Here is a 57,671-nt window from a genome sequence, read left to right on the forward strand (position 1 = left end):
TCATTGGACATGGTATAGCCATGAACTTTCTCACCATTGACTAGAATGGCCACTTCTGAACTTGCCTTACTCACATCAATCCCAAAAACTGCACGCATGATATTACCTCTTTGTCTTGAATGATTCCTTGTTTTAGTGATGTCATTTTCAATACTCGACGTCTGGCGTCCCACATACTTTGATAACATTCTTTCTAAAACAGGTGTCTTGCCAGTTTTTGATGCGACGTCTAGCGTCAAAAGAGTTCTCGACTTAACAAGACACCTCTACTTTAACATAAAGAAAAAGTAGTGACTACTCTCTCCCGTCGGAGATTTCTTCACTACTAATCTTAGTATGTTTTTGATGTTTTTTTCAAAAGTTCACCTCAAAATTTACCTTATTTGTACCTTATTGCTTCAGGGAGCTCAAGGCAAATTTTCCAACTGTTATTGTTACAACTGAAGTATTGATATCAATTGATGGTATTACAGTATTGGACTGATGGATGGTCAGGGGAAAATTGCAGCGCTGATAAACTATTTAGAAGCTTGAAAATACGTGGAGTATTATTGCCTAAATTTTCTGATAAATACCTTGGAAAATATGTGACTTTGTGCTATAATAGGCATAATTTTACAATGATGAGGAAATAAAATGACATTTACACCAGCAAGTGAAAAAATTAATGTGGAGGAAGTCCGTAACTTGTCAAAACTGACAGGCGAGGCTTTGGCAAAAAAAGAGGCGCGTGATGCAGAACTCTCTGCGATTATGCGTGGAGAAGATGATCGCATTCTCTTGGTTATCGGTCCATGTTCGTCTGATAATGAGGAAGCTGTTCTTGATTATGCAAATCGTTTGGCTAAACTTCAAGAAGAGGTCAAAGACCGTGTTTTCATGGTTATGCGTGTTTATACAGCCAAGCCTCGGACCAACGGTGATGGCTACAAGGGACTTGTTCATCAGCCAGATGCAGAAGGCGAGCCAAACTTGATTAATGGTATCAAAGCTGTGCGTAACCTCCACTATCGTGTCATCACGGAGACTGGTATTACGACGGCCGATGAGATGCTTTACCCAGAAAACCTGACTTTGGTTGATGACCTAGTATCTTACATCGCTATTGGAGCTCGATCGGTTGAGGATCAGCAGCACCGCTTTGTTGCCTCAGGAATAGACGTGCCAACAGGCATGAAAAATCCAACTTCAGGAAATCTCAACATTATGTTTAACGGGATTTATGCGGCACAAGCAAAACAGAATTTTCTCTTTAATGGTGAGGAAGTCAATACTTCTGGTAATCCACTAGCCCATGCTATTTTGCGCGGAGCGGTCAATGAATATGGTAAGAATATTCCCAACTACTACTATGATAATGTTTTGGACACCATCGAGCAGTACGAGCGTATGAATTTGGAAAATCCATTCATCATGATTGACACCAACCATGATAATTCAGGGAAAAAATACATGGAACAAATCCGTATTGTTCGCCAAACCCTCATTAACCGTGATTGGAATGAACAAATCCGCAAATATGTCCGTGGTTTCATGATTGAATCTTACATTGAAGACGGCCGTCAAGATCAGCCAGACGTTTATGGGAAGTCAATCACAGATCCATGTCTCGGCTGGGAAAATACGGAAAAATTAGTTCGTGAAATTTACGATACTTTAGGAAAATAAGTAGGTAAGTCATTGGGAGACCGATGACTTATTCTAGTCATTAGTTGGTTATCAACGAAGAAAACTCGGTTAGAGTTTCTGAAAATATAGAAAGGAATTGCGCACGGAAATATAAACTGTGCCTCTTAATCTTAAGATATGGCTATTCATCAAAAATCTACTACTATTGACGTTGCAAAAGTAAAAGAGTTATCAAAGCTAGAAGGCGAGTTTTTAACAATCAAAGAGGCGCGTGATGCTGAGTTGGCTCGCATTATCAAGGGAGAAGACGACAGGCTCTTGTTAGTTATCGGTCCATGTTCATCAGACGATGAAGATGCTGTTTTGGAGTACGCTAAGCGCTTGTCAGCCCTTCAAGAAAAAGTAAAAGACAAGATTTTTATGGTCATGCGTGTCTATACAGCTAAACCTCGTACTAACGGTGATGGCTACAAGGGGATGATGCACCAGCCGGACACTTCAAAGTTGCCGGATTTGATCAATGGAATCGCAGCTGTCCGTAATCTTCATTATCGAGTGATTACAGAAACTGGTCTAACCACTGCTGATGAAATGCTTTATCCATCAAATTTAAGCTTAGTTGATGACTTGGTGTCTTATCACGCAATCGGAGCCCGCTCGGTTGAGGATCAGGAGCACCGCTTTGTTGCCTCAGGTATCGATGTTCCAGTGGGGATGAAAAATCCAACTTCTGGCAATCTCAATGTCATGTTTAATGGCATTTACGCGGCACAAAATAGCCAGAATTTTATCTTCCACAACGCCGAAGTTGAAACGGATGGAAATCCGTTGGCGCATGTTATCCTGCGTGGTGCGGTCAATGAACATGGGGAAATTGAACCAAATTACTACTACGATATTTTACTCAAAGCTATTGCTCAGTACGAAAAAATAGGGTTGAAAAACCCGTTTATCGTTATCGATACTAATCATGATAACTCAGGGAAAAATTATCTGGAACAGGTGCGTATCGTCCGCCAAACGCTTATCAACCGCGACTGGAATGAAAAAATTCGTAAATATGTCCGCGGATTCATGATAGAGTCTTATCTGGAAGATGGTCGTCAAGACAGCCCAGAAATCTTCGGAAAATCAATCACAGACCCATGTCTTGGCTGGGAAAAGACAGAAGGGCTTATTCGAGAAATTTACTCAACCTTGTCGTAATTTAGTTTTAAAATAGGTTGAAATTCTAAATTGTGGTATAATAAAGAAAATGAAACTAGCTCAGGCTAGTTTTTTCTTGGAGAAAAAATGATTTACGGACACGGTATTGACCTACAAGATATTTCTGCTATCCAAAGGGCTTATGACAAAAAGCAGAGCTTTGCCCAAAAAATTCTAACTGAAAAAGAACTGGAACTTTTTGAAAAGCTTAAAGCTCCTCGCAACGTCGCCTTTTTAGCGGGACGTTGGGCAGCCAAGGAAGCTTTTTCAAAAGCTTTGGGAACGGGTTTTGTTAGTCTATCCTTTCAAGATATTGAGATTTTGAAAGATGAGAAAGGGGCACCGAGAGTCACCAAAGCACCTTATGATGGCAGGATTCACCTATCTATATCCCATAGCGGAAATTTTGTTCAAGCAAGTGTCATCTTAGAAAGTAGTGAGGAATAGATATGGTTTCAAGTACTCATCGTCCAACCAAAGCCAGTGTTGATTTGTCTGCTATTGCTAGCAATATTGACACCATCCAGAGCCGTCTACCAGAGAAAACTCAGATATTTGCAGTGGTCAAAGCTGATGCTTACGGACACGGGGCGGTCGCGGTGGCCCAGCATATTGAGTCTCAAGTGGATTACTTCTGCGTTTCCAATCTAGATGAGGGACTGGAGTTGCGGCAGGCTGGATTGACCAAGCCTATCTTGATTTTAGGAGTCATCATGCCAGAAGAGTTGCCACTTGCCATTTCTCAAAAAATGACGGTGACGGTAGCTAGTCTAGAATGGTTAGATTTTGCTAGTTCTTACCAGTTGAAGGGGTTAAAAGCCCACCTCAAGCTGGATACGGGTATGGGACGGATTGGTTTTCGAGATAGTGCTGATACGATTCAAGCTCTCCATCGTTTGACGGAAGCTGGGGCTGAAGTTGAAGGTATTTTTACTCATTTTGCGACCGCTGATGAGCAAAACAAGTCCTATTTTTTGGAACAATTGCAGAGCTTTAAAAAACACTTGTCTCAACTAGATCAAGTCCCAGCCATTATACATGCGAGCAATTCAGCGACCAGCCTTTGGCACCAAGAAGGTATCTTTAACGCCGTCCGTCTAGGAATTGCCATCTACGGGCTCAATCCAAGCGGTAAGATTTTGGAATTGCCATACAAGCTCAAACCAGCACTTAGTCTTTCTTCTCAGATTGTTCACGTAAAAAAACTTTATGGAAAGAAAAATATTGGATACGGTGCTACATATCAGACCAGTGGTGAAGAAATTATTGCCACGATTCCTATTGGTTATGCAGATGGCTGGACCAGAGATACGCAAGATTTTCAGGTCTTAGTTGACGGACAATTTTGTCCAATCGTAGGTCGCATTTCCATGGATCAGATGACAATCAAACTTCCAAACTATTATCCTTTGGGAACTGAGGTAACCTTGATTGGAAAAAATAGGAATCAGGAAATTTCAGCGACCGATATCGCCGAACATCGTGGAACCATCAATTATGAAGTGCTCTGCCTTTTGAGCCAACGTGTTCCTCGTCAATATCAGTAATGTTATAGTTTAAAACTATAGGGAAAGCTTGTTTTTAACAATTTGAAATCTATATCTTCCTGTGGCATAATAGTCTCATCAGAAAATTAGAAGAGGTATTTAAACAATGACTATTAAAAAAATTCTCGGATTGACAACAACCTTAGCAGCAACGGCACTTTTGGCAGCCTGCGCTCCGTCTTCATCAAAAGCTGATAAGGCTGATAGCGGTGAGCAGGCATTGAAAGTTGGTGTGATGGCCTTTGATGATACGACTGAGCCACTTTGGGATGAAGTTACAGCCTTGGCTAAAAAAGAAGGGGTAGCGTTGGACTTTGTTGAGTTTACCGACTACACACAGCCAAACACAGCTCTAGCCAATGGTGAAGTGGATGTCAATGCTTTCCAACACTACAACTTCTTGAATAACTGGAATACTGAAAATGATGGTGATTTGGTAGCGGCAGCAGATACTCTCCTCAGCCCAATTCGTCTTTTCTCAGGTCTAGAAGGTGATAAAGCTAAGTACAAAGATATTTCTGAATTGCCTGATAAGGCAGTTGTCTCAGTACCCAACGATGCGACAAATGAAAGTCGTGCCCTCTATGTCCTTGAAAGTGCTGGCTTAATTGAACTTGAAGTGGCAGAAAACGAATTGGCAACATTGAAGAGTATTGTCAAAAACCCAAAGAATATCGAAATCAAAGAAGTGCAAGCGGACCAAATCGCTGCAAACCTTGCCTCTGTTGATGCCGCAATTATTAACAATAGCTTTGCGCAGTCAGCAGGAGTTGACTACGATACAACTCTTTTCAAAGAAGAAATTAATGAAGCTTCTAAACAATGGGTGAACATCATTGCCGCTCAAAAAGATTGGGAGAAGTCAGATAAGGCTGATGCAATTAAAAAATTGATTGCTGTTTACCAAACAGACAAAGTTGCAAAAGTCATTAATGAAACCTCAAAAGGTGTTGATATTCCAGCTTGGGAAGGTGCACCAACTTTTGAGTAAGAGTTTAAAAAACATATCAGCGTGTGAAAACACGCTATATTTGTTTTTACTGAAAAATAAAGAAGGATAATATGGTAGCAAGTAGTGACCAACTGCAGTTGGAAAAATTCTATGGCGACTCTCTGGCTCAAAAATATTTTGAGGATTTGAAAGATTTGGTTGCCATTAAAAGTGTTTATGCGCAAAATATCGGTCTTCAGGAGGCAGCTCAGAAGCTGGTAAAACTTTTTGAGGAGGCGGGAGCTCAGGTTATTTTTGATGACACTTATACAGCTCCTTTTGTCATGGCAATCTTTAGCAGCCAAAAAGCTGACGCTAAGACTCTGATTTTTTACAATCATTATGACGTGCAGCCAGCAGATAGCGATCAGATTTGGACAGTGGATCCCTTCACTTTGGACGTTCGTGATGGTTATATGTACGGTCGCGGTGTTGATGATGATAAGGGACATATTACAGCTCGGCTAACAGGGGTACAAAAATACCGTCAAGTTGCAACTGACTTACCTGTTAACATCATCTTTATCGTTGAAGGTGCTGAAGAATCAGCTTCAGTAGATTTAGAAAAGTATTTGGAAAAATACCAAGATCACCTTTCAGGAGCAGACCTTTTGGTTTGGGAACAGGGCATTTTTAACGCTAAAGGTCAGATGGAGCTGTCTGGTGGGACAAAGGGAATTGTAACCTTTGATGCGGTAGTTGAGAGTGCAGAGGTCGATATTCATTCCAAATTTAGTGGAGTGATTGATAGTAGTTCTTGGTATCTAATCAATGCGCTATCCAGTCTTCGTGGACAAGATGGTCGCATTTTGGTTGATGGTATCTATGACGGGGTGAGGCCGCCGACCCAGCGTGAGCTAGACTTGGTGCGCCGATATGCTTATATTGAAGAGGATGAATTACGGGCACTCTATGACCTGCAGTTGCCGTTTTTGACAGAGGATAAGGATCATTTGCTTGAACGCCTCTTCTTTGAGCCCTCTCTAAGCATTCAGGGATTTTCAACTGGTTATCAGGGGCATGGAGTCAAGACTATCTTGCCATGTCAAGCTAAGGCTAAGCTAGAAGTCCGCTTGCTGCCAGGTATGGAGCCACATGCTGTGTTAGCTAAAATTGAAAAACAACTGCAAAAAAATGGCTTTGATAAGGTTAAACTTATTTATACCTTGGGAGAGGAAGGCTATCGTAGCGACATGACAGCGCCAGCCATTCTCAATACCCTTAAAATTGCTGAAAAATTCTCGCCCAAAGGTGTAGCTGTTCTGCCGACCACAGCTGGAACAGGTCCGATGCATCAGGTTTTTGCAGCGCTTAACGTTCCGATTGTGTCTTTTGGGTTGGGAAATCCTAACAGTCGCGACCACGGAGGAGATGAAAATGCCAAGCTGGCAGATTACTACACCCATATTGAAATGATTGAGGAGTTAATTAAATCTTATGAGTAAAGCGATTATTCAACTAGAAAACATTGACATTACCTTTCACCAGAAAAAGCGCGTGATTGAGGCGGTCAAAGATGTGTCTGTGTCCATTGATAAGGGACAGATTTATGGTATTGTAGGTTATTCAGGAGCGGGGAAGTCAACTCTTGTCCGAGTTATTAACCTGCTTCAGGTGCCGACCGCAGGGAAAATCACAGTAGCAGGTGACGTGACTTATGCAGAAGGAGAGGTTCAACTGACTCCGGCTCAGTTGCGTTATAAGCGCCAAAAGATTGGTATGATTTTCCAGCATTTCAACCTGATGGCTCAAAAAACAGCTCGTCAGAATGTTGCCTTTGCCCTGCGCCACTCAGATTTGACAAAGGCTGAGCGTGCAGCTAAAGTTGAAGAACTGTTGAGCTTGGTAGGCCTTGCTGATCGTGCTGATAACTATCCAGCTCAGCTTTCAGGTGGACAAAAGCAGCGTGTTGCTATTGCGCGTGCTCTGGCTAATGATCCAGAGATTTTGATTTCTGACGAATCAACTTCAGCCCTTGACCCAAAAACAACCAAGCAAATCCTGGCGCTTTTGCAAAAACTAAATCGCAAGTTAGGGCTGACGATTGTCATGATTACTCACGAAATGCAAATCGTCAAAGATATCTGTCATCGTGTTGCTGTGATGCAGGATGGGCACTTGATAGAGGAGGGATCTGTGCTAGAAATCTTTTCTAACCCTAAGCAAGAACTGACTCAAGAATTCATTACGACTGCAACGGGTATTGACGAAGCCTTGACTAAGATTGAAAAGCAGGACATCGTTCAGGACATGGAGCCAAATAGTTTGCTAGTTCAGCTTAAGTATGCCGGACATGCGACTGATGAGCCACTTTTGAATGATCTTTACAAACGCTTTGAAGTAACAGCAAATATCTTATACGGAAACATTGAAATTTTGGACGACACTCCAGTAGGTGAATTGATAGTAGTCTTGTCTGGTGAGGCGGCTTCTCTAGCTGCTGCTGAGCGGGCTATCACAGAGGCTGGAGTGAGTTTGACCATATTGAAAAGAGGTAGCAAATGATACAGTGGATTGAAACAAACCTTCCCCATGTTTATAAGATTGGCTTGACTGGTGAAAACGGCTGGTTAGCTGCCATTTACACAACGCTCTACATGACTTTTTGGGCTTTTATTATCGGGGGAAGTCTGGGACTGTTGACCGGGCTCTTTCTAGTTTTAACGGCTCCAGGAGGCGTTCTTGAAAATAAGACTATTTTTCATGTTCTTGATAAAGTGACCTCAGTCTTTCGTGCGGTACCATTCATTATTTTGCTAGCCCTAATTGCACCGATAACCCTCATATTGGTAGGGACAAGCCTTGGACCAACGGCTGCTATTGTTCCTTTATCTGTGGCAACCTTTGCCTTTTTCACTCGTCAGGTGCAGGTGGTTTTGGCTGAGGTTGATCGTGGTGTGATTGAGGCAGCACAGGCTTCAGGTGCGACAAATTTTGACATTATTCGTGTCTACTTGGGTGAGAGTTTACCGGACTTAATCCGTGTATCTACGGTAACTCTGATTTCATTGGTAGGTGAAACGGCAATGGCTGGCGCTATTGGTGGTGGAGGAATTGGTAGTGTCGCTATTGCTTACGGACATGGCCGCTCACACCATGACGTGACTTGGGTAGCAACACTGATTATTCTTTCTCTTATTGTCACCATTCAGTTGACAGGAGATTTGCTAACGCGAAAAATAAGTCACCGATAAAAAGAAAAAGCGAACGCTTTAATCATCTGATATTGAGATGATTAGGCGTCTGCTTTTTTTATTATTGAAAGATAATCACATATGGTATTAGCTAGTAATGCATAACCTACACTACCAAAATGAAGACCATCATTAAGCCTGCCTTTTAGGACGAATTCTAAAGGATAGTCAGATTGCTCAAAAGTTTCTTGCATGGAAATAAAGGCAGAACCTGATGCCTTAGCTGCCTTTTCAACCACTTGACTGTAATAGGTGACTAAGCGATTGGTTCGGTAGTCCTGTTTGTTCTCATCAATGGGGGTTAGTCCTAGAAAGACCAGCTGTTCTTTATCATAAAGCTTGAGTAATTTTTGACTAATCTGGTTTAGATTTTCCTGAAACTCGCCCAGAAAAACTTGCTTGTGAATTGCTAGGTCGTTTGCGCCAATCCAAACAAAGACCACATCATGACCGGAAAGATCGTGACAATCTAATTTTGCCAATAAATCATAGCTATTATCACCTGAGTGAGCTAGATTGAGGATGTCGATTGCTGGCAATAATTGTTTGAGAGAAGAGTTGATATGTGGCTCATTTTCACCTTCGTGTCGGGCAAAGAGGCTATCGCCGAGAAGGAGTGTATTCATGTCTTTTTCACAGAATTTTTCCGATTTCGGCAATAATCTTCTCAGGAGGAGTGGTAGGTGCAAAGCGTTTGACCACATGCCCCTCACGATCAATGAGAAATTTAGCAAAGTTCCATTCGATAGACTGACCTAAGAGCCCCTTTTTTTCTTGCTTGAGCCACTGATAAAGTGGGTCAGAAGCTTTGCCATTGACCTCAATCTTGGCAAAACGTGGGAAGGTGGTTTGGTAATTAAGGCTACAGAAATTGTTAATATCCGTGGCTGTTCCGGGCGCCTGATTTTTGAACTGGTTGCAGGGGAAATCGAGGATTTCGAAGCCTTGCTCCTGATAGGTGTCGTAGAGCTTTTGTAGTCCTTCGTATTGAGGTGTTAGACCACATCCAGTTGCAGTGTTGACAATCAGTAAGACTTTTCCTGAGAAATGGCTGAGCGAAAAGTCAGTCCCATCTTGTTTTTTAACAGTGAAATCGTAGAGGTTAGGCATTCTCCAACTCCTGACTATAAGCTATAATCTGCTCAACGGTATCATTCAGGAAAGCAATGGTATCGCGTAGCGGTTTTTCAGTAGAAATATCGGCGCCGATGATGAGGGCTGACTCCAAGGGGGTCTTACTACCACCAGATTTAAGGAAGTTCAGCCATTGGCTAGCCCCGTCTGGGTTCTTTTTGATATTGAGGTAACCAGCGGTAGAAATGACAAGCCCGGCTGAGTAAGTGTAGCTGTAAAGCCCCATGTAATAATGAGCTTGACGCATCCAAGTCAGAGCTACATCGTCATCAATTTCAACAGCATCACCCCAGAATTTTTGAAGAACAGATTTCATGATACTGTTTAGTTTGTCAGCTCCAAAAGTTCCACCATTTTCAATTAAGGTATAAACTTCGCGCTGGAATGCTGCCTCCAGCAAGTGTGTGATGAAGTTGTGGAAGTAAGTATCAGTTAATCGGTGAGCAAGAGCAAAGCGTTTTTGGCGTGGGGTGTCAAACTGATTTTCCAAGTAATCACTGAGAAGAAGCTCATTAAGAGTTGATGGTGCTTCGACAAAGTAGGTGGACATGTGGGCATTATAGTAGCTTTGGGCATTGTCTGAAAAGATGAACTGACCTGAGTGTCCAATCTCATGAATGAGGGTGTAAACATCAGACATACGACCTGTCCAACTCATGAGGATGTAAGGATGAACGCGGTAAGGGTCAGCGGCATAACCACCAGAATCCTTATTTTGGTTGGCAGCAAAGTCTACCCAGCGCTCAGTCTGATAGCGAGCTACCTCTTGACGATATTCTTGGCCAAGCGGTGCCACAGATTCCATGACTAAGTTGTAGGCATCGTCGATGGAAACTTCTGGATTGAGTTCGTTGTCGATGTCTAATTTCCAGTCAGCAAAGGTCATTTTTTCAAGACCGTTGACCTGTGCCACGTGCTTAAGGTATTTCTGAGCTACAGGGCCAAATTCATTCATAATCAAATCAATCTGGCGGTCAAACATGGAGCGGTCCACTTCTTGGTCGTCCAGAAGATAGTCAAAGATAGAGTCATATCCTCGCATGTCGGCTAGGAGTTTTTCAGATTTAACTTTAGCTAGGTAAGCTGCTGCGGCAGCATTTTGATGGAGGCGCAAGCCTTTTGAAAATGAACGGAAAGATTTTTCACGAATTTCTGCATTTTCATGATTTTGGTAGAAATTTTCATAAGTGACAAAGGAGTTTTTGTAGATTTTTCCGTCAACGACAAAATCCTCCATAGCGAAGTCACCAGCCCGCATCTTGGTGTAAATGTGGTAAGGAGCATTCAAGGTTTCCCGTAGGTTGGTGATAGCCTTCTCAACTTCAGGCGCTAAGAGATGAGCTTTTTGACGTTTTGCCTGACGGATGGCAGAGCTAAAATCAGAATTTTGTTCTAACTCATCGAGGATACGATCATCAGCTTGGGCTAGTGCCGTGTCAAAAAAGCTGAGCGCCACACCAGCCTTAGTCATAAAGTCATCTCCTGAAGCAGCAATAGCTGCAAATTCTTCGTTGCTAAAATCAGTAGTCTGAGGCATGAAAGCATAGTTTCCGATGTGACTTTGCTGGATGTAAATCTGCTCTAATTCATACAGGGCTCGGGTAAAATCATCAACATTGTTTAAATTATTTTCGTAATTTTGTTGGAAGCTTGTGATGTCAGCCAATGTTTTTTCGATAGCAAGAAGAAAGTCCTCGCGATCTTTGTAAAGAGCTGTTAAATCCCAGAGTTCGTTTTCAGGGAATTCTGTACGTGGTTTGAGTTCCATAAGTGTTTTTCTCCTTTTAAATTTTCTTTCTCAGTATAGCAAAAACAGGAAATTTTGTCAGTGCTTGCCTGAAGCTCCGTCATTTTTCCGAACAAAAGTAATGATAATTGTTTTTTTAGTGTTCTTTTTATTTAAAAAGTAGTAAAATGGGAAAGTCAAGTGAAAATTGTCAGATAATTTTTGTTAGATTTTCTGAGCAATTTCTATCATTAAGGAGTTAGGAGACTATTGGGGGTGATTTCCCAGATTAGAGGCTTCCTCCTTTGGCATCATACTTTAAAGGAGTACATGTATGGAAAAACTAGAGGCGACAAGCACCGGTCGAGTCATTAAAGAAGAAGTGATGATTCTGACTGATATGCTTGATGAGACGGTATTGCATTTATCAGGTCAGGAGACCTTTGATCGTATTAAAAAGTTGACCCAACTTTCTCAAGGACGTGAGTACCAGCTTTTGGAACAGGAAATCGCCGGTATTTCTACGGCTGAAATGGAAGTTATTGCGCGTTACTTTGCCATTTTGCCTCTTTTGATTAACATTTCAGAGGATGTGGATTTGGCATATGAGGTCAATTATCAAAATAATATTGGTCAGGACTATCTTGGTAAACTTTCCACAACTATCAATCAGGTGGCGGCTAGTCCAGAAGCAACAGCGATTTTACAAAATGCCAATGTCGTACCTGTTTTGACGGCACACCCAACTCAGGTGCAGCGTAAAACCATGCTGGGATTGACTCAGAAAATTCATGTTCTCCTGCGCCGTTATCGTGATGTCCGCATGGGCTTGCTCAATAAGAATAAGTGGATGGATGAACTGCGTCGCCAAATTGCTCTTATGATGCAGTCGGACATTATCCGTGAGAAAAAACTCAAGGTTAAAAATGAAATTACCAATGTGACGGAGTATTATCAAGGTTCACTCATTCCAGCGATTACCAATTTAACGGCTGAGTATCAGCGTTTGGCAGAAGCAAAAGGGATTGAACTTTCCGCTCCAAAACCAATCACCATGGGCATGTGGATTGGCGGAGACCGTGATGGGAACCCCTTTGTGACTGCAGAGACCTTACGACTCTCTGCGGAGACCCAGGCAGAGGTTATTCTGACTTATTATCTTGGAAAAATAGCAGAGCTTTACGATTCATTCGCCCTATCAGTTGGCTTGGTTGATGCTTCTGATGGCGTTAAAACATTAGCAGAGCTGTCATCTGACGCCTCCATCTACCGCGAAAAAGAACTTTACCGCAAGGCTTTCCATTATATCAGTCAAAAATTAACCAATACCAAAGCCTATCTGACGGAAAATCTGACCATCAGTCCCCGTTATGAAAGAGCCACTGATTTTGAGGCAGATCTACTTATCATCAAAAATTCCCTCCTTGAAAATAGGGGAGAAAATCTGGTCAAGGGGGACTTGGCTGAATTACTTGAAGCGGTGCGAATTTTTGGTTTCTATCTGGCTTCAATCGACATGCGTCAAGATTCTTCTGTTCAAGAAGCCTGTGTCGCAGAACTTCTCAAATCAGCAAACATCGAGGACGACTACAGTAGTCTGTCCGAAGAATCCAAGTGTGCCCTGCTTTTGAAAGAATTAACGGAAGATCCACGTCTATTGTCAGCTACAAACGTAGAAAAATCAGAGTTACTCCAAAAGGAACTTGCTATTTATCAAGCTGCCCGTGAACTCAAAGATAAACTAGGTGAGGAAATCATCAAGCAACACATCATTTCTCATACCGAAAGCGTGTCAGATATGCTGGAGCTTGCCATCATGCTGAAAGAAGTTGGCTTAATTGATGCTCAAGCTGCCCGTGTGCAGATTGTTCCACTTTTTGAAACTATTGAGGACTTGGACAAGGCGACAGAGACCATGACGGCTTATTTGTCACTTGGTTTGGTCAAAAAATGGGTTGCCAGCCGAGATGGTTATCAGGAAATCATGCTTGGCTACTCAGATTCTAACAAGGATGGAGGCTATTTATCATCAGGTTGGACTCTTTACAAAGCTCAAAATGAACTGACTAAGATTGGGGAAGAGAAAGGGGTTAAAATCACTTTCTTCCATGGTCGTGGAGGAACGGTTGGTCGCGGTGGGGGTCCATCCTATGATGCCATCACTTCACAACCATTCGGTACCATTAAAGATAGGATTCGATTGACAGAGCAAGGTGAGGTTATCGGAAACAAATATGGCAATAAGGATTCCGCCTACTACAATCTAGAAATGCTGGTTTCAGCAACTCTCGGTCGCATGGTGACAAACCAAATCGTAGATAGTCATAAGATTGACGGTTACCGCTCTGCCATGGATCAAATTGTAGCAGATAGCAACCGCATCTACCGTGATCTCGTTTTTGGTAATCCGCATTTTTACGATTATTTCATGACAGCAAGCCCGATTAAGGAGATTTCTAGTCTGAATATTGGCTCCCGCCCTGCAGCTCGTAAGACTATTACTGAAATTTCAGGCCTCCGTGCCATTCCTTGGGTCTTCTCATGGTCACAAAATCGAATTATGTTTCCAGGATGGTATGGTGTAGGCTCTAGCTTTAAGCATTTTATTGACCAAGCTGATGGTAATTTGGCTTTGCTTCAAGAAATGTATCAAAGTTGGCCCTTCTTTAAATCTCTCCTGTCTAATGTGGACATGGTTCTATCAAAATCAAATATGAACATTGCCTTTCAGTACGCTCAGATGTGTCAAGATCAAGCAGTACGTGAAGTTTTCAATATCATATTGGACGAATGGCAAATGACCAAAAATGTCATTTTAGCCATCGAACAACACAAGGATTTGCTAGAAGATTTACCAAATCTGAAAGCCAGTCTTGACCATCGTCTGCCTTACTTCAATGTGCTCAATTACATTCAAATTGAGCTTATCAATCGCCTCCGTGCTGGTCAGCTGACGGATCAGGAAGAAAAGCTGGTTCATATCACCATTAACGGTATTGCCACAGGTCTGCGCAATTCAGGTTAATAAACTGAAAACGATGAAGATGGAGGGTTACCAAAAGGAATCCTCCATTCTCTGTGTTAGCAAACTGTTTAAAAACATGCTATAATAAGGGGCGATTGAACTTATGATGAATAGAAAAGGATTGAGCATGAAGGCTTTGTGATAAACAAAGGCTGACGCAAACTAGCTAGTTTTTGGAAAAACTAAATTTCTAAAAAGCGCTGCGTTTTTCAGTATAATCATGCTCTTGGTATCTTACGAGTGAAAATAAACAAACGGCATTTATTGAATTATTCCATTTTTTTGCCTTACCTAGCTCTTTCGGTTATAGGCTTAATAATCATCTATTCGACGACCAGTGCCACATTGGTGCAGGTTGGGGCAAATCCTTTCAAATCTGTTTTAAACCAAACCATTTTCTGGTTTTTGAGTTTAATAGCCATTACCTTTATTTACCGCCTGAAACTTGATTTTTTGAAAAAACCAGGTGTAGTCACGACAGCTATCTGGATTGAAATTGCCATGCTCCTTTATTCGCGCTTTTTCACAAAAACGGTCAATGGTGCCCACGGGTGGATTGATGTCTTAGGGTTAATTACTTTCCAGCCAGCTGAGTATCTCAAGGTTTTAATCATCTGGTACTTGGCCCTGACTTTCTCTAGACGGCAAGAGGAAGTAGAAATCTATGATTACCAATCTCTGATGAGAGGAACTCTTTTTCCTAGAAAGATTCAGGATTGGCGTTTTTACTCAGGTCTGATGATTTTTTTGGTGGCTTTTCAGCCTGATTTGGGGAATGCGACCATTATCATCTTGACAGCAATCATCATGTTTTCTGTGAGTGGTATTGGTTTTCGTTGGTTTTCCGGTCTACTGACGCTGATTATTTCAGGATCTACTTTGTTACTTGGCTTTATCTCTCTTGTCGGTGTTCGTACGGTAGCAAAGGTACCCGTTTTTGGTTATGTTGCGAAACGTTTTTCTGCTTTCTTCAACCCTTTCGAAGATGTTCAAGGGGCTGGGCATCAGCTGGCCAATTCCTACTATGCAATGAGTAATGGGGGATGGTTTGGCCGAGGGCTTGGAAATTCCATTGAAAAGCGAGGCTACTTACCCGAATCTCAGACCGACTTTGTTTTTTCCATCGTGATTGAAGAACTGGGTTATATGGGGGCTGCGCTTATCTTAGCCTTAGTCTTTTTCCTCATCTTACGTATTTTCTTAGTTGGAATTAAAGCCAAAGATCCTTTCAACAGTATGGTAGCTTTAGGTGTAGGTGGTATGATGCTGGTTCAAGTTTTTGTCAATATCGGTGGTATTTCAGGTCTGATTCCGTCAACTGGAGTAACCTTTCCTTTCCTCTCGTTGGGAGGGAATAGCCTCTTAGTCTTATCGGTTGCCATTGCCTTTGTCCTTAACATTGATGCCAATGAAAAACGTGAAGTCATTTACCGTGAACTAGAAGATACCTTATTGTAATAATTAAAATCGTCCTTTGGGCGATTTTTTTGTAGCCTATTTCTAGTCAATTCCTTACCGATGAGAAGAAAAAAATTAAGAGATAGGGTGGTGACATGTTCAGGTCATGACTATTACCTAGTAGAAGTGACCAAAGAAATCAATCCGTTAGCTGATGATGTCAGGTATCAGACAAGAAGAGACTAAAACGCTCCCACTAGATTTTTATTTAACTCTTAGAAACTAACATTGTCCTACCTGCTGATAAGAGGCCAACCAGGCTTTATAGAACAGCTATTCGAGCTTATAATAGATATTATCGTGAGTTTTTGCTGCCGAGACTTCAGCACGCTTTAATAACATAGATTACGAGTCGCTTTACCAGTGTTTGATGATTTGTGGAGGAGGATTTCGTCCAGTTCTGGATTTTTCTATTTCCAACATTTGATGGTTAGGGAAATAGCAGAACTGCTCAGCTTTTCTCAAAGTAAAGTCAAAATGGATTCTATGCGGGGATGAAAAAGACTTAGACAAACATGAGAGAAAGAAAATTGCACTCATGAAGCCTCTAGGTTATTTTGAAAAAATGCCCAAAAACAAGTAGAAAAATAAGCCAGTCAAAATGATAACGGAGAGGAGAAATCCTGGATTTGACAGAAAAAGCTATTCCCAATCAGATTTTTGAAAAACTATTTTAAAGAAGAAACTTTGTGTCATTTTTATCCAACTTTGATGACTTTAAGCAACAAAAAAACGAGGCTGGGCAAATAGTCCTAAAAATAGAAAATAGCTTAGAATTTCGTCATCAAAAACGTTGATTCTAAGCTATTTTTGATTGCTAAAATTTTAACCGAAAGGTTAAAGTTTTAGTTTTTGCCCAGCCTCGTTTTTTTTTTTAGGTCCTATTACTGGGATTGGCTAATTATTCTTAGGCCATCATTTATATATTGACCTAAAATGTCAAATCCGTTATAGATTGAAACACCTAAAATTATAGATGCAATAATAATACTTATACAAATCAAATATGTACGAATATTTTGATTCATGGAAGTTCTACCCCCTTAAATTAGTATAGGCTAATATTTCCGTTTAGATTAAATGGAACTCTATAATATGAAGTTCCTCCAATAGTACCTCCAAAGGTAAAACCAGCTCCTAATAACTCTGCCTTAACTTGAGCTGAACCACTACTGTTTAGAGTTGCTGTTAAAGTACCATTATAAGCATACTTTATACTTGTTGTAGGGTATCCATTTGGAGACCAAACATTAACATTTTGTCCTTTAATATATGTGTTAGTAATAGAATTTGTTATTCCTAAGTAATAACCTTGAACTGAGTTTATTTGACGGAAAGAACCACTATTGTATAGTTCGATATTTACACTTAATTGAACTTTAGTTCTCGCAAATGTAGCCCTTCTTGTTAAAGTATGCGAACTAACTGTAGCACGAGAGAGGTCTGGGATAAATTCAATGGTCTCAACAACTTCTCCCGTATCACCATCAATAATAGTTGCAACTTATGTGAAACCTGATTTTGAATAGACTAATTCTGGATTACAACAAGTCCATCAGTAGTATCTACGCTTGCAAAAGTAGGGAAGCAAAATAATGTTAAGCAACCGAATAATAGAGTAAGTAGTATTTTTTTATGTTAATCACTTACCGTCATTTCATAACTAAGTTGGATGTTGATAATTAAAGTTTGTATATTGGGATCATCTACTTTCTAATAAAAAAGATTTATTGCTCTATTCTCAAGATAATTATAGCAAAAAAGGAAACGCTTTCGATTAAAAAGGATGTTATTCAAAAATTTCCACCAAAATTTTTTGAAGATTTATGATTTGTTCATCTTTTCTATCGAGTTGCTCTATTTAAAACCTTGTATTGCTCGTTATCTATACGGCTGTTATCACCTGATATACGAGTAATAGTAGTATCTTCTTGCTCGTTTTCCGCAGTTTCAGCAAAGATAGTTTTATCTAAAATGTAAGCAGTAATGGTTTTATTGTCAGCTTTTGTAAGTTCTGTTAGGATCTCTTTTTGTTCTGGCTCAAGCCATATATTGAGTTGGACAAGCTATACGCTTTCTATAGAAAAATCTATACAGATCTGAATGACGCCAATTTTTAGTGATTATCTTAACAAACCGTGCTAGGAGTGCTACACATCTTCAACGTGCGGATTGCAGATATTCAGCCTTCTCATCAGTTAGAGAAGTAAGGAATTTGTGAAAAGGACACAAAAGACTTGCATTTCTTGGGTAATTTGATAGAATAGTAAGGTAAAGTTAGACCGTATTGCCTACTGTCTATCTATAAAATATATTTTATTGGAGGCTTTTTCCACAATGGCAAAAGAAAAATACGATCGTAGTAAACCACACGTAAACGTTGGTACCATTGGACACGTTGACCACGGTAAAACTACCCTTACTGCAGCTATCACTACTGTTTTGGCACGTCGCTTGCCATCAGCAGTAAACCAACCAAAAGACTATGCGTCTATCGATGCTGCTCCAGAAGAGCGCGAACGCGGTATCACTATCAACACTGCACACGTTGAGTACGAAACTGAAAAACGCCACTATGCGCACATCGACGCTCCAGGACACGCGGACTACGTTAAAAACATGATCACTGGTGCCGCTCAAATGGACGGAGCTATCCTTGTAGTAGCTTCAACTGACGGACCAATGCCACAAACTCGTGAGCACATCCTTCTTTCACGTCAAGTAGGTGTTAAACACCTTATCGTCTTCATGAATAAAATTGACCTTGTAGACGACGAAGAATTGCTTGAACTCGTTGAAATGGAAATCCGTGACCTTCTTTCAGAATACGATTTCCCAGGTGATGATCTTCCAGTTATCCAAGGTTCAGCTCTTAAAGCTCTTGAAGGTGACACTAAGTACGAAGACATCGTTATGGAATTGATGAACACTGTTGATGAGTACATTCCAGAACCAGTTCGTGACACTGACAAACCACTTCTTCTTCCAGTCGAAGATGTATTCTCAATCACTGGACGTGGTACAGTTGCTTCAGGACGTATCGACCGTGGTACTGTTAAAGTCAACGACGAAATCGAAATCGTTGGTATCAAAGAAGAAACTAAAAAAGCAGTTGTTACTGGTGTTGAAATGTTCCGTAAACAACTTGACGAAGGTCTTGCAGGAGACAACGTAGGTATCCTTCTTCGTGGTGTTCAACGTGACGAAATCGAACGTGGTCAAGTTATCGCTAAACCAGGTTCAATCAACCCACATACTAAATTCAAAGGTGAAGTTTACATCCTTTCTAAAGAAGAAGGTGGACGTCACACTCCATTCTTTAACAACTACCGTCCACAATTCTACTTCCGTACAACTGACGTTACAGGTTCAATCGAACTTCCAGCAGGTACAGAAATGGTAATGCCAGGTGATAACGTGACTATCGACGTTGAGTTGATCCACCCAATCGCCGTAGAACAAGGTACTACATTCTCTATTCGTGAGGGTGGACGTACTGTTGGTTCAGGTATCGTTTCAGAAATTGAAGCTTAATTTAAATTAAGTTCCCAGAATAACAATTATTAAGTCAGACAACTTTTAATTGTAAAGCCCCGGCTCAGGTCGGGGCTTTTTTGTATAGGAAATGTCAAAACCTTGGAGAATCTAGAACAAGTACAGTCGGATGAATTAGCTTTCAGACAAGAATTTGAGGTGCAGGCAGTACTAGAGTGGGGCAAGTCGAAAGTGACTATATGTCAAAGCTAATTCAAATGACTATGAAAAAAACCGCTTTTGGCGGTTCTTACTTATTTATGTTTACGCTGTTTCCCAGCGTTGCGGTTTGATTTTGTGATAATGGCTTGTGAAGTCTGTGGAGTCACATCACGCCGTGCTGTTGAGGCTTTGAACTTTTTAGGTGGGTTAAGTTTAAATTCTTGTTCAACTTGTTTGCGTAATCGTGGTTTGATAACGTAGGTTGTGATTAGTTGTTGGATGATTGAGAAGATACCGCCGACAAGCCAGTAGAGACCGACACTTGATGGTAGGCTGAAGGTGAAGAAGGCCATCATGAGTGGCATTGAATACATAGTAGCTTTCATTTGCTGACGCTGTTCTTCAGGTACTGCTTGGACAGATAACCAAGATTGGATGAAGTAAAGAGCAACGATGATTGCAATGAGGATATAGTCAGATTTTCCAAGACTCATCCAGAGGAACTTGCTTTCGGCAATACCAGGAGTGTGCAGTGACGCGAAGTACATAGCAGAGAAGAATGGCATTTGAATCAGAAGTGGGAGACATCCAATACCACCAAACATGCTAACGCCATTTTCTTTTTGCGCGGCAAAGTAATCCGCTTGAGCTGCCATTTTTTCTTCTTGAGAAAGGTTTGGATCCTGCATACGCTTTTGAAGAGGTTCCAGGATAGGCTTGAGGTAAGCCATCTTTTCAGATTGATAGGCAGCTTTGCGACTCTGGTAGAGACCTAAGGGCAGGATAATCAAGCGGACGATGATAGTCACGATAATGATTCCTAGTCCAAAGCCCAGCCCCATATTATCAGCGAAGAAACTGATTAGGCTTGCCATTGGTTTACCGATAGTATCCCAGATAAGACCGGTTGGATTACCTGACTTGTCGCGACTGACACAGCCTGTTAATAAGAGTAACATTGACACAGCCATGCCTGATAGGACAAGGCGTTTTTGAAATTTTTTCACAGTTAATATCCTTTATGTATATGATAGAGTCTTTTAATTACCTTTAAGACGTAACATTACTATTTTACCTTTTTTTATAATAATTCTCAATCATTCTAAAGATGTATTTTTAATTTGCTATGCGAAAATCGGTAAAATCGTTAAAATGTGTCATTGTCACATTCACATAGGTCACTTTTGCAAAACGTGAAGGACCTTTTCGGATTTCTTGAATAAATTTTGCCATTTTAGCAGAATCCTCAGATTGAGCCAAAATTTCAACGGTGCCATCGTCATTGTTCCAAACTCGCCCGTAAATATCACCGACTTCTAGAGCGAGAGCATAGGTAGAATAGCGAAAACCAACTCCCTGAACTCGTCCGCTGACGATCAATCTCACTTTTTTCATATAAGCTTACCGAGATCGCTTTCTTTGATTGAGCGATTTTAATTCCTTTCGCTTTTTCTTTCATTATAACATGGCGAAGCGGGAGTTTTTATATAGTTAAAAACTATCACAAATCATAACAAATATATATTTTACAGCTATAGGAACCTCTGATAAAATAAGGTTATTAAAGATTGAGGTAGGCATCATGACAAAAAAGTATTTTGAACACGTCGGTTCATTTTTACGTCCAGCAGAGCTGGTAGTAGCACGTAATGATTTTCAAGCTGGGAAAATCAGTGCTGAGGAATTGGCGGCGGTTGAAGACCGTCTGATTACAGAGCTTGTAGATAAGCAGGTGGCTGCTGGTCTCGAAAAGGTTACAGATGGAGAGTTTCGTCGTGCTAATTGGCATGTGGATTTCTTCTGGGGATTTGATGGTATTGATAAGTTGAATTACGGTGAAGGCTTGCACTTTGTTGGAGTTGAGACAAACGATGATTCCGCTATTGTAACAGGGAAGATTGGATTCACCAAGGAAAATCACCCTTTTATCAAACATTTTCAATTTTTAAAGAAATTGGCTGATGAACGTGGTGTTGAGGCTAAAATGACCATTCCATCACCGTCGCAGTGCTTGATTGAATTGCAGCGTGGCAGCAACCTTCAGAAGGCTTTGGAAGTTTATCCAAATCAAGAAAACTTAGTAGAAGATTTAGCAAATGCTTATCGCTCTGCTATTTTAGCTCTTTACGAAGAAGGTGCAAGGACAATCCAACTTGATGACTGTAGCTGGGGCATCGTCATGGATGATGACTTTTATCAAAAGATGACAAAGGGTGCTGTGCCTCAAGAGGTGATTCGTGATAATTTCCTTCATATCAATAACAAGGCGATTGAAAATCTTCCAGAAGATTTGACCATCAATACTCATGTTTGTCGCGGTAATTATCAGTCAAGTCACTTGACAGAGGGTCCTTATACTAAGGTGGCAGACGCACTGTTTAGAAAGGAAAATGTGACGGCTTACTTTTTGGAGTACGATACCGAACGTGCAGGTGGTTTTGAGCCTTTGGAAGCTTTTGAAAATCCTGATAAGGTAGCAGTTCTTGGCTTGGTAACTACGAAAGAAGGACGTTTGGAAGATAAGGAACAACTGCTTGCCCGCATCAAGGAAGCTAGTCAGTATATTCCATTGGAGCAATTGTGGTTGTCTACTCAGTGTGGCTTTGCCTCAACGGCAGAAGGAAATCTTATCACTGATGAAGATCAGTGGAAAAAATTGAAACTTGTTAAAGAAGTGATTGACCTCGTTTGGGGTTAGCTAATGGACTATTTAAAATAGGAGAGAATTTATGACAAAAAAATATTTTGAACATGTTGGTTCATTTCTTCGTCCAGAAGAATTACAAGAAGCAAGAGCAGCTTTTGAGGCTGGGAAAATCAGCTCTGAAGAGTTGACTGCTGTGGAAGATCAGGCCATTAAGAATTTGGTGGATAAACAGATTGCGGCTGGACTTGAAAAAGTGACAGACGGTGAGTTCCGTCGCGCTTACTGGCATCTAGACTTTTTCTGGGGATTTGGTGGAATTGACCATGTTCAAGCTGCGGAAGGTTATCATTTTCATGGGGAAACGACCAAGGCAGATTCAGCCCTGATAGCAGGTAAAATTACAGGCGATAATCATCCTTTTGTATCAGCATATCAATTTCTTAAGGCTTATGTAGATGAAAAAGGAGCTAACGTCGAGGCCAAAACAACCATTCCAGCCCCATCACAATTCTATTTTGAGTTAATTCGTGATGCTGAGCATGTGACGAAATTAAATGAGATTTATCCTGATTTTGAGGAGCTTCGTGCTGATATTAAGGCGGCTTATTTGACAGTTGTTGATGATTTGGTCAAAGCAGGTCTACAAACCTTGCAAGTGGATGATTGTACTTGGGGTGTTCTAGTAGATGATAATTTCCTAACCATGTGGGGAGGCCTCCAAGGAAAGACTAAAGATGAGGTTCGTGACGAACTGGCACAACTTTTCTTAACCCTTAATAATGACGTTTATGAAAACGTACCAGAAGGACTTTTGGTCAATACCCATGTCTGCCGAGGCAACTACCATTCAACCTGGGCGTCATCGGGTGGCTACAACCCTATCGCTAAAGAACTTTTTGGTGATGAAGCAGCAAAAACCTACTTCCTAGAATTTGACAATGAGCGTTCAGGTGGATTTGAACCCTTAGCAGAGTTTAAGGATCCTGATAAGGTAGCTGTGCTTGGGCTGATCACTTCAAAATTTGCTGATTTAGAGGACAAGGAAGCAGTCATTGCCCGTCTCAAAGAAGCTAGCCAATATCTATCATTAGACCAACTCTGGCTGTCAACCCAGTGTGGCTTTGCTTCAACTGAGGAAGGAAATATCCTAACTGAAGAAGACCAATGGAAAAAGCTGGCACTTGTCAAGGAAATCATCGATGAGGTTTGGGGATAGATAAGAGAGAAAGGAGCGGAAGCTCCTTTTCATCTTGACATGATTGGTATTTTGGGTTAGACTGACAGTATGAAAGAGCAGCGAAAAGATTTGCAGAAGCTGACTAGAATGGCTATTTTTATAGCTCTGAGTCTTGTCATGCGCCAGCTTTTCTCCTTCTGGGGGAATGTGCAACCCATAACAGCCCTCTTTATGGTGCTGGTAGTTAGTTTTGGTCTCCTTGAGGGAATTTTGGTTATGGCTTTGTCTATGCTTTTGTCCTCTTTTTTACTAGGTTTCGGCATCTGGGTACCTTTTCAAATTATCAGTTTTTCCCTAATTTTGCTCTTGTGGCATCAGTTTTTTCCTTTAATCAAAAAGTGGCCCTTGATTCAGGCCTTTTTAGCAGGGAGTTTGTCCTTTCTCTACGGGATAGTTATTGATAGTTTCTTTACTATTATTTATGGTATGCCTTGGTGGACCTATGTGGCAGCAGGGATAACTTTTAATCTAGCGCACGCTTATGCAACAGTTCTTTTCTACCCTCTAATCAATTTAATTTTTAGGAGAATTTTCCGTGAAACATATTTTTAAGTTCGTTTTACTAACCATTGTCTCACTGTTCTTGGTTGCTTGTGCCAATGGCAAAGCTACTCAGGAAACCAGTACAGAAAGCCAGCTCACGGCACGTTTGGTGGTCACCATTGATACCAATAAAATTGACGAAAAAGTGACTTTTTCAAAGGGTGACACTATTATGGATTTGTTGAAAGCCAACTATGAGGTGACGGAAAAGGACGGTTTTATAACGGCTATTGATGGTCAAGAACAGGACGAAAAAGAAGGGATTTACTGGATGTTTGACCTCAATGGAGAATTGGCTCCCAAAGCAGCGGATCAGATTGAACTAAATGATGGAGATACGGTCGAATTTTATCAAAAAAAATTCTGATTGTAAAAGTGATGTAAAATAAAAAATCGGAAAACAAGTTGTTTCAAGCTGGGTATTTACTCCAAAAGCTTGAGGTGACTCGATTCCGATTTTTTTGATTATTTCAAGTATCCGAGGTAGTCGTACTTTTCAAAGGTTCGATTATTAGAGATTGCAACGATAACAGTTCCATCTTGAAGAGGCTGGTTAATGGGGAAGTCAGTTGAAAGAGGTTTTCCCTTTCCTGTGCGTGTTCCAATGAGGTTGAGCTCAAATTTTTGACGAATATTGAGTTCTGTAACAGATTTCCCGACCCATTCTTTAGGAATCATGAATTCTAGAATAGAGACATCCCCTTCCAAATGGTAGATATCAGTGATTTTATGGCGCATAAGTGTTGAGGCCAAATTCATCCCGCTCTCACGTTCAGGAGCAATTACACGGTTGGCACCAATTTCATAAAGGACTTCTTCGTGGATGCTGTCCTTGGCTTTAGCTATGATATTTTGGATTCCAAGTTTTTTACAGTGCATCAAAGCTAGAACAGCACTCTCTAAGTTGGTTCCGGTAGCAATGACCACCACATCGCATTGGTCAATACCAACAGCTTTTAAGAAGTCAAGATCGGTCATATCGCCGATGATAGCTTTACTGACAAAATCTGCCGCTTCTTCGACAAGTTCAGGATTATTGTCAATGGCAATAACTTCTTGGTTAAAAGTGCTAAGTTCTTGAGCAAGAGCAGTACCAAAGCGTCCTAAGCCCAAGATGCCAATAATTTTATGTGTCATAATAGTTTCCTTTTATTGAAAAATAATAGTTCTTAACCTAGACTGATGTCAATTTTAGGATAAGTAATAGGAGTTTTTTGTTTTTGAGAAAGGCTGAGCAAAACGGTTACTGGACCAACCCGACCGATAAACATCAATAGCATGATGATAACTCTTCCAAACATATTGAGGTGGGGAGTAACGTTCATGGAGACTCCAACAGTGCCTAAAGCACTAGCAGTCTCAAATAGGAGAGCAAAGGGAGGAAAGGTAGGTTCAACGATTAAGATAAGAAAATAGCCAGTAATAAAGACGCTAAAGAAGAAAACTAAGATAGTCAGTACTTGTCTAACCAGATTTTGTGGAATATGACGTTTAGCAAAGATAACTTGTTTTTCTCCTCTCAGTTCGGAGCGAAAGAGTAGGAATAGGATGGCTGCGCTGGCTAGTTTGATACCACCAGCTGTTCCCCCTGGAGCGCCACCAATAATCATTTGGATAATAAAAAGAAAATTAGTTGCTGCATGAGCCTGAGTATAATCAATAGTAGCAAAGCCGGCAGTTCTCATGGTCACAGTTTGAAAAAAGGAAATCAGCAGTTGTTGTGAAGCTGGAAGGATTCCAATAGTATTTGGGTTGTGACCTTCGATTAACCAAGTAAGGGTTGTTCCGACAGTTAAGAGAATGGCTGTGGTAAGTAAGACCAAGCGCGTTTGAATTTTTACCTTTCGTAAAACGAGCGGAAGGGTACGAGGCTTGCTTCTGAGATAGTCTTTGAGGCGATGGACGATATCAATCCAGTTAGCAAAACCGAGACCACCAGAGATGATAAGGAAGGCAACTATTAGATTGACTAAGATATTACCTTGAAAGGAGATAAGACTATTACTTCCAAAATTATCGAAACCTGCATTACAGAAGGCGGATATGGCGATAAAAATGGCATTAAATATTCCTTGCTTGATACCAAAACGTGGAATGAAATCAATCATAAGCAGGCAAGCGCAGACTATCTCCACAAAAAAGGTAAACTTATAAACAGAGTAGAGGTACTTGTTAAGGTGCCTACTCGATTCACGACTGAGCGAGCTCTGTAAGACAGTTAACTCACTTAAAGAGAGCTTGCGCCGCAGAGTAAAAAAACTAAGGGCAATGAGCGTTACTAAACCTAATCCACCGATTTGAATCAGAATCATAGATACCATTTGTCCAGCAGTATTGTACACTTCTGAAATTGGGAAAACTGCCAATCCTGTCACACAAACCATAGAAACTACTGTGAAGAGGTGATCTAGGTAATGGGTGGAGGGAGCGTCAGCTTGATGGAAGAAGGGTAAAGATAGAACCACACTCCCTGTGATAATAACAAGAACAAAACTGAGGCAGAGCTTTTGAGCAGCTGTCAGCTGTTTGAAGAATGCTTTCACAATAATCTTTCCTTTACAAGATGTCAGAATAAGAATATCATAACAGAATTTAGTTTAAAGACAAGAGATTACTCTAATAAAAATTGATTTTTTAAACAAAAGAAGATAGACTAGTGACAAAGAAAGTGAGGTTGAAATGAAGAAACTAAATGCTTTTCATCTCAAGTTGATTGCTATATCAGCTATGTTAATAAACCATATCGGACACACCTTTGAAAAAATTTGGAACCCGCCGATTTGGGCTTTTAGCTATCTATTGATAGGACTTTTGACCTTTCCAATCATGGCTTATCTGATGGTTGATGGTTTTTATTATACTAGAAATCGCTGGAAATATGTAGGACGGCTAGCTCTATTTAGCCTGCTATCTTTTCTTCCATTCCACTATACCTTCTTGCCGGGGATACCACTTTGGGTGGGTAACAATATCATGTTTACATTGATGATGGGCGTTTTAATGATGATGCTTTTGGAAAAAGTGCCAACTCCTTGGCTGGATGTTCCAATTGTTCTTGTTTTTATGGTAATGACGCTTTGGTCAGATTGGCAAGTTTTTGGGATTCCGATTATTTATGCTTTTTACCGATTCAGACAGAGCAGGTATAAGTTTTTGATTATTCCCTTGATTTCTTTCCTTATGCTAGCTTTAAGTTGGGGATACTATGGAGCCTACTTACAAGATGCTCTGACTCGTGATATGGCCTTAGCTTTGGTTTTTGCCAATCTGGGCATTCTTCTCGTCATTCCTTTGTTATGGCACTATAATGGTCAGCGTGGCTATTCACCAGCATGGGTCAAATGGGGTTTTTATGCTTTTTATCCCCTACACCTAACCTTACTTTGGGGTATTCGCTTCATGATTTTTGGCTACTAAATAGTAAAAAGAGGCGTGCGCCTCTTTTTACAATGGTTTTTTATTAGGAAGACCTGCTCGGCGCGGGAATTTATTTGGAGTTTCTTTTTTCTTTTCGACGATGGTCATGTTGCGTCCGTCTCCATTTGGTAAGTCGTAATTATAAGTTTCTAGGACTTTTGAGAAAAGCTGTGCTAGCGCATTTTTAGCGTCAGCCAATTCATCTTCAGCAGCAACAGCTTTGAGAGCAACTAGCCTTCCACCAACTTTTAAAAAGGGAATGGTCAGCTCAGATAAAACCTGCATACGAGCTACCGCACGTGCTGTTACGACATCAAAGCTAGCGCGGAAATCCTTGTTCTGACCAAAATCTTCGGCTCTGCCATGGTAAAAGTGAACACCAGTCAACCCCAACTCCTCAGCCAACAAAGTCAGGAAATTGATGCGCTTATTGAGGGAATCAATGATTGTAACATCAATCTCAGGACAGAGGATTTTCATTGGAAGACTAGGAAAACCAGCCCCGGCCCCGATGTCCAGCAGGCGAATCTTTTCGTTGCTAATTTTTCCCTGTAAAACAGGTGCCACAGAATCATAGAAGTGCTTGAGATAGACTTCAGATTTTTCTGTGATTGCTGTCAGGTTTATTTTTTCATTCCATTCCACTAGAAGTTCGAAATAGCGTTCAAATTGTTCCTTTTGTGAATCGCTGAGTTCAAAACCTTGCTCAGCTAATCGTTGGTAAAATTCTTCTTTAGTCATGACCTTATTTTACCACAAAAACAGAAAAACTTGATATAATAGAGCGAAATAAAATATATGGAGGAATACTTATGTTATGGATTATTCTCGCCGTTATCGCAGTGCTTGTCCTTTTGGTAGTTGCAGCCTATAACAGTCTTGTTAAAAGTCGTATGCAAACTCAGGAGGCTTGGAGTCAGATTGATGTTCAGCTCAAGCGTCGTAATGACTTGATTCCAAATTTGATTGAGACAGTCAAAGGTTATGCCAAGTACGAAGGTGAGACTTTGGAAAAAATTGCAGAGCTACGCGCTCAGGTGGCAAAAGCCCAGACGCCTCAAGAGGCTATGCAGGCTTCAGACGCACTTGGTCGTCAGGTGACCAGCCTTTTTGCTGTCGCTGAAAATTATCCAGACTTAAAAGCTAATGCTAGCTTTGTTAAATTGCAGGATGAATTGACCAATACAGAAAATAAAATCTCTTACTCGCGCCAACTTTACAATAGCACAACTGCTAATTACAATACCAAGTTGCAGACAGTACCAACAAATATTATCGCAGGACTTTTTGGCTTTAAAGAGAGCGAATTCTTGCAAGTTCCCGAAGAAGAGAAAGCTGTTCCAAAAGTGGAATTTGACTTTTAACGAGGTGACCTATGCTCTATGACCAAATTGCCAGCAACAAAAGGCGGACGGTCGTATTGATTATCGCCTTCTTTATCCTATTGACAGCTATCGGAGCAGCAGCTGGCTACCTTCTCTTAGGTAACTTAGAACTTGGAGCCTTTTTGGCTCTGATTGTGGGAGTAATCTATGCCTTCAGCATGATTTTTCAATCAACCAATCTTGTCATGTCAATGAATAATGCACGTGAGATTACAGAAGCAGAAGCGCCTGATTATTACCATATTGTTGAAGATATGGCTATGGTGGCACAGATTCCCATGCCACGAGTGTTTATCATTGAGGATTCTGCTTTAAACGCCTTTGCCACTGGTTCTAGCCCTGAAAATGCTGCGGTCGCAGCGACCACAGGGTTACTTTCAGTGATGACTCGTGAGGAATTGGAAGGAGTTATGGGGCATGAGATTAGTCATATTAAAAATTACGACATTAGGATTGCCACTATTGCAGTGGCACTGACCTCGGCCATCACCCTGATCTCATCCATAGGCGGTCGCTTTATGTATTTTGGTGGCGGTAGGCGGTCTAGTCGGGATTCTGATGACAATGGCGGAGCAGGAGTTTTAATGCTTGTCTTCTCTATTTTGGCATTAATACTTGCACCATTGGCAGCAAGTATCGTACAGCTCGCCATCTCCAGACAGCGTGAGTTTTTAGCTGATGCTAGCTCTGTTGAGTTGACCAGAAATCCTATGGGGATGATTAAAGCACTGGAAAAGTTAGAAAGTTCTCGTCCGATGGCGCATCAGGTAGATGATGCTAGCGCAGCTTTGTACATCACTGAACCTAGGAAAAAGAAAGATTTTAGCTACCTTTTTCGAACCCATCCCCCGATTTCAGAACGAATAGAGCGTTTGAAACAGATGTAAAATCGTCCCAAGAGGACGATTTTTTTGATATAATTTAGGAAAGAAATGAAGGAGTTACCATGTTTAATCTAATCGAAATAAAAAAGCAAAGCGAAGGCCTAACTTTTGAGCAAACTTTGGATATCAAAGAGGCTCTGCAGGAACGTGACCCCAGCATTCTGGACATTGCCGATGTCAAGGTGACTGGACACATCTCACACGATGCGGGGCTTTACTTGCTTAACTATCAGCTGACCTACACCATTACTCTGCCATCCAGCCGTTCAATGGAGCCAGTTGCCTTGGCAAAGTCTCTCTCTATTTCAGAAGCTTTTATTGAAAAAGTTGATGTTAAAAGCAAAGCTGAGCTGGTTGAGGAGGATCTGGTTCTTATTATCGAAGGAGAAGAGATCTCTCTTGAAGAAAGTGTCATTGATAATATCTTGCTCAATATTCCCTTACGTGTCTTGACAGCAGAAGAAGAACAAGAAAACCAAATGCCAAGCGGAAATTCATGGTCAGTCTTGACTGAGGAGCAATATCAGGCTCAACAAAGAGAAAAAGCCATGGCAAATAACCCCTTCGCAGGATTGAATGACCTCTTTGATGATTAAAACTGTCCAGTGGACAGTTTTAACCCGAGCTAAGAAATTCAAGAGCGAGGCAAGTCCAGTGGACAGTTTTAACCCGAGCTAAGAAATTCAAGAGCGAGGCGAGTCCAGTGGACAGTTTTAACCCAAGCTAGTAAGAGGCATATTCGGTTTGTTTTTATCCTGGCAAAGGGGAGATTTTGATTGAAAATTGGGAAGCGATGTTAAGAATTTTTATGGCTTAGAAGCCATGCTTTTGACAGCAGGACTAAGGAAAAAAGTACAGAAAATCATAAGATTTACCAACAAATTTCTTGCATTTTACCAAAAAGTCTGTATAATAGTTAAGGTATGCCAATGGCATATTTGTGGGAGGTAAAAATCTGTAATTACCGCCAAAACCACAATAGGAGGATTTTATATCATGGCTAAAAAAGTCGAAAAACTCGTAAAACTTCAAATTCCTGCAGGTAAAGCTACTCCAGCTCCACCAGTCGGACCAGCACTTGGTCAAGCAGGTATCAACATCATGGGATTCACTAAAGAGTTTAATGCTCGTACAGCTGATCAAGCTGGCATGATCATCCCAGTTGTTATCTCTGTGTATGAAGATAAATCATTCACTTTCGTAACTAAAACACCACCAGCTGCTGTTCTTTTGAAAAAAGCTGCAGGTGTTGAAAAAGGTTCAGGCACACCAAACAAAACTAAAGTTGCAACAGTTACTCGTGCACAAGTACAAGAAATTGCTGAAACTAAAATGCCTGACTTGAACGCTGCATCTCTTGAAGCTGCAATGCGTATGATCGAAGGTACTGCTCGTTCTATGGGATTCACTGTTACTGACTAAGTAGCACCCAAGATTATCTGATTACAAGGAGACATATAACATGGCTAAAAAAAGCAAAAACTTGCGTGCTGCTCTTGAAAAAATCGACAGCACAAAATTGTACAGCGTAGAAGAAGCTGTTGCTCTTGCAAAAGAAACTAACTTCGCTAAATTTGATGCGTCAGTTGAAGTTGCTTACAACTTGAACATCGACGTACGTAAAGCAGACCAACAAATCCGTGGTGCAATGGTATTGCCAAACGGTACTGGTAAAACTTCACGCGTTCTTGTTTTCGCACGTGGTGCCAAAGCAGAAGAAGCAAAAGCTGCTGGTGCAGACTTTGTTGGTGAAGATGACCTCGTTGCTAAAATCAACGGTGGTTGGTTGGACTTCGACGTTGTTATCGCAACTCCAGATATGATGGCTGTTGTTGGACGTCTTGGTCGTGTACTTGGTCCACGTAACTTGATGCCAAACCCTAAAACTGGTACAGTAACAATGGATGTTGCTAAAGCAGTTGAAGAGTCTAAAGGTGGTAAAATCACTTACCGTGCTGACAAAGCAGGTATCGTACAAGCTCTTATCGGTAAAGTATCATTTGACGCTGACAAACTCGTTGAAAACTTCAAAGCTTTCCACGATGTAATGGCTAAAGCTAAACCAGCTACAGCTAAAGGTACTTACATGACTTCAGTATCTATTACAACAACACAAGGTGTTGGTATCAAAGTTGATCCTAACTCACTTTAATCAATAGAAAGATTGTCTTAGGGCAATCTTTTTTTGCTTCTGAGCATCTTGACAAGAGAGTGAATTCGCTTTATACTATGGTCAATTTACATAAAAGGAGTCATCCAATGAAAGTAGCTGAAAAGGAAGAGTTTTATCGTTATCTATCTGCTGCCTACAACCTTCCCCATGAGGCATTTTCAGAAGCTTTGCGAGAAAAAATGTTGGAGGTTGAAGGTCGGATGGATAAGGAGGAAAATCTCTATATACTGGCAGGACATTTAAGTCGTTTTATCAATGCAGAGCTAACTGCCTTGACCTACCGAGCACCTAAGGAATTGGTAGACTTGGTTCATTATCTTCATGAGCTGCAAGAGACCTACCGTCTTTTCGCCATAGGGTTAGATACCTTGTAGAAGGTATTTGGAACGGGACATTACTCCAGAATAATGAGTACCAAACAAATTTTACGCATAGTTATAGAAATAGAAATCCCATTTGGTTTTGACGAGATTATGGCTACCATTTGTGTGGCAATGGAGCTCTCATCTTTGAAAAATCTCCTGATATTTCGCTAGGTAAAATGGCTAACTTATGATAAAATATTAAAGATGAAATTTAAGTAGGGTAAGGAGAGTAGTACTTTTGGAACCAAAATACAAACGTGTCTTAATTAAACTGTCTGGTGAAGCTTTGGCGGGCGAAAAAGGTGTAGGCATTGACTTGCCGACTGTTCAAAAAATGGCGAAAGAAATTGCTGAGGTGCATGCCTCAGGAATTCAAATTGGTTTGGTTATCGGTGGTGGCAACCTTTGGCGCGGTGAGCCTGCTGCAGAAGCTGGTATGGACCGTGTACAAGCAGATTATACTGGCATGTTGGGAACAGTTATGAACGCACTTGTGATGGCAGATAGCCTTCAGCAGTATGGCGTTGACACTCGCGTTCAAACAGCTATCGCAATGCAAAATGTGGCAGAACCTTACATTCGTGGGCGAGCGCTTCGACACCTTGAAAAGGGTCGCATTGTCATCTTTGGTGCTGGTATTGGTTCTCCGTATTTCTCTACAGATACAACAGCTGCGCTGCGTGCGGCTGAGATTGAAGCAGACGCTATTCTCATGGCTAAAAATGGCGTGGATGGGGTCTACAATGATGATCCACGCAAGAATGCTGATGCTATCAAATTTGACGAATTGACTCATGTCGAAGTTATCAGACGAGGTCTTAAAATCATGGATGCGACAGCTTCAACACTTTCAATGGACAATGACATTGATTTGGTTGTCTTTAACATGAATGAAGTTGGCAATATCAAACGTGTGGTCTTCGGAGAAAACATCGGAACGACGGTTTCAAACAAATCAACAAACTAAGAAGCTCTGCTTTTTACAAAAAAAATAGAAAAGGGAAAATCTCAATTTATGGCAAACGCAATTATTGAAAAAGCTCAAGAACGTTTTATGCACTCGCACGAATCATTAGCTCGTGAATTTGCATCAATCCGTGCTGGTCGTGCAAATGCAAGCCTTTTGGATCGCATTCAAGTGGAATACTATGGAGCACCAACACCGCTTAATCAGTTGGCCTCAATTACTGTTCCAGAAGCGCGTGTTCTATTGGTATCACCATTTGACAAATCCTCAATCAAAGACATTGAACGTGCTATTAATGAATCAGACCTTGGCATCAACCCTGCCAATGACGGTTCAGTTATCCGTTTGGTGATTCCAGCTCTTACCGAAGAAACTCGTAAAGAGTTAGCAAAAGAAGTAAAAAAAGTTGGGGAAAATGCTAAAATTGCTATCCGTAACATCCGCCGCGATGCTATGGATGAGGCTAAAAAGCAGGAAAAAGCGAAAGAAATAACTGAAGATGAACTGAAATCTCTTGAAAAAGAGATTCAAAAGGCAACAGATGATGCTGTTAAGAAAATCGATAGCATGACTGCTGAAAAAGAAAAAGAATTGTTGACAGTATAATGTTTGAAACGATTCTGCCTGGTGATTAGAATAGCCAATTTAGCACTTTCTGAGAGTAATTTGGCGAAAGCATGACTCGATGACAATAAGCCACGAAATCGAAAGTTTGCTGGTGTTCCTGTCACCTGAGAGAAGCGCCAAAAATATGAAGTTACAATTCGAGCAAATAATATGAAAACAAAAGGGGGTGGAGGTCCACTCCCTTTTTATGAGAAAAGGGATAACATGAATAATTTACTTGCTACAGTTATCACCGCCATGGTGACTGATGAAAATGACAAGGCTTATTTTGTCCAAAAAGATGGTGTGACCTTTACTTTGGATAAGTCTGAAGGTCAATATAAGATTGGTGATATGGTCAAGGGATTTGCCTACACTGATATGCGCCAAAAGGCGCGTTTGACGACTAAAGAAATGGCTGCCAGTCGGACGAGTTATGGCTGGGGTGAGGTGACAGAAGTTCGTCGTGACCTGGGTGTTTTTGTAGATACTGGCCTACCAGATAAACATGTGGTTGTTTCCTTGGACGTCCTGCCTGAGATAAAAGAATTGTGGCCTAAAAAAGGTGACAAACTCTATGTCAGACTTGATGTTGATAAGAAAGATCGTATTTGGGCGCTTCCTGCTGAACCAGAAGTCTTTCACAAAATGGCAGGGCCTGCATACGATAATATGCAAAACCAAACTTGGCCAGCCATTGTTTATCGTTTGAAATTATCAGGAACCTTTGTTTACTTGCCAGAAAACAATATGCTTGGCTTTATCCACCCAAGCGAACGTTATGCGGAACCTCGCTTAGGTGAAGTCGTTAATGCACGTGTAATTGGTTTTCGAGAAATTGACCGCACCCTAAACCTTTCCCTTAAACCACGTTCGTTTGAGATGTTGGAAAATGATGCTCAGATGATTCTGACCTACTTGGAATCAAATGGTGGATTTATGACATTAAATGATAAATCTTCACCCGATGATATTAAGGCAACTTTCGGTATTTCCAAGGGACAATTTAAAAAAGCCCTTGGTGGGCTGATGAAAGCTAAGAAAATTAAACAAGATCAGTTTGGTACAGAATTGATTGATTAGTTTTGAGAAAGAAGGAGTACTTTATGACCATTTTTTTAAAGTGACTCTGGTCGGTACGGTCATGAGTCTCATCTTTAATCTAATATTTTCCCGTCTCTGGCTGGCTTATCCAGCTGCTGTGATCAACATGTTACCTAAAGAAATTCAAGCGCAAGCTCCTAAAGCTGAGCTCAAGCAATTATGCAAGCTCAGGTGGAGCTTGTTTTCTTTTCTTTTATTTGCTTATTCTAGCTATTGGCAAATGTTTTTGGTTAACTTAGGTGAGTTGATTGGACTGGACTGGTTCTTTCGGAAGAAATACTTTCAGAAGCTCATGATTTTGGGAACGGAAAGATTGTCCAACCTGGAAAACTAAAGACTGGATGATGAGTCTAGGCTTGCCGGAACATTTGCTATTTTGGCCACTGCTCGTTTGTCTTGCGATGGGACTTGTCTATCAATGTGTGAATGTTTTATAAGTAGGTGAAAGTTGTTTGATATAGAATAATCTCATATTTTAAACCGCACCCTAAAAGTTAGATTTTCTCTGTATAACTTTTGGGATGCGGTTCAAAGTTGAATCAGTTTTTTAATATTTTGACAAAATGCTATGCTTTAAGGTGCTTGTAAGAATACCTTCTTTTTCTAAGGTCATATAAATATGAGTGAGAAATGCCTTGAAATTGAGGGAGCAGAAATATTCCTCGGGACTGTTATCAAGAATGTCCAATTCAGAGATCCATTTAGCGAGATCGCCTTGTTTTAACTTTTCTGATAGGATAAGTTGTGTGAAAATGATGGCTAGACGATTAGCCTCGCCAGCTGAAAAGACGGATTTTTGCTTGCCCAGAACCTGAGTAACAATTTGCCAGACTTCTTCTAGTCGTTCTTCTGAAAAGTCTTGGTGTTGGCTGACAGCCATGACCAACTCTGCTCCGTGAGCAATCGCATGAATCCAACCTAGCTCATTATCATAGCCACGTGTATCAGTCTCGTTGATAAGAAAGGTTAGGGCCTGGTTGAAAAGTGACGCTCTGCTATTTTCCAAAAGAGAAAAATAAGGACTATCTGGACAGTTGTCGAAAAAAATTAGGAGACTAGCGAGGAGTGCAGAAAAAGAACGGGTCAGGGTATCAGGACTAGTGAGAAGATTGCGCTCTTGAAGGTACTGCTCTAGTCGGAGAAATTGGTCACGACTAAGCAGGTGTTTATCAAAAGCGTGGTAAAAAGTAGTGTAAATCAAGCCATCACGAATGTCTGGACTTGGATGGCCGATATTTACGAGACACCAGTTGAGTTGCTCCTCTGTATAGGAGGAATTTTGAGTGAGTTTTTCTTGGAGTTGGTCTTTCATGAGACTATTATATCATAAGATTAGAGCTTAGCCAAGAATGGTTTGATTTTGAAAGAGTATTGAAATAGTTCTAATTTATGGTAAAATGAAACTATCTTTAATAACGAGGTGTTTTGTGAAAAAGGTCTATACGTTTATTGTTCTTTTGATTGCTCTGTTTTTTTTCTCGACAGTAGAGGCAGATGATATTATGGATATTACCCGAGCGGCGGGATATGATGTGCTTGACGTCAACCGCCCCAAGGCTTCTATTGCTATTGATGGCAAGACGGGAAATATCCTTTGGCAGGACAATATTGATACCATTCGTGATCCAGCAAGCATGAGTAAAGTGATGACTCTGTACCTTGTTTATGAAGCTATTGCTGAAGGGCGTCTGACTGAAGAAACGGTAATTCGTGCTACGGAGACTGACCAAGCTATTGCACAAATCTATGCCATCTCAAATAATAAAATTGTAGCTGGTGTGGATTATACAGTTGGTGAACTCATCACCATGACGGCTGTGCCTTCCTCAAATGCAACTACCATCATGCTGGCTAATTACCTTTCTAATAACGATCCAGATGCTTTTATTGACCTGATGAACGCCAAGGCTCAAGAGCTTGGGATGACCAATACGAAATGGAATAATGCCAGTGGAGCGGTTGCTGTTTCTTTTGATGGCTACTATGCTCCTCAGCGCTATAACAATGAACAGACAAATGAAACAACTGCGCGCGACTTGGCCATTTTAGTTTATCATTTTGTTAAAAAGTATCCAGCCATCCTCAATCATACAAAAGATCCCGTAGTGACGGTTAAGGCAGGAACACCTTATGAGGAGACTTTTGAGACTTATAACTATTCTTTACCAGGTGCTAAGTATGGTATTGAAGGTGTCAATGGTCTTAAGACAGGCTCTAGTCCAAGCGCTGCTTTCAACTACATCGCAACGGTCAACCGTGGTGGTCAGGAAGTTATCTCTGTCATCATGGGAGTGGGTGATTGGGCTGATCAAAACGGTGAATACTATCGCCATCCTTTCGGTAATGCCATTATTGAAAAAGCTTACGCTGATTATGAGTATCGTCTTTTGCTCAAAGCTGGTGAGCAGGAAATCAATGGACAGAAGTACCAGCTTAAAGAGGATTTTTACGGAGTATTGAAAAAAGGTAGCGACCCCGTCTATCTGATTGACGATCAGGGAAACCTATCTTTGGATAATGGCTTAGAGAATGTCAGTCCGAAGATTCATTCAAATCAGAAGGTGAGCAAGATAGAAAATTCTATTTTAAGTACGGTAAAAGAAGTTATTCCATCCTCAGCGGAGAATCAGTCAGGCTTGTTTGATCTCTTCTTTAAAAAAGGCCTAGTTGTCATACCGCTTCTTGTGGTACTTTTAGGAATTGTAGCCTACGAACTAAAGCGTAAAAAGAAATAAATTCTTGGGAGTAATAAAAATCTCAGATTTTCTGGGATTTTTTTGCTACAATAGAACCATTACTTAAGGAGAAGTGCTTATGGAAAGAGCGATTTTTGCTGGGGGCTGTTTCTGGTGTATGGTACAGCCCTTTGAAGAGCAGGAGGGGATTTTGTCTGTTCGCTCCGGCTATACTGGTGGACATGTGCCAAATCCAACTTATGAAGAGGTTTGCGCCAAGACGACTGGACATACAGAGGCGGTTGAGATTATTTTTAATCCAGAGAAGATTTCCTTTGCTGACTTGGTGGAGATTTACTGGACTCAGACAGATCCGACCGATGCTTTTGGACAGTTTGAAGATCGTGGAGATAACTATCGCCCTGTTATTTTCTACTTTGATGAGGCTCAAAGGGAAATAGCAGAGCAGTCTAAGGCGACCTTGCAAGCGTCAGGACGTTTTGATCGTCCCATCGTGACTAAGATTGAGCCCGCACAGCCCTTTTATGAAGCAGAGGATTATCATCAGGGCTTTTATAAAACCAATCCCAGCCGTTACAAGGAAAGCTCAGCCATTCGTAAAGCCTTCCTAAAGGAGAATTGGCAGTGATGGCTGATATTGTAGACTTAGATGCGAGTTATCTGAAAGAAACGAACCGCTGTTTGCGGATTTTCGTGTACATCTGAGGAGCTTTAAAAATCAATTTGTTGAGCCCGACCTTAATGAGGGAGGGGAAGAATTTTGAAGTTTTTTGGGGAAAGGTTTTCTCACTTACGGTGTTTTCATGTCTGACACCTTAGTGGTTATATGGTCTGCAAGGTAGAGGAAAGTCTGGTTTGGCTGGAGCAACGCTATATCTCTGTTGCTTTTCGTCGTCAGGGATTGGCAAGTTTGCTCTTTGAAAAGGCGGAAGAATTATCTCGATTGTTAGGCGGTGAAACCTTATTTAATTATGTTCATCCTAACAATCATGAGATGTTAGCTTTTTTGAAACATCAGGGCTACACTGTTTTGAATTTGATTGAAGTGCGTAAGCCTTCCAAGAATGAACAGTTGTCACGAGTTGTTCATATGGACGATGAACTTTTTGATTATTGAAGGAGAGATGATTGAGAAAATCTTTTTACAACTGGCTTATGGCTCAGCGCAATCCGAAATCAAACGAGCCTGTAGCGATCTTGGCTGATTTGGTTTTTGATGATACGACCTTTCCAAAGCACACTGATGACTTCGAGAGTGTTAGTCGCTATTTAGAAGATGAGGCAGCCTTTGCTTTTAATCTCAGTGATTTCGATAGAATTTGGGAAGATTATTTAGCACATTAATAATGATAAGGAGAGAAAAATGAGAACTATTCACACAGACAAAGCCCCTGCGGCTATCGGACCATACGTTCAAGGGAAAATTGTTGGTAACTTGCTTTTTGCCAGTGGTCAGGTGCCCTTGTCACCAGAAACTGGTGAGGTTGTTGGAGAAACCATCCAAGAACAAACGGAGCAAGTCTTGAAAAATATTTCGGCTATTTTGTCTGAAGCAGGTACGGATTTTGACCATGTGGTTAAAACGACTTGTTTTCTTAGCGACATGAATGATTTTGTGCCTTTTAACGAGGTTTACAAGACAGCTTTTACGACAGATTTCCCAGCTCGCTCAGCTGTTGAAGTGGCACGTTTGCCACGTGATGTTAAGATTGAAATTGAAGTCATTGCTGAGCTTGTCGACTAAGACTTTCATAGCCGTAGCTAATCTCAAAAGTAGGCAGAAGCGCCTGCTTTTTTTATCAGGAAAATTATGGTAGAATAAAGTATTAAGTATCAGGTAAAGTAGGTGTATTATGCGTTGTCCCAAATGTCATTGCAATAAGTCTAGTGTTATTGATAGCCGTCAGGCTGAGGACGGCAATACCATTCGTCGTCGCCGTGAGTGTGAAGAATGCGCCAACCGCTTCACGACCTTTGAACGCTTGGAGGAAATGCCTCTTTTAGTTATCAAAAAGGATGGAACGCGCGAGCAATTTTCCCGCGATAAAATTCTCAATGGTATTATCCAGAGTGCTCAGAAACGTCCTGTTTCTAGCAGTGATATTGAGAAAGCTATCAGTCGTATTGAACGCAAGGTGCGTAGTGACTATGATAGTGAGGTGGAGAGTACAGTCATTGGTAATCTTGTCATGGATGAGCTAGCGGAACTGGATGAGATTACCTATGTCCGTTTTGCCAGCGTTTATCGTTCTTTTAAGGATGTTGATGAGATTGAGGCTCTCCTACGTCAAATCACCAACCGCGTGAGAAGTAAGAAAAAAGGTGGCCAAACCCATGACGCCGAATGATACCTTCTCCTACCTCAGAGAAAATGCCATTTCTTATGATAATCACAGTATGGCTCGTCTCTATCAACCTATTTTAGGGCTAGAGGCGGTCGGGCTTTACGCTTATTTGGCAACTTTTTGGGATAACGGGGCAAAGCCTCATAAGTTTACTGAAATTTTGAATCACATGCAGTTTGGTATGTCACGGTTTGAGGAGGCATTGGCCTTATTAACGGCAATGGATTTGGTAGCCTTTTACCAGACGGGAGAAGGCTATCTGATTCATCTTAAGCCTGCTCTGTTAATTTCAGACTTTCTAGCCAACCCAGCCTATAGTCGCTTGCTTGAGCAACGTATCGGGGAAGCTGCTTTTAAAAATCTAATGGTATCAGAGCCGGATAAGGCTAGAAATCTATCTAAAAAGTTTTCGGATCTTTTCTCTGACTTTGGGAATCTAGAATTGACAAAACAGTCGAAAGGTCATTTTGATTGGGACTCTTTTCAGAAACGAATGTTTCATGACGGTCTACGTCTGGATAATGAAAAAGATGATGTGCTTGCTCTTTACAGTTTGGCAGAACGTTATCGCTTGACTTGGTTTGATTTGTATCAAGTAGCTAAAGAAACAGCTTATCAAGGGGTGATTTTACCTAAACGATTGTCAGCAAAATTGGAGAAGAATAAGCAAGCTAATGTTCCATCAGACTTTTCTGATCAGGAAAAGATTTTGTTACATAAGGCTAAATCATCTAGCCCACAGGTTCTCTTAGCTGAGATTAAAAAAGGTCGCAGGGCGACTGTCACGGCAGATGAGTTGAAAGTGCTAGATGATTTAGTGGCTATGAATTTCTTAGATGAAGTTATCAATGTCATGGTTATATATACCTTGGCAAAAACTAAGTCAGCCAATCTCAATAAAACTTATTTGATGAAGATCGCCAATGATTTTGCTTATCAAGAGGTCAAAAGTGCAGAAGTAGCTATTAGTAAAATGCGCAGCTTTGACCAAAGAAAAAAAGACAGTAAGCCCAAAGCAGTCAAGTCCAATGTGCCTGACTGGAGTAAACAAGACTACAAAAATGAAACCACGCAAGAGGAGCAAGAGCGTCTTGAGGAACTCAAACGCCAGGCTTTGGCGCGTTTAGGAGGGAGTGAGTAGATGGAAAAAGTTGGACAAACCTTGAGCCGTAGTGGTCATTTGCGTCAAGCGGAGACAGACGCCCTCATGCAGGAAATTTTGGCGGACTCTGAGATTGCAGAATTTATCGCCAATCATCACTTGACTTCCGAGCAAATCAAGCGCAGTCTGCCAAAATTTAACCAGTATCGCAACGAGCGTGCCAAATTTCAGTCCGGTGATACCAGCTATATCGCTAAAGGCTACCAACCAGTCATCTTCATGAACGAAGGTTATGCTGATGTGTCTTATCGGGAAACGGCAGAGCTAAAAGTTGCCCAACGGCAGAGAGCTATCGAAGAGAGGATTCATTTGGTTAGTCTACCTAAGACATACAAGAAAATTACCTTTCAAGATGTGACTCTTGATGATGTCAAACGGGTAGAAGTTTTTCAGGACTTGGTTAATTTTGTGGCTGATTATCCTCAAAATGGGCAGAAAGGTCTCTATCTTTATGGAGATATGGGAGTTGGCAAGTCTTTCATTCTGGCAGCAATGGCGCGTGAATTGGCCGAGAAAAAAGGTGTTTCTACCACCTTCTTGCATTTTCCAAGCTTTGCCATTGATGTCAAGAATGCCATCAATACAGGAACAGTCAAGGAAGAAATTGATGCTGTGAAAAAAGCAGAGCTTTTAATCTTGGATGATATTGGAGCTGAGCAATCGACCTCTTGGATTCGCGATGAGGTGCTACAAGTTATCTTACAATACCGCATGCTAGAAGAACTACCAACCTTTTTCACCTCCAATTACAGCTTTGCTGATTTGGAGAGAAAACTGGGCAGTGTCAAAGGTTCTGACGAATCTTGGCAAGCTAAGCGCGTTATGGAACGCATTCGTTTTCTGGCAAAAGAAGTTCATCTCCAAGGGGAGAATCGACGCTAATTCAGAATTTAATCTTAGGAAGGAAAACTATCTCTGTTTTGAGATAGTAGGAAATTATGGCTTTACCTACAGTTGCCATCGTTGGTCGTCCCAATGTTGGTAAATCAACACTATTTAACCGTATTGCTGGAGAGCGTATCTCTATCGTCGAAGACGTAGAGGGTGTGACCCGTGATCGTATTTATACCACTGCTGAGTGGTTGAATCGTCAGTTCTCTCTTATTGACACGGGAGGTATTGACGACGTTGATGCACCATTTATGGAGCAAATCAAGCATCAAGCTGATATTGCCATGACTGAAGCTGACGTTATTGTTTTTGTGGTTTCTGGTAAAGAAGGAGTAACAGACGCTGATGAGTATGTGGCACGTATTCTTTATAAAACAAATAAACCCGTCATTTTAGCGGTTAACAAGGTCGATAACCCTGAGATGCGAAATGATATTTATGATTTTTATTCGCTGGGTCTTGGAGATCCATTTCCAGTCTCCTCTGTCCACGGGATTGGTACGGGAGACATTTTAGATGCCATTGTAGAAAATCTTCCAACAGAGCATGAGGAAGAAAATCCTGACATCATCAAGTTTAGCCTAATTGGTCGTCCAAATGTGGGCAAATCAAGTCTTATCAACGCTATTCTGGGTGAAGAGCGCGTGATTGCTAGCCCAGTAGCAGGTACAACCCGTGATGCTATTGATACTAACTTTACAGACAGCGACGGTCAGGAATACACCATGATTGACACGGCTGGAATGCGCAAGTCTGGTAAGGTTTATGAAAATACCGAGAAGTATTCGGTTATGCGCTCTATGCGTGCTATCGATCGCTCGGACGTTGTTCTTTTAGTTATCAACGCTGAGGAAGGTATCCGTGAGTATGATAAACGTATCGCTGGTTTTGCTCATGAAGCTGGGAAAGGGATGATTATCGTTGTCAACAAGTGGGATACCCTTGAAAAGGATAACCATACTGTTGCTCAATGGGAAGCAGACATTCGTGACCAGTTCCAATTTCTCAGCTATGCGCCAATCATCTTCGTATCAGCCGTAACCAAGCAACGTTTGCACAAATTACCTGAGATGATCAAACGCATCAGTGAAAGTCAAAACAAGCGTATCGCATCAGCAGTTCTTAACGATGTTATCATGGATGCTATTGCCATCAACCCAACACCAACAGATAAGGGCAAGCGCCTGAAAATCTTTTATGGAACGCAAGTTTCTGTTAAACCACCAACCTTTGTTATCTTTGTCAACGAAGAAGAACTTATGCACTTCTCTTATCTTCGTTTCTTGGAAAATCAAATTCGTGCAGCCTTTGGCTTTGAGGGGACACCGATTCATCTCATCGCACGAAAACGTAAATAAGTGATGAAAGGGGCTGCTATGAGGCAGTCTTTTTAGGTCAAATCATGTTTAAAAAGATTCAAGAATACCTTGCTTATCAGGGTGTTAAATATATGAAAGCAGAGAAAGCAGGGAATCAAGCACATGCTATGGAAGAGTTGAAAAAGCTTGGCCAGGCCGCTCGTGAGGAGATGCAGGCCTTATCAAAACATCTGGATAGTAAAATTAGTGGCTTTGTCATGGCTCGTGTCAGTAACTGGGCTAATCAAGCGCAAATTGCTCGTCCACACTTTTGGTGCTTTTTTATAGAAGAAGGAGCTGAGCCTGACGACATTGCTTTTGCTATCCGACTTTATGGAAATCCAGACTATTTCGGAATTTCTGTCGAAGTCAGTTTTGTGGAACGTAAGAAATCAGAAAAAACTCTGACAAAACAGAACCGTGTACTGTCGGTAGCAATTGCAGAGCCACTTTACTATATGGTTCAGATTGATGGTGTCAGTCACCGAGAAGAGGGGAACGAGTCAAATCGCCTACGCCTACAAGAAGAGGTTAAATCAGGAAAAGTCAGAAAAGCCCTGGTGAAATATGACATTTCTTTAAATGCTAAAACTAGCCTAGATGAGATAATACCTGAACTTATCAAAGGATTTAAAGTCCTGATGCCATATTATCAAGCAACAAAAAAAGATTGAAGACGGTGTACTTCAATCTTTTTATTGACCTTGCTGATTACTATTTGTAACCGATTCTTGACTACTTTGTTCAGAGATAGTAGAATCTTGTGAACTTGCTTCTGTAACCGAAGTACTTTCTGAGCTTGTTTCGGAACTTGTGCTAGGGGCAGTAGTGGTTTCGTAGTAGTAAGTGTAGTTTTGGTGTTGTTTGGCGTTGTTGAGGTAGAGGTGGCTACCACTTCGGTAAAGGCCCTCAGGCATTACCCAATCTTCATTATAGCCACCTGTTAGGTAGGTTATCATTTCACGGTAGACATCAATGGCAACGTTTAATCCTTCTCCATAAATTGGAGTTTGACGATTTTTATAACCAGTCCAAACAGCCATAGAATACTGAGGGGTATAACCGACAAAGTTTTCGTCAGGGGCCATAACTCCGACATTCCAATAATTCAAACCAAGTTTTTCTTCGATAGCGGCCAATTCATCTTCTGTATAGTTGGAAGTTCCTGTTTTACCAGCTTGATTGAGCCCATAGATTTGTGCTCGTGTCCCAGTGCCATAGTAAAGGACAGTTTTGAGCATATCTGTCATCATGTAGGCAGTTGTTTCCTTCATGGCACGATTGCTTTTGGCTTCATAGTTCTTGCTTGAACCGTCGCTAAAAGTAATCTTATTGACATATTGAGGTTCGTAGTAAATACCTCCGTTAGCAAAGGCAGCGTAAGCAGCAGCCATCTTTTCACTGCTTGCTCCATACTGCTGCTCCGTACTAGAAGTAGAACTTGAAATTGCGTTTGAATAGTAAAGTTCAGGATAATGAATCCCAAGATTTGCTAAGAAATCGCTGGCTTTATCTAAGCCAGTAGCTTCTAAAGCTTTTACTGCCGGAACATTTCGCGATTGCATGATGGCTGTTTGCATAGTCATCCAACCGTAGTACTGACGATCCCAGTTATAAAGTTGGGTCGTTGTACCTGGCCAGTAGTAGACAGAGTCATTTAGGTTTTGAGCTGTTGAAGTATAAACCTCATTTTCAATAGCTGGCGCGTAGTCAGTAACGGGTTTCATTGTAGAACCCCAGTCACGATCGGTTAAGACAGCCTGATTGGTACCGAAGGTAACATCTTCTTTCTGGTTACGAACCCCTAACTGTGCGACCACATGCCCGTTTGTCACATCAATCACGGTAGAAGCCACTTGGAGATCTTCATCTGGATATGAAACGTAATTGTCAGTGTTGTAAATATCGTAGAGACGCTCCTGAGCAGCACTATCAACATTGGTGTAGACTTTGAGACCAGCGCTAAAGATGTCAAGACCAGTATCTTTTTTGACTTGAGAGATAACTTCTGTCAAATAATTATCCAAATATTTTGGAAAACTTGATGTAGGTTTTAAGGTCTGTAAACCATCTGTAACAGGAGTAGCGACAGCCGCGTCGTATTCTTCCTTGGTGATGTATTTGTGGCGATACATCTGAGACAATACTGTATCACGTCGTCTTGTAGCTAACTCAGGCTGTGTGTAAGGGTCATATTGGCTAGGTGCTTGAGGGATACCTGCAAGGAGAGCTAGCTGAGCTACGGATAACTCTGTCAAATCTTTACCGAAATAAGATTTAGCCGCGGTTCTCATACCATAGTTTCCATTTCCCATAAAGACCTTATTGATGTAGAAGGTCAAAATTTCTTCCTTGGTAAATTGTCGCTCCATCTGAAGGGACAGCCAGATTTCTTGCATTTTTCGTTTGATGGTACGGTCAGACTCAGCGGTAGAAAAATAGGCTAGCTTAATCAACTGCTGATCGAGGGTTGAGCCCCCTTGTGTCGTATCGTTGGTCAAATTATGCCAAATAGATCCCATAATACGATAAATATCAATACCACGGTGTTGGAAAAAACGATGATCTTCGATTGAGACAATGGCATTAACCAATCCTATTGGGATACTGTCGGATGATACCAACTCTCGTTTTTCAGTTCCCAAGTCAGCTATGAGATTGTTATCCTTATCGTAAATCAAGCTAGAGCTGGTTGCTTGTAATTTCTCCTTTGACAGTTCAGGCGCCTGACTAGCATAGTAAGCGAAGAGGCTTCCTCCAGCAATGACAGCTAGAATAATTAGGCTTAATAGGCTAATAGCAAGATAGCTTAGGATTTTTTTCCAGGTAATAGGCCCTTTGATTTTTGGGCGTTTTAATTTTTTAGTTACGTTTTTGATGTTAATCACCGCCTAAAATGTATTTATCTATGATATCTAGGTAAGGCACCTGTGGATAGGCACCTGATTCTATGGCGAAACCATTTTTTTTGATATAATCAAGAGGCATGGATTTATTACCGTTATCAATTTGATAAAAATCTATCAAAGGCTTCGCTGGAAGAAGATAGGTTTCCTTGAGACTGGAGAAATGAAGCAAGACAAAGCAGATACCGCTTTGCTCTAAGACACCAATCATGTGTTCAATCTGATGCAGATGAAAATTCTTCATAGGCATAGCTGTTTTTTGACGGGTTTCTTTGGCTTCAAAGTCAATATAATGCCCCTTGTAAACGCCTGAATAGTCAGTTGTTGAGGCTTGTCTAAAGTAGGCCTCAACGATTTTTGCTCGACTTCGTCTTGGGTAGTCCACCTTGACAATTTGGATAGGGGTAGGCTTCTTGTGAATGACCGCAATTTGACGTGACAAGTAATAGTCATTAGTCGAATTGATGGCTGATTCAAAGCTCATGCCTCTATTGGCAAAGTCTACTTGTTTCTGAACTTGTCGATTGGGTGAAATCGGATGAATCCGACCCTTGATACTATGAGGATAGTTGACCATAACCCTCCCTTAATTCTTTACCTATATTCTACTAATTATACCATAATTTAAAAAAGGATGACAAATAATGACCGCATTTTTAGTAACCGGCTATAAAAATATAGAGCTGGGTATTTTTCAAGACAAAGATCCACGCGTTAAAATTATCAAAGGAGTTATTGAGAGAGACTTGCTTCGTTTGGTTGAAGAAGGTGTGGATTGGCTGATTTTTATGGGAAATCTTGGTTTTGAGTATTGGGCCCTGGAGGTTGCTAAAAGGTTGCAGGATGAGTATGGCTTTTCTCTGGCTACAATTTTTCCTTTTGAAAATCACGGAGAAAACTGGAATGAGTCTAATCAGGAAAAACTGGCACTTTTTAAGTCGGTTGACTATGTCAAATATGCCTTTGAGTGCTATGAACATCCGGGTCAATTTAAGCAATATAATCAGTTCTTGATTGATAATACTCAAGGAGCCTATGTGTTTTATGATAAGGAGAATGAAAGTTCCTTAAAATACCTTTACAATATGATGACAGAACAAGAAGATTATGATTTAAGAACATTGACGGTAGATGATTTGAATGATTTTGTATTGGATTGGCATGAATGAATCCAAACTCTTGATTTTTTATCTACTTTTAGGTAGTATAGAAATGATAAGGTTTTAGATTAACCAATAGTGATGTACGGAGTGTGTGTGATATGGCAAAAATTATTTTGAGTCCTAAAGAGATTTTTGAGCGTGAGTTTAAAATTGTCCTTCGGGGATATGATAAAGATGAGATTGATGAGTTTTTAGATGATATTATCAAGGATTATGAAACTTATGCAGCCCAGTTACAAGTCCTACGTCAGGAAAATGAGCAATTACGAGAACAGTTGAAAAACCAAATCGTTGAATCTCCAGCTGCTTCGACTGAGACACAGGTCTTTACAACGCCTCTCGAACCAGAACAAGGTCAGTCAGTCAGTCCATCTTATGGGAATTCAATCAACCAGCCAAATGATTTGTCGCGCCTTTCAGCTTCGGTGACAAATTTTGATATTCTCAAGCGTATTAGCCGTTTGGAAAAAGAAGTTTTTGGCAAACAAATTATTGAATAGCCAAACATAAACAAGATGTAATTTTCGGATAATCGCGTGAAAAACAGGTTTTTTCATGAGGAAAGTCCATGCTAGCACGGGCTGAGATGCCCGTAGTGTTTGTGCTAGGTGAAACAATAAGCCTAGGGACGCCTTTGGCGTTACGGCGAGGAAAAGGGCTAAGTCTCAGGATATGTCCCAGTACCTCTGAAAGTGCCACAGTGACGTAGTTTTTGGGGAAACTCAAAAAATGGAACGCGGTAAACCCCTCAAGCTAGCAACCCAAACCTTGGTAGGGGCACGAGATAGCCGGAATTGAACGGACTATCTTGACTGGAAACAGTAGACAGATGATTATCGAAGGAAGTGGTACCTAGTCACTTCTGGAACAAAACATGGCTTATAGAAAATTGCATATAGGGTGAGGACTAGGACGAAGGTTCTAGTCTTCTTTTTCAATTCTGGAAGATTCGTAAAGTGATTTTAATCTTAGAAATCCAGACTTGTGCTATAATAAACCTAACTAAACTAAGAATAAGGAAGAAAATGAAAGAAACGTTTAACTTAATTGCCACGGTTGCTGCTGGTCTAGAGGCGGTAGTTGGTCGCGAAGTAAGGGATCTTGGCATTAATTGTCAGGTCGAAAACGGAAAGGTTCGTTTTTCAGGTGATGTTAGAACCATCATTGAAACTAATCTTTGGTTGCGTGCGGCAGATCGCATTAAGATTGTGGTGGGGACTTTTCCGGCAAAAACTTTTGAAGAACTTTTTCAGGGGGTTTTTGCGCTAGATTGGGAAAATTATATTCCTTTAGGCTCTGCTTTTCCTATCTCAAAAGCTAAGTGTGTCAAGTCAAAACTTCACAATGAACCTTCTGTACAGGCAATTAGCAAGAAAGCTGTCGTCAAGAAACTGCAAAAGCATTTCCACCGACCAGAGGGAGTTCCTCTGATGGAAAATGGTCCTGAATTTAAAATTGAGGTATCTATTGTCAAGGATGTTGCGACCATTTTGATTGATACGACGGGTTCCAGTCTTTTTAAACGCGGTTACCGTACTGAAAAAGGTGGCGCCCCTATCAAGGAAAATATGGCGGCAGCTATTCTCCAGCTGACCAACTGGTTTCCAGATAAGCCCTTGATTGACCCGACCTGCGGTTCAGGGACTTTCTGTATTGAGGCTGCGATGATAGGGATGAATATCGCTCCAGGATTTAACCGTGATTTTGCTTTTGAGGCTTGGCCTTGGGTGGATAAGGATTTGGTACAAAGCGTCCGCGATGAGGCTGAAAGAAAAGCTAACTACGATGTGAATTTGGACATCATGGGCTGTGATATTGATGCTCGTATGGTGGACATTGCCAAGAAAAATGCAGAGGAAGCAGGGCTTGCTGATATAATCACCTTTAAGCAAATGCGACTCCAAGATCTTCGAACCGACAAAATCAATGGAGTCATCGTTTCCAATCCGCCGTATGGGGAACGCCTATTGGATGATGAAGCAATCAATGTTCTCTACCGTGATATGGGAGAAACTTTTGCCCCCCTCAAAACATGGAGTAAGTTTATCCTGACCAGTGATGAGAATTTTGAAAAGAAATACGGCAGTCTAGCTGATAAAAAGCGCAAACTTTACAACGGTACTTTGAAAGTTGACCTTTACCAATACTATGGTGAGCGGGTCAAACGACAAGAGGTTTAGAAAGGGAAGATATGTCCAAGGAAAAAACACCAAAGCAGGAACCAGAAAAACTAAATTTTGAAGATGCTAAGGACATGACCATTGAAGAGGCCGTCCGCAAGGAAGCTGAAATCAAAGCAGGGGTCACAGAAAACGATAACATTTTAGATAAATATATCAAACAAAATCGTGAGGAAGTTGCTTCACAAAAATTTGAAAACACTCGTGAACTAACAGAACTACAAAAGAAGACTATTGATGATTTCATTGCTGAGCAACGCAAAGATTTGGAAGAGACCAAAGTCTTAGATGAGAGTGAGCTTGTTTCGACTAGCGCGCCTCTTGCATCGGAAGCTGTCTCAGAAATTCCTGAAATCAGCTCAGTGAGTGCTGATTTAGAAACTGACAAAGTTGCTGCAAGCGAAGTTTCCAAGATGGATGGAACCATTGGCATCGGTGACGATCATCCAGCACAGCCATTTTATAAGAAAAAAGGACTCTGGTTAGGTGCAGCGGTTGCCTTGATTTTAGGTGGCTCTGCCATTGGCTATGGTCTGTTGCAAGGGAACAAGGCTAGTCATTCAGCGGAGACAACTACTCAGACGACAGAAGCAACTGAAACAAGTCAGGATTCCTCCGAAAAAGACAAAAAGAATCTTGCTGATTTCAATGAACGCTATGCAACTTTCTTTACCGATAAGGAACAAACCAAGTTGAAAAACAGCGAGTTTGACAAGGTTTCTGAGCTCGAAAATCTGCTTAAAGCTTTGGAAGGTAGTCAATATTATGATGATGCCAAAAGTAAGTTTGATCGTTTGACTAAGTCTATTGCAGCTGTGAAAGCTGTCAATGAAAAATTTGAGAGCCCAGCTGTTGTTGACGGGGAAAAAGTGGAAGCTGTCCTGAAAGCAGGTTCTAATCTGGACGATCTTTCATCTACTTCTTTGAATACTGGAAACGCCAATCTTGATACCCTTCTTCAGGCAGTGGTGGCTGAAGCTCGTAGCAATTCAGCTACTTCTGGAGGGAAAGGCGGAGCAAAACCAGCAGTTAATAGTCCTTCTAGCGACAAATCTTCAGCAGTGACTGAGAGTCCAGCCCCAGCTCCATCAGCTAGTTCAGTATCAGCAGCGAGTATTTATGGCATTACCAACTATGATGTTAATACTCTTCAGCGCGATTTAAGTCGAGTACCTTATAACTTTGACGTGATTGCTGACAGTGATAATCCTGCCTGGACTTTTAACGAAGGAATCCTAGAAAAAATTGTGGCGACCTCTCAAGAGCGTGGCTATATTACAGGAAATGACTACATTTTGGAGAAAGTGAATATTGTCAATGGTAACGGTTACTACAATATGTTCAAGCCAGATGGTACTTATCTTTTCTCTATCAACTGCAAAACGGGCTACTTTGTCGGCAATGCCAAAGGCCACTCAGATGCCTTAGATTATTAAAACACTTGAAAATCCCAAGGAAATAAACAGACCCCACAAGTCAGACATAAAATCTAACTTATGGGGTCTATAGTACAATTCCTAAGGGATTTTTTGTATAGTCGAATGAATTAGAATTCAGACAAGGAAGTGAGATGCAGGAAGCACTAGAGTATGGCAAACCGACAGTGACGATGTATCCAAGCTAATTCAAATGACTACATTATTCGGAATAGGCTTCAGGGCAATCAAGCTCATCGGAGTACGTTTCTTCAATAGTAAATTTAGGATCCTGTAGAGCTCCGTCTGTTCTGGTTTTATCAAGATTCGCGAAGTAATTTGGAATGGCGCAAAACATGGCTGCAATATCTTCTGCCACAACTTCAGGAGGTTCAACTTCTTCACCGATAAGCCAATGTTTGATAACATTCAAATAAGCTCCGATAAGGGCAGTTGCAAAATAGCTGTTTTTTCTAGAGGCTATTTTATCTGAAGAATTCCAAGGAAGGTCAAAGGCGTCGAAAACAATAGAGGCATTATTGTTAAATTTGTCAGTAAATTTATTATAATCTCCACTTAATATGAGAGATTTGATAAATTGATGGTTCTGGTACATGAAATTCAGGGTAGTGTAAAAAACATCCTCTGGACGAGTAGCGCAAAGGAACTTCTCACGTTCATCGTAGTATTCTATGATAAGCATTGTCAGGATGTAATCTAGTAAATCCTCTTTATTGTCAAAGTGACGGTAGAAGGTTCTTCTCGAAACCCCGGCTTTTTCTAAAATATGGTAAATAGTAATATCATTGTAGTAAGTTTCTTCGATTAGGTATCGAAAGGCATTGGCAATCATGTTCTTTGTTTCCCAAACCTGTTTCTTCTTGCCTAAAGAATGGTCCATAAAAATTCCTTTATTAGTATAACTCTTCCAAAGATACGACAAACGTGTATATTTTGCTTGTTATATCACAAAGTATCTTAAAGACAAGTAAAATACCTTGGAAATCAGGATCTAGGAGAGATTCGTCAGATAAAAACATCAAAAAAACTAAAAATATCTAAAAAAAGTAAAGTAATATGATGAAAACGGCCAAGAAAAGAATAAAATTATCTAAATTTCATGTATAAACGTCTATATAAAAATACACCAGGAACCTCTTCCTGGCGTATTTTTAAACAATATTTCTTTCAAAGGCATTGTCGGAAATACCCTGAGACAAGATAAGATTAGCCCATTCTTTGGCAGCGAATAGACTGTGGTCCTTGTAGTTGCCACAAGATTCGATTGTGGTGCCAGGGACGTCCTCCCAGCTAGTCACGGTGGCAATTTCTTCTAGGCTTGACTTAATGACTCTAGCGATAGTAGTCGCATCAACTTTGCCCCACATAATGAGGTGAAAACCAGTGCGGCAACCAAAAGGTGAGCAGTCAATCATACCGTCAATGCGTTCACGTATCAGTTTTGCCAGCAAATGCTCAATGGTGTGCAGTCCTGCGGTTTCGATGGAATTTGTATTTGGCTGAACCAAGCGAATGTCGAAATTGGTAATGATGTCCCCAGCAGGGCCATTTTCCTCAGAAATCAAGCGAACATAAGGAGCTTTTACAGCTGTGTGATCCAGCTCGAAGCTCTCAACAATAACTTTTTTTGTCATAGATTACTCCAATAAATTATTTTCTTCTATCATACCATAAAATCACTTTTTAGATTGTGAAACGCTTTATTTTATGATAAACTTAAAGATGGTTTTGATTGAAAAACTAAGAAAATGAGGTGAACAAATGTTAAACGCAATATTAGCAGTTGTTTCTATCCTCGTCGGTTTAATGATTGGTTATGCAGTGGTTTCGGCAAAGATGAAATCAGCCAAAGAAGCTGCAGAACTAACTCTTCTCAATGCGGAACAAGATGCTGTTAATCTACGGGGGCAGGCTGAGGCAGAAGCTGATCATATTCGTAAAGCAGCTGAGCTTGAAAGCAAAGCCCACAAAAAAGAGCTCTTGTTGGAAGCAAAAGAAGAGGCTAGAAAGTATCGTCACGAAATTGAGCAAGAATTTAAGTCTGAGCGTCAAGAGTTGAAACAGATGGAGACACGTTTAAGTGAACGTGCCTCTTCACTTGACCGCAAAGATGAAAGTTTGGTCAGCAAGGAGAAACAGCTCGAATCCAAAGAGCAAAGTCTAACAGATAAATCTAGAAATATCGATGAGCGTGAGGGACAATTAGCAGAACTAGAAGCTAAAAAATATGCAGAACTTGAACGTGTCGGCAATATGACGATTGCTGAGGCGCGTGAAGTTATCTTGACCGAGACTGAAAATAATCTGTCTCATGACATTGCTACTCGCATTAAAGCGGCTGAGCAAGAGGTCAAGGATCGTTCGACAAAGACGGCAAAAGAATTGCTAGCGCAGGCCATGCAGCGTATAGCTGGTGAGTATGTGACGGAACAGACAGTGACGACAGTTCATCTACCAGACGATGGCATGAAAGGTCGTATCATTGGACGTGAGGGGCGCAATATCCGTACTCTAGAAAGTCTGACTGGGGTTGATGTTATCATTGACGACACGCCAGAAGTTGTGACTTTATCAGGATTTGACCCTATTCGTCGTGAAATTGCTCGTCTGACTCTTGAAGCACTTATCGCTGATGGGCGTATCCATCCAGCTCGCATTGAGGAGTTGGTTGAGAAAAATCGCAATGAGCTTGATAATCGTATCCGTGAGTATGGTGAGGCGGCTGCCTATGAGATTGGAGCGCCAAACTTGCACCCGGATTTGATTAAGATTATGGGACGCCTACAGTTTCGTACCTCTTATGGACAAAATGTGTTGCGCCATTCGGTCGAAGTCGGAAAACTTGCAGGAATCTTGGCAGGTGAATTGGGTGAGAATGTTGCCCTTGCTCGTCGTGCAGGTTTTTTACATGATATGGGTAAAGCTATTGACCGCGAGGTTGATGGAAGCCACGTTGAGATCGGGACAGAATTTGCCCGTAAGTATAAGGAACACCCAGTTGTCGTTAATACTATTGCTAGCCACCATGGTGATGTGGAACCAGAATCTGTTATCGCTGTTATCGTAGCGGCTGCTGATGCCCTCAGCTCAGCTCGTCCAGGTGCGCGTAATGAATCTATGGAGAACTATATTAAGCGTCTGCGTGATTTAGAAGAGATCGCTACAGGTTTTGATGGCGTGCAACAAGCTTATGCTCTCCAAGCAGGCCGTGAAATCCGTATCATGGTACAACCTAAGAAAATCAAGGATGACCAAGTTACAGTCATGGCTCATAAGGTTCGTCAAAAGATTGAGGATAACCTCAATTATCCAGGAAATATCAAAGTAACCGTTATCCGCGAACTGCGTGCAGTTGATTACGCTAAGTAGACAAAAAGCCGAAAGGCTTTTTGTTTTTTATCTGTTTCTTTCCTTGAAAAAGCTCCGCTATTTTGCTAAAATGGAGAGAACTGATATGAATGTTTTCATGGTAAAGAAGCTTTTTGCTTTTTTACCATCTGTAATCTTAGAAGAGGTTTTTACAATGTCTGAACGTGGCTTATTGATCGTCTTTTCAGGACCTTCAGGAGTTGGTAAGGGGACTGTGCGTGAGGAAATTTTTTCAACGCCAGATCACAAATTTGAGTATTCGGTTTCCATGACGACCCGCCCTAAAAGACCTGGCGAGGTTGAAGGAAAGGATTATTTTTTCCGCACTCGTGAGGAGTTTGAAGAACTAATTAAAAACGGTCAGATGTTGGAATATGCTGAGTATGTTGGTAATTATTATGGCACACCTCTGACTTATGTTAATGAAACCTTGGATAAGGGTATTGATGTTTTCCTGGAAATTGAGGTTCAGGGAGCTCTTCAGGTCAAAAAAAAGGTTCCAGATGGGGTTTTTATTTTCCTGACACCGCCTGATTTGGAAGAATTGAAAGATCGCTTGGTTGGTCGTGGAACGGATAGTGATGAGGTCATTGCACAGCGCATTGCCCGCGCCAAGGAAGAGATTGCCCTCATGCGTGAATACGACTACGCGGTGGTTAACGATGAGGTTCATCTGGCTGCTGAGCGGGTGAAACGCCTGATTGAAGCGGAGCATTATCGCGTGGAGCGCGTTATCGGCAAATACAATGATATGATTAAAGATATTTAGAAAAGAGACTGCTATTATGATGTTACAACCGTCAATTGACAAACTTTTAGATAAAGTACCTTCCAAGTATTCCCTCTGCATTTTGCAGGCAAAGCGTGCGCACGAATTGGAAGCAGGTGCCAATCCAACACAAAACTTTAAATCGGTGAAGAATACTCTCCGTGCCCTAGAAGAAATCGAATCAGGAAACGTAACGATTCACTCAGACCCGGAAGCAAAACGCGCCCAAGTTCTTGCTCGACTTGAAGCAGAGCGTTTGGCAAAAGAAGAAGAAGAACGCAAAATTAAAGAGCAAATCGCTAAAGAAAAAGAAGAAGAAGGAGAGAAAATCTAAGATAGGTATCTTGGATTTTTCCTTTATCATCAAGTGAAATTTAACAAGCAAATCGTTTTAGAAAGGAAGTTTATGAAGAAAATCGCGCAAATCATCGTTGATGTCCCTCTCATGCAGACTGACAAGCCCTTTTCTTATGCAGTGCCTGACAATCTGACGGACGCTATTGCTCTGGGGTCGCGGGTTCATGTTCCTTTTGGTAAGGGCAATCGGCTCTTGCAGGGGTTTGTGGTTGGTTTTTTGGAAAAAGCTGACGCTGATTTAAAAGAAATTGTTGATGTCCTTGATTTTGAGCCTGTGCTTAATCAGGAGCAACTAGATTTAGCTGACGCTATGAGGCAGACGGTTTTTTCGTACAAGATTTCCATTTTAAAATCCATGTTGCCAAGTCTGCTCAATAGTCACTATGATAAGAACTTGACGGCTCAAGAAACCTTGTCAGAAAAGGATCGTCAAGAAATTTTTGGCAGTTTGCCTAGCCTTTCTGCTAGTGACCTAGACAAAAGTTTAGAAAATAAAGTAGCGCGCTTGGTGCGCCAGGGTCAGATTGGGGTTGATTATCTAGCTAAGGATAGAAAGACCATCAAGACTGAAAAACGCTACAGGGTTAGCGTACCAAAGCTTACTCAGGTTGATTTAGGAAATCGTGCCAAAAAGCGTTTGGCCCTGCAGGCTTATCTGCTTGAAAATCCTCAAGACGGGAAAGTGGCGGATCTCAATAAGACTTTTTCCTCTCCAGTTGTGACTTTTTTTGTTGAACGGGGCTTCTTGACGACTTATGAGATTGAGCAAAATCGATCAGCTGATTATTTTGACCGTGTTAAGGAGACGGACTTCTTACAACTCAATGCTCAACAGCAAAATGTTGTGGATAGTGTGACGGAGAAAATCGGTCAGGACAATAAGCCTTTTTTGTTAGAAGGGATTACGGGATCTGGTAAAACAGAAGTTTATCTGCATATCATTGACCGTGTGTTGAAGCTGGGAAAGACAGCTATCGTTTTAGTTCCTGAGATTTCTCTGACGCCACAGATGACTCAGCGATTCATTTCTCGTTTTGGCAAGCAGGTGGCAATCATGCACTCAGGTTTGTCAGATGGGGAGAAATTTGATGAGTGGCGTAAGATTAAATCTGGCTCTGCTAAGGTTGTCGTTGGTGCCCGATCGGCTATTTTTGCCCCGTTGGAAAATATTGGTGCCATCATCATCGATGAGGAACACGAAGCGACTTACAAACAGGAGTCCAACCCCCGCTACCATGCACGTGATGTGGCGCTAATCCGAGCTAAATCTCATCAGGCAGTCTTGGTCTTGGGTTCGGCGACGCCGACTATTGAGAGTCGGGCACGCGCCAGTAAGGGGGTTTATGAGTTTTTGCAACTGACTCAACGTGCCAATCCTTTAGCAGCTATTCCAAGTGTTCGGGTGATTGATTTCAGAGATTATATCGGTCAGCAGGAGGCGGGGAATGTGACGCCAATCTTGCTGGAGAAAATTCGTGACCGCTTGGCTAAAAAGGAGCAGGTTGTTCTCATGCTCAACCGCAGGGGATACTCGTCCTTTGTCATGTGCCGAGATTGTGGTTACGTTGCTAACTGTCCCAACTGTGACATTTCCCTGACACTGCATATGGATACCAGAACAATGAACTGCCATTATTGTGGTCACCAGACAGGGATTCCACTGACTTGTCCCAACTGCCAGAGTCATAGTATTCGCTATTACGGAACAGGTACCCAGAAAGTCTATGATGAGCTGTCAGAGCTTTTGCCAGAGGCTAGAATTTTGCGCATGGATGTTGATACCACGCGTAAGAAAGGGGCTCACGAAAAGATTTTAGAGACCTTTGGCAATGGCGGAGCGGACATCTTACTTGGTACTCAAATGATTGCCAAGGGATTAGATTTTCCCAATGTGACCTTGGTTGGAGTAATCAACGCAGATACTTCGCTCAACTTACCTGATTTCCGAGCTGCAGAGCGGACTTTTCAACTTCTAACTCAGGTGGCCGGTCGAGCAGGGAGGGCTGAAAAGGCGGGAGAGGTTCTTATTCAGACTTATAATCCTAACCATTATGCCATCCAATTTGCTCAGAATCAGGATTACGAGGGTTTTTACAGGTATGAAA

The 57,671-nt window shown here is 41.2% G+C and carries 58 protein-coding genes and 1 other RNA gene (1 of these 59 running past the window's edge); 45 read left to right on the top strand and 14 right to left on the bottom strand.

Annotation, left to right across the window (positions count from 1 at the left end; all coding sequences use genetic code 11):
* Positions 1-188 (bottom strand): hypothetical protein (locus G576_RS13170; RefSeq protein ID WP_425423361.1); only part of this gene is annotated, 188 nt, incomplete at its 3' end.
* 448 nt (positions 189-636) lie between these two features.
* On the opposite strand from G576_RS13170, the gene G576_RS0103675 reads away from it, so the two are divergent.
* The 8 genes from G576_RS0103675 to G576_RS0103710 all read left to right on the top strand — a co-directional run bounded on the left by G576_RS0103675 (position 637) and on the right by G576_RS0103710 (position 8,567).
* Positions 637-1,668, top strand: coding sequence for a 3-deoxy-7-phosphoheptulonate synthase (locus G576_RS0103675; RefSeq protein ID WP_027973448.1), 1,032 nt, complete (start codon positions 637-639; stop codon positions 1,666-1,668).
* A 138-nt stretch (positions 1,669-1,806) separates the two neighbouring features.
* Positions 1,807-2,835: a 3-deoxy-7-phosphoheptulonate synthase gene (locus G576_RS0103680; protein ID WP_027973449.1), complete on the top strand. Its 1,029-nt coding sequence runs from the start codon at positions 1,807-1,809 to the stop codon at positions 2,833-2,835.
* An 87-nt stretch (positions 2,836-2,922) separates the two neighbouring features.
* Complete coding sequence (acpS, locus tag G576_RS0103685; RefSeq protein ID WP_027973450.1) at positions 2,923-3,282, top strand: holo-ACP synthase; 360 nt, start codon at positions 2,923-2,925, stop codon at positions 3,280-3,282.
* 2 nt (positions 3,283-3,284) lie between these two features.
* The gene (gene alr, locus G576_RS0103690) at positions 3,285-4,382 is read left to right on the top strand and encodes an alanine racemase (protein ID WP_027973451.1); all 1,098 of its coding nucleotides are present in this window, start codon (positions 3,285-3,287) and stop codon (positions 4,380-4,382) included.
* A 106-nt stretch (positions 4,383-4,488) separates the two neighbouring features.
* The gene (locus tag G576_RS0103695; RefSeq protein WP_027973452.1) at positions 4,489-5,373 is read left to right on the top strand and encodes a MetQ/NlpA family ABC transporter substrate-binding protein; all 885 of its coding nucleotides are present in this window, start codon (positions 4,489-4,491) and stop codon (positions 5,371-5,373) included.
* Between the two features lie 71 nt (positions 5,374-5,444).
* Positions 5,445-6,818, top strand: coding sequence for a M20/M25/M40 family metallo-hydrolase (locus G576_RS0103700; RefSeq protein WP_027973453.1), 1,374 nt, complete (start codon positions 5,445-5,447; stop codon positions 6,816-6,818).
* On the top strand, positions 6,811-7,878 hold the full coding sequence (locus G576_RS0103705; RefSeq protein WP_027973454.1) for a methionine ABC transporter ATP-binding protein: 1,068 nt from the start codon (positions 6,811-6,813) through the stop codon (positions 7,876-7,878). Before G576_RS0103700 ends, G576_RS0103705 begins: the two co-directional genes overlap by 8 nt.
* On the top strand, positions 7,875-8,567 hold the full coding sequence (locus tag G576_RS0103710) for a methionine ABC transporter permease (RefSeq protein ID WP_027973455.1): 693 nt from the start codon (positions 7,875-7,877) through the stop codon (positions 8,565-8,567). Before G576_RS0103705 ends, G576_RS0103710 begins: the two co-directional genes overlap by 4 nt.
* 41 nt (positions 8,568-8,608) lie before the next feature.
* Here the strand turns inward: G576_RS0103710 and G576_RS0103715 are convergent, their stop codons facing one another.
* Genes G576_RS0103715 through pepF form a run of 3 tightly spaced genes read right to left on the bottom strand, consistent with a single transcriptional unit; the run spans position 8,609 to position 11,469 of the window.
* Complete coding sequence (locus G576_RS0103715) at positions 8,609-9,193, bottom strand: GDSL-type esterase/lipase family protein (RefSeq protein ID WP_027973456.1); 585 nt, start codon at positions 9,191-9,193, stop codon at positions 8,609-8,611.
* 7 nt (positions 9,194-9,200) lie between these two features.
* Positions 9,201-9,677, bottom strand: coding sequence for a glutathione peroxidase (locus G576_RS0103720; RefSeq protein ID WP_027973457.1), 477 nt, complete (start codon positions 9,675-9,677; stop codon positions 9,201-9,203).
* On the bottom strand, positions 9,670-11,469 hold the full coding sequence (pepF, locus tag G576_RS0103725; RefSeq protein ID WP_027973458.1) for an oligoendopeptidase F: 1,800 nt from the start codon (positions 11,467-11,469) through the stop codon (positions 9,670-9,672). Before pepF ends, G576_RS0103720 begins: the two co-directional genes overlap by 8 nt.
* A gap of 292 nt (positions 11,470-11,761) precedes the next feature.
* On the opposite strand from pepF, the gene ppc reads away from it, so the two are divergent.
* The 3 genes from ppc to tuf all read left to right on the top strand — a co-directional run bounded on the left by ppc (position 11,762) and on the right by tuf (position 19,444).
* The gene (gene ppc / locus G576_RS0103730) at positions 11,762-14,452 is read left to right on the top strand and encodes a phosphoenolpyruvate carboxylase (protein WP_027973459.1); all 2,691 of its coding nucleotides are present in this window, start codon (positions 11,762-11,764) and stop codon (positions 14,450-14,452) included.
* Positions 14,453-14,692: 240 nt separating this feature from the next.
* Complete coding sequence (gene ftsW / locus G576_RS0103735) at positions 14,693-15,910, top strand: cell division peptidoglycan polymerase FtsW (RefSeq protein ID WP_027973460.1); 1,218 nt, start codon at positions 14,693-14,695, stop codon at positions 15,908-15,910.
* A 2,337-nt stretch (positions 15,911-18,247) separates the two neighbouring features.
* Positions 18,248-19,444 carry an elongation factor Tu gene (gene tuf / locus G576_RS0103740; protein ID WP_027973461.1) on the top strand — a complete coding sequence of 399 codons (1,197 nt, stop codon included), beginning with the start codon at positions 18,248-18,250 and terminating at the stop codon, positions 19,442-19,444.
* A 254-nt stretch (positions 19,445-19,698) separates the two neighbouring features.
* Here the strand turns inward: tuf and yidC are convergent, their stop codons facing one another.
* Positions 19,699-20,613: a membrane protein insertase YidC gene (gene yidC, locus G576_RS0103745; protein ID WP_027973462.1), complete on the bottom strand. Its 915-nt coding sequence runs from the start codon at positions 20,611-20,613 to the stop codon at positions 19,699-19,701.
* Between the two features lie 109 nt (positions 20,614-20,722).
* The gene (locus tag G576_RS0103750) at positions 20,723-21,001 is read right to left on the bottom strand and encodes an acylphosphatase (protein ID WP_027973463.1); all 279 of its coding nucleotides are present in this window, start codon (positions 20,999-21,001) and stop codon (positions 20,723-20,725) included.
* A gap of 187 nt (positions 21,002-21,188) precedes the next feature.
* On the opposite strand from G576_RS0103750, the gene G576_RS0103755 reads away from it, so the two are divergent.
* The 4 genes from G576_RS0103755 (at position 21,189) to G576_RS0103770 (ending at position 24,400) form a co-directional block, all read left to right on the top strand.
* Complete coding sequence (locus G576_RS0103755; protein WP_027973464.1) at positions 21,189-22,304, top strand: 5-methyltetrahydropteroyltriglutamate--homocysteine S-methyltransferase; 1,116 nt, start codon at positions 21,189-21,191, stop codon at positions 22,302-22,304.
* 31 nt (positions 22,305-22,335) lie between these two features.
* Entirely contained in the window at positions 22,336-23,469 is a 1,134-nt protein-coding gene (locus G576_RS0103760; RefSeq protein ID WP_027973465.1) for a 5-methyltetrahydropteroyltriglutamate--homocysteine S-methyltransferase, read from the top strand.
* A 69-nt stretch (positions 23,470-23,538) separates the two neighbouring features.
* The gene (locus tag G576_RS0103765; RefSeq protein WP_027973466.1) at positions 23,539-24,042 is read left to right on the top strand and encodes an ECF transporter S component; all 504 of its coding nucleotides are present in this window, start codon (positions 23,539-23,541) and stop codon (positions 24,040-24,042) included.
* A complete protein-coding gene (locus tag G576_RS0103770; RefSeq protein ID WP_027973467.1) occupies positions 24,026-24,400 on the top strand; it encodes a DUF4430 domain-containing protein in 375 nt (124 codons plus the stop codon). The genes G576_RS0103765 and G576_RS0103770 overlap by 17 nt, the downstream gene beginning before the upstream one ends.
* Before the next feature lie 98 nt (positions 24,401-24,498).
* Here the strand turns inward: G576_RS0103770 and G576_RS0103775 are convergent, their stop codons facing one another.
* Together G576_RS0103775 and G576_RS0103780 are read right to left on the bottom strand one after the other, a co-directional pair.
* On the bottom strand, positions 24,499-25,170 hold the full coding sequence (locus tag G576_RS0103775; protein ID WP_027973468.1) for a potassium channel family protein: 672 nt from the start codon (positions 25,168-25,170) through the stop codon (positions 24,499-24,501).
* Between the two features lie 32 nt (positions 25,171-25,202).
* The gene (locus G576_RS0103780) at positions 25,203-26,576 is read right to left on the bottom strand and encodes a TrkH family potassium uptake protein (protein ID WP_027973469.1); all 1,374 of its coding nucleotides are present in this window, start codon (positions 26,574-26,576) and stop codon (positions 25,203-25,205) included.
* Between the two features lie 136 nt (positions 26,577-26,712).
* On the opposite strand from G576_RS0103780, the gene G576_RS0103785 reads away from it, so the two are divergent.
* Positions 26,713-27,450 carry a TraX family protein gene (locus tag G576_RS0103785; protein WP_027973470.1) on the top strand — a complete coding sequence of 246 codons (738 nt, stop codon included), beginning with the start codon at positions 26,713-26,715 and terminating at the stop codon, positions 27,448-27,450.
* Between the two features lie 27 nt (positions 27,451-27,477).
* Here the strand turns inward: G576_RS0103785 and rsmG are convergent, their stop codons facing one another.
* Complete coding sequence (rsmG, locus tag G576_RS0103790) at positions 27,478-28,191, bottom strand: 16S rRNA (guanine(527)-N(7))-methyltransferase RsmG (protein ID WP_027973471.1); 714 nt, start codon at positions 28,189-28,191, stop codon at positions 27,478-27,480.
* A 71-nt stretch (positions 28,192-28,262) separates the two neighbouring features.
* Between rsmG and G576_RS0103795 the strand changes: the two genes are divergently transcribed.
* The 10 genes from G576_RS0103795 (at position 28,263) to G576_RS12225 (ending at position 35,268) form a co-directional block, all read left to right on the top strand.
* Positions 28,263-28,814 carry a LemA family protein gene (locus tag G576_RS0103795; RefSeq protein WP_027973472.1) on the top strand — a complete coding sequence of 184 codons (552 nt, stop codon included), beginning with the start codon at positions 28,263-28,265 and terminating at the stop codon, positions 28,812-28,814.
* Positions 28,815-28,825: 11 nt separating this feature from the next.
* The gene (gene htpX, locus G576_RS0103800; protein WP_027973473.1) at positions 28,826-29,722 is read left to right on the top strand and encodes a zinc metalloprotease HtpX; all 897 of its coding nucleotides are present in this window, start codon (positions 28,826-28,828) and stop codon (positions 29,720-29,722) included.
* A gap of 59 nt (positions 29,723-29,781) precedes the next feature.
* Positions 29,782-30,315, top strand: coding sequence for a YceD family protein (locus G576_RS0103805; RefSeq protein ID WP_027973474.1), 534 nt, complete (start codon positions 29,782-29,784; stop codon positions 30,313-30,315).
* Between the two features lie 400 nt (positions 30,316-30,715).
* Complete coding sequence (gene rplK, locus G576_RS0103810) at positions 30,716-31,141, top strand: 50S ribosomal protein L11 (RefSeq protein ID WP_027973475.1); 426 nt, start codon at positions 30,716-30,718, stop codon at positions 31,139-31,141.
* Between the two features lie 40 nt (positions 31,142-31,181).
* Complete coding sequence (gene rplA / locus G576_RS0103815) at positions 31,182-31,871, top strand: 50S ribosomal protein L1 (RefSeq protein WP_004194879.1); 690 nt, start codon at positions 31,182-31,184, stop codon at positions 31,869-31,871.
* A 107-nt stretch (positions 31,872-31,978) separates the two neighbouring features.
* Positions 31,979-32,266, top strand: coding sequence for a hypothetical protein (locus G576_RS0103820; protein WP_027973476.1), 288 nt, complete (start codon positions 31,979-31,981; stop codon positions 32,264-32,266).
* Between the two features lie 229 nt (positions 32,267-32,495).
* Positions 32,496-33,224 (top strand): UMP kinase, encoded by a 729-nt coding sequence (gene pyrH / locus G576_RS0103825; protein WP_027973477.1) that lies wholly within the window; start codon positions 32,496-32,498, stop codon positions 33,222-33,224.
* 48 nt (positions 33,225-33,272) lie between these two features.
* Positions 33,273-33,830, top strand: a complete 558-nt coding sequence (frr, locus tag G576_RS0103830) for a ribosome recycling factor (protein WP_027973478.1) — start codon at positions 33,273-33,275, stop codon at positions 33,828-33,830.
* Between the two features lie 225 nt (positions 33,831-34,055).
* Positions 34,056-34,913, top strand: a complete 858-nt coding sequence (gene cvfB / locus G576_RS0103835) for an RNA-binding virulence regulatory protein CvfB (protein WP_027973479.1) — start codon at positions 34,056-34,058, stop codon at positions 34,911-34,913.
* On the top strand, positions 34,906-35,268 hold the full coding sequence (locus tag G576_RS12225; RefSeq protein WP_245563011.1) for a hypothetical protein: 363 nt from the start codon (positions 34,906-34,908) through the stop codon (positions 35,266-35,268). The genes cvfB and G576_RS12225 overlap by 8 nt, the downstream gene beginning before the upstream one ends.
* A gap of 213 nt (positions 35,269-35,481) precedes the next feature.
* Here the strand turns inward: G576_RS12225 and G576_RS12230 are convergent, their stop codons facing one another.
* Positions 35,482-36,246, bottom strand: a complete 765-nt coding sequence (locus G576_RS12230) for a DUF2785 domain-containing protein (protein ID WP_051177973.1) — start codon at positions 36,244-36,246, stop codon at positions 35,482-35,484.
* A gap of 115 nt (positions 36,247-36,361) precedes the next feature.
* On the opposite strand from G576_RS12230, the gene G576_RS12235 reads away from it, so the two are divergent.
* The 10 genes from G576_RS12235 to G576_RS0103895 all read left to right on the top strand — a co-directional run bounded on the left by G576_RS12235 (position 36,362) and on the right by G576_RS0103895 (position 44,060).
* Positions 36,362-37,669, top strand: a complete 1,308-nt coding sequence (locus G576_RS12235; protein WP_051177976.1) for a D-alanyl-D-alanine carboxypeptidase — start codon at positions 36,362-36,364, stop codon at positions 37,667-37,669.
* Positions 37,670-37,748: 79 nt separating this feature from the next.
* Positions 37,749-38,258: a peptide-methionine (S)-S-oxide reductase MsrA gene (gene msrA / locus G576_RS0103855; protein WP_027973480.1), complete on the top strand. Its 510-nt coding sequence runs from the start codon at positions 37,749-37,751 to the stop codon at positions 38,256-38,258.
* A 198-nt stretch (positions 38,259-38,456) separates the two neighbouring features.
* Complete coding sequence (locus G576_RS0103860; protein WP_027973481.1) at positions 38,457-38,747, top strand: GNAT family N-acetyltransferase; 291 nt, start codon at positions 38,457-38,459, stop codon at positions 38,745-38,747.
* 11 nt (positions 38,748-38,758) lie between these two features.
* Complete coding sequence (locus G576_RS0103865; RefSeq protein ID WP_027973482.1) at positions 38,759-38,974, top strand: YozE family protein; 216 nt, start codon at positions 38,759-38,761, stop codon at positions 38,972-38,974.
* A gap of 19 nt (positions 38,975-38,993) precedes the next feature.
* Positions 38,994-39,374 (top strand): RidA family protein, encoded by a 381-nt coding sequence (locus tag G576_RS0103870; RefSeq protein WP_027973483.1) that lies wholly within the window; start codon positions 38,994-38,996, stop codon positions 39,372-39,374.
* 109 nt (positions 39,375-39,483) lie between these two features.
* Positions 39,484-39,978: a transcriptional regulator NrdR gene (nrdR, locus tag G576_RS0103875; RefSeq protein WP_027973484.1), complete on the top strand. Its 495-nt coding sequence runs from the start codon at positions 39,484-39,486 to the stop codon at positions 39,976-39,978.
* Positions 39,965-41,116 carry a replication initiation and membrane attachment family protein gene (locus G576_RS0103880; protein WP_027973485.1) on the top strand — a complete coding sequence of 384 codons (1,152 nt, stop codon included), beginning with the start codon at positions 39,965-39,967 and terminating at the stop codon, positions 41,114-41,116. Before nrdR ends, G576_RS0103880 begins: the two co-directional genes overlap by 14 nt.
* Complete coding sequence (dnaI, locus tag G576_RS0103885) at positions 41,117-42,019, top strand: primosomal protein DnaI (RefSeq protein ID WP_027973486.1); 903 nt, start codon at positions 41,117-41,119, stop codon at positions 42,017-42,019.
* 56 nt (positions 42,020-42,075) lie between these two features.
* On the top strand, positions 42,076-43,386 hold the full coding sequence (gene der / locus G576_RS0103890) for a ribosome biogenesis GTPase Der (protein ID WP_027973487.1): 1,311 nt from the start codon (positions 42,076-42,078) through the stop codon (positions 43,384-43,386).
* 44 nt (positions 43,387-43,430) lie between these two features.
* Positions 43,431-44,060: a hypothetical protein gene (locus tag G576_RS0103895; protein ID WP_027973488.1), complete on the top strand. Its 630-nt coding sequence runs from the start codon at positions 43,431-43,433 to the stop codon at positions 44,058-44,060.
* A 21-nt stretch (positions 44,061-44,081) separates the two neighbouring features.
* On the opposite strand, the gene pbp1a is transcribed toward G576_RS0103895, so the two are convergent.
* Both pbp1a and recU read right to left on the bottom strand, forming a co-directional pair.
* A complete protein-coding gene (gene pbp1a / locus G576_RS0103900; protein ID WP_027973489.1) occupies positions 44,082-46,229 on the bottom strand; it encodes a penicillin-binding protein PBP1A in 2,148 nt (715 codons plus the stop codon).
* Positions 46,230-46,266: 37 nt separating this feature from the next.
* Positions 46,267-46,869, bottom strand: a complete 603-nt coding sequence (recU, locus tag G576_RS0103905) for a Holliday junction resolvase RecU (RefSeq protein ID WP_027973490.1) — start codon at positions 46,867-46,869, stop codon at positions 46,267-46,269.
* A 67-nt stretch (positions 46,870-46,936) separates the two neighbouring features.
* On the opposite strand from recU, the gene G576_RS0103910 reads away from it, so the two are divergent.
* From G576_RS0103910 to G576_RS0103925, 5 genes are all read left to right on the top strand, one after another.
* Entirely contained in the window at positions 46,937-47,461 is a 525-nt protein-coding gene (locus G576_RS0103910; RefSeq protein WP_037618417.1) for an SLOG family protein, read from the top strand.
* A gap of 92 nt (positions 47,462-47,553) precedes the next feature.
* Positions 47,554-47,955 carry a cell division regulator GpsB gene (locus G576_RS0103915; protein WP_027973492.1) on the top strand — a complete coding sequence of 134 codons (402 nt, stop codon included), beginning with the start codon at positions 47,554-47,556 and terminating at the stop codon, positions 47,953-47,955.
* A gap of 20 nt (positions 47,956-47,975) precedes the next feature.
* An RNA gene (rnpB, locus tag G576_RS13175) (RNase P RNA component class B) lies at positions 47,976-48,342 on the top strand.
* 138 nt (positions 48,343-48,480) lie between these two features.
* Positions 48,481-49,635, top strand: coding sequence for a THUMP domain-containing class I SAM-dependent RNA methyltransferase (locus tag G576_RS0103920; RefSeq protein ID WP_027973493.1), 1,155 nt, complete (start codon positions 48,481-48,483; stop codon positions 49,633-49,635).
* A gap of 11 nt (positions 49,636-49,646) precedes the next feature.
* A complete protein-coding gene (locus G576_RS0103925; protein WP_027973494.1) occupies positions 49,647-51,071 on the top strand; it encodes a cell division site-positioning protein MapZ family protein in 1,425 nt (474 codons plus the stop codon).
* Positions 51,072-51,273: 202 nt separating this feature from the next.
* Here G576_RS0103925 and G576_RS12240 read toward each other — a convergent pair whose 3' ends face one another.
* Both G576_RS12240 and G576_RS0103935 read right to left on the bottom strand, forming a co-directional pair.
* Positions 51,274-51,951, bottom strand: coding sequence for a TetR/AcrR family transcriptional regulator (locus G576_RS12240; protein WP_083959935.1), 678 nt, complete (start codon positions 51,949-51,951; stop codon positions 51,274-51,276).
* A gap of 271 nt (positions 51,952-52,222) precedes the next feature.
* Positions 52,223-52,705, bottom strand: a complete 483-nt coding sequence (locus G576_RS0103935) for an S-ribosylhomocysteine lyase (protein WP_027973495.1) — start codon at positions 52,703-52,705, stop codon at positions 52,223-52,225.
* Between the two features lie 127 nt (positions 52,706-52,832).
* Between G576_RS0103935 and G576_RS0103940 the strand changes: the two genes are divergently transcribed.
* The 4 genes from G576_RS0103940 to G576_RS0103955 all read left to right on the top strand — a co-directional run.
* A complete protein-coding gene (locus G576_RS0103940; protein WP_027973496.1) occupies positions 52,833-54,440 on the top strand; it encodes a ribonuclease Y in 1,608 nt (535 codons plus the stop codon).
* Positions 54,441-54,594: 154 nt separating this feature from the next.
* Positions 54,595-55,209: a guanylate kinase gene (gmk, locus tag G576_RS0103945; protein WP_027973497.1), complete on the top strand. Its 615-nt coding sequence runs from the start codon at positions 54,595-54,597 to the stop codon at positions 55,207-55,209.
* A gap of 16 nt (positions 55,210-55,225) precedes the next feature.
* Positions 55,226-55,543 carry a DNA-directed RNA polymerase subunit omega gene (gene rpoZ / locus G576_RS0103950; RefSeq protein WP_027973498.1) on the top strand — a complete coding sequence of 106 codons (318 nt, stop codon included), beginning with the start codon at positions 55,226-55,228 and terminating at the stop codon, positions 55,541-55,543.
* A 72-nt stretch (positions 55,544-55,615) separates the two neighbouring features.
* Positions 55,616-57,671 carry the 5' portion of a primosomal protein N' gene (locus G576_RS0103955; protein ID WP_027973499.1) on the top strand. 329 nt of this gene lie beyond the right edge of the window, so the window shows 2,056 of its 2,385 coding nt (coding positions 1-2,056); the start codon lies at positions 55,616-55,618; the stop codon falls past the right edge of the window.

It is taken from the genome of Streptococcus porci DSM 23759, from assembly GCF_000423765.1.
Lineage (GTDB): Bacteria > Bacillota > Bacilli > Lactobacillales > Streptococcaceae > Streptococcus > Streptococcus porci.

What these genes read in the sequence shown, in the direction of transcription:
- pepF (WP_027973458.1), bottom strand. Translation starts at nt 11,469, where the DNA reads ATGGAACTCAAACCACGTACAGAATTCCCTGAAAACGAACTCTGGGAT.
- G576_RS0103920 (WP_027973493.1), top strand. Translation starts at nt 48,481, where the DNA reads ATGAAAGAAACGTTTAACTTAATTGCCACGGTTGCTGCTGGTCTAGAG.
- G576_RS0103935 (WP_027973495.1), bottom strand. Translation starts at nt 52,705, where the DNA reads ATGACAAAAAAAGTTATTGTTGAGAGCTTCGAGCTGGATCACACAGCT.
- dnaI (WP_027973486.1), top strand. Translation starts at nt 41,117, where the DNA reads ATGGAAAAAGTTGGACAAACCTTGAGCCGTAGTGGTCATTTGCGTCAA.
- G576_RS0103775 (WP_027973468.1), bottom strand. Translation starts at nt 25,170, where the DNA reads ATGACACATAAAATTATTGGCATCTTGGGCTTAGGACGCTTTGGTACT.
- G576_RS0103820 (WP_027973476.1), top strand. Translation starts at nt 31,979, where the DNA reads ATGAAAGTAGCTGAAAAGGAAGAGTTTTATCGTTATCTATCTGCTGCC.
- G576_RS0103940 (WP_027973496.1), top strand. Translation starts at nt 52,833, where the DNA reads ATGTTAAACGCAATATTAGCAGTTGTTTCTATCCTCGTCGGTTTAATG.
- G576_RS0103675 (WP_027973448.1), top strand. Translation starts at nt 637, where the DNA reads ATGACATTTACACCAGCAAGTGAAAAAATTAATGTGGAGGAAGTCCGT.
- nrdR (WP_027973484.1), top strand. Translation starts at nt 39,484, where the DNA reads ATGCGTTGTCCCAAATGTCATTGCAATAAGTCTAGTGTTATTGATAGC.
- der (WP_027973487.1), top strand. Translation starts at nt 42,076, where the DNA reads ATGGCTTTACCTACAGTTGCCATCGTTGGTCGTCCCAATGTTGGTAAA.
- frr (WP_027973478.1), top strand. Translation starts at nt 33,273, where the DNA reads ATGGCAAACGCAATTATTGAAAAAGCTCAAGAACGTTTTATGCACTCG.
- G576_RS0103910 (WP_037618417.1), top strand. Translation starts at nt 46,937, where the DNA reads ATGACCGCATTTTTAGTAACCGGCTATAAAAATATAGAGCTGGGTATT.
- G576_RS0103915 (WP_027973492.1), top strand. Translation starts at nt 47,554, where the DNA reads ATGGCAAAAATTATTTTGAGTCCTAAAGAGATTTTTGAGCGTGAGTTT.
- G576_RS0103925 (WP_027973494.1), top strand. Translation starts at nt 49,647, where the DNA reads ATGTCCAAGGAAAAAACACCAAAGCAGGAACCAGAAAAACTAAATTTT.
- G576_RS0103695 (WP_027973452.1), top strand. Translation starts at nt 4,489, where the DNA reads ATGACTATTAAAAAAATTCTCGGATTGACAACAACCTTAGCAGCAACG.
- G576_RS0103705 (WP_027973454.1), top strand. Translation starts at nt 6,811, where the DNA reads ATGAGTAAAGCGATTATTCAACTAGAAAACATTGACATTACCTTTCAC.
- G576_RS0103755 (WP_027973464.1), top strand. Translation starts at nt 21,189, where the DNA reads ATGACAAAAAAGTATTTTGAACACGTCGGTTCATTTTTACGTCCAGCA.
- G576_RS12230 (WP_051177973.1), bottom strand. Translation starts at nt 36,246, where the DNA reads ATGAAAGACCAACTCCAAGAAAAACTCACTCAAAATTCCTCCTATACA.
- G576_RS0103710 (WP_027973455.1), top strand. Translation starts at nt 7,875, where the DNA reads ATGATACAGTGGATTGAAACAAACCTTCCCCATGTTTATAAGATTGGC.
- G576_RS0103860 (WP_027973481.1), top strand. Translation starts at nt 38,457, where the DNA reads ATGGTCTGCAAGGTAGAGGAAAGTCTGGTTTGGCTGGAGCAACGCTAT.
- G576_RS0103760 (WP_027973465.1), top strand. Translation starts at nt 22,336, where the DNA reads ATGACAAAAAAATATTTTGAACATGTTGGTTCATTTCTTCGTCCAGAA.
- G576_RS0103870 (WP_027973483.1), top strand. Translation starts at nt 38,994, where the DNA reads ATGAGAACTATTCACACAGACAAAGCCCCTGCGGCTATCGGACCATAC.
- G576_RS0103785 (WP_027973470.1), top strand. Translation starts at nt 26,713, where the DNA reads ATGAAGAAACTAAATGCTTTTCATCTCAAGTTGATTGCTATATCAGCT.
- G576_RS0103765 (WP_027973466.1), top strand. Translation starts at nt 23,539, where the DNA reads ATGAAAGAGCAGCGAAAAGATTTGCAGAAGCTGACTAGAATGGCTATT.
- rpoZ (WP_027973498.1), top strand. Translation starts at nt 55,226, where the DNA reads ATGATGTTACAACCGTCAATTGACAAACTTTTAGATAAAGTACCTTCC.
- G576_RS0103880 (WP_027973485.1), top strand. Translation starts at nt 39,965, where the DNA reads ATGACGCCGAATGATACCTTCTCCTACCTCAGAGAAAATGCCATTTCT.
- G576_RS0103805 (WP_027973474.1), top strand. Translation starts at nt 29,782, where the DNA reads ATGTTTAATCTAATCGAAATAAAAAAGCAAAGCGAAGGCCTAACTTTT.
- alr (WP_027973451.1), top strand. Translation starts at nt 3,285, where the DNA reads ATGGTTTCAAGTACTCATCGTCCAACCAAAGCCAGTGTTGATTTGTCT.
- G576_RS0103680 (WP_027973449.1), top strand. Translation starts at nt 1,807, where the DNA reads ATGGCTATTCATCAAAAATCTACTACTATTGACGTTGCAAAAGTAAAA.
- cvfB (WP_027973479.1), top strand. Translation starts at nt 34,056, where the DNA reads ATGAATAATTTACTTGCTACAGTTATCACCGCCATGGTGACTGATGAA.
- acpS (WP_027973450.1), top strand. Translation starts at nt 2,923, where the DNA reads ATGATTTACGGACACGGTATTGACCTACAAGATATTTCTGCTATCCAA.
- G576_RS0103895 (WP_027973488.1), top strand. Translation starts at nt 43,431, where the DNA reads ATGTTTAAAAAGATTCAAGAATACCTTGCTTATCAGGGTGTTAAATAT.
- G576_RS0103700 (WP_027973453.1), top strand. Translation starts at nt 5,445, where the DNA reads ATGGTAGCAAGTAGTGACCAACTGCAGTTGGAAAAATTCTATGGCGAC.
- G576_RS0103720 (WP_027973457.1), bottom strand. Translation starts at nt 9,677, where the DNA reads ATGCCTAACCTCTACGATTTCACTGTTAAAAAACAAGATGGGACTGAC.
- gmk (WP_027973497.1), top strand. Translation starts at nt 54,595, where the DNA reads ATGTCTGAACGTGGCTTATTGATCGTCTTTTCAGGACCTTCAGGAGTT.
- msrA (WP_027973480.1), top strand. Translation starts at nt 37,749, where the DNA reads ATGGAAAGAGCGATTTTTGCTGGGGGCTGTTTCTGGTGTATGGTACAG.
- G576_RS0103795 (WP_027973472.1), top strand. Translation starts at nt 28,263, where the DNA reads ATGTTATGGATTATTCTCGCCGTTATCGCAGTGCTTGTCCTTTTGGTA.
- G576_RS0103750 (WP_027973463.1), bottom strand. Translation starts at nt 21,001, where the DNA reads ATGAAAAAAGTGAGATTGATCGTCAGCGGACGAGTTCAGGGAGTTGGT.
- rplK (WP_027973475.1), top strand. Translation starts at nt 30,716, where the DNA reads ATGGCTAAAAAAGTCGAAAAACTCGTAAAACTTCAAATTCCTGCAGGT.
- rplA (WP_004194879.1), top strand. Translation starts at nt 31,182, where the DNA reads ATGGCTAAAAAAAGCAAAAACTTGCGTGCTGCTCTTGAAAAAATCGAC.
- rsmG (WP_027973471.1), bottom strand. Translation starts at nt 28,191, where the DNA reads ATGACTAAAGAAGAATTTTACCAACGATTAGCTGAGCAAGGTTTTGAA.
- ppc (WP_027973459.1), top strand. Translation starts at nt 11,762, where the DNA reads ATGGAAAAACTAGAGGCGACAAGCACCGGTCGAGTCATTAAAGAAGAA.
- G576_RS0103715 (WP_027973456.1), bottom strand. Translation starts at nt 9,193, where the DNA reads ATGAATACACTCCTTCTCGGCGATAGCCTCTTTGCCCGACACGAAGGT.
- G576_RS12240 (WP_083959935.1), bottom strand. Translation starts at nt 51,951, where the DNA reads ATGGACCATTCTTTAGGCAAGAAGAAACAGGTTTGGGAAACAAAGAAC.
- tuf (WP_027973461.1), top strand. Translation starts at nt 18,248, where the DNA reads ATGGCAAAAGAAAAATACGATCGTAGTAAACCACACGTAAACGTTGGT.
- recU (WP_027973490.1), bottom strand. Translation starts at nt 46,869, where the DNA reads ATGGTCAACTATCCTCATAGTATCAAGGGTCGGATTCATCCGATTTCA.
- htpX (WP_027973473.1), top strand. Translation starts at nt 28,826, where the DNA reads ATGCTCTATGACCAAATTGCCAGCAACAAAAGGCGGACGGTCGTATTG.